The organism is Terriglobia bacterium, assembly GCA_036496425.1.
Lineage (GTDB): Bacteria > Acidobacteriota > Terriglobia > 20CM-2-55-15 > 20CM-2-55-15 > 20CM-2-55-15.
In genome coordinates this window covers 1-47,201 of the sequence record DASXLG010000352.1, presented here as the reverse complement: position 1 = coordinate 47,201, position 47,201 = coordinate 1, and the positions used below count along the sequence as shown (strand labels likewise).

At 58.4% G+C, this 47,201-nt stretch carries 43 protein-coding genes and 1 pseudogene; 15 read left to right on the top strand and 29 right to left on the bottom strand.

Annotated features, from left to right (window positions below; all coding sequences use genetic code 11):
* The 3 genes from VGK48_25915 to VGK48_25905 form a co-directional block, all read left to right on the top strand.
* A partial coding sequence (locus VGK48_25915) for a hypothetical protein (protein HEY2384628.1) occupies positions 1-532 on the top strand: 532 nt, incomplete at its 5' end.
* 406 nt (positions 533-938) lie between these two features.
* Complete coding sequence (locus VGK48_25910; GenBank protein HEY2384627.1) at positions 939-1,220, top strand: type II toxin-antitoxin system prevent-host-death family antitoxin; 282 nt, start codon at positions 939-941, stop codon at positions 1,218-1,220.
* Positions 1,211-1,624, top strand: coding sequence for a PIN domain-containing protein (locus VGK48_25905; protein HEY2384626.1), 414 nt, complete (start codon positions 1,211-1,213; stop codon positions 1,622-1,624). Before VGK48_25910 ends, VGK48_25905 begins: the two co-directional genes overlap by 10 nt.
* A gap of 141 nt (positions 1,625-1,765) precedes the next feature.
* Here the strand turns inward: VGK48_25905 and VGK48_25900 are convergent, their stop codons facing one another.
* Positions 1,766-2,098: a hypothetical protein gene (locus tag VGK48_25900; protein ID HEY2384625.1), complete on the bottom strand. Its 333-nt coding sequence runs from the start codon at positions 2,096-2,098 to the stop codon at positions 1,766-1,768.
* 255 nt (positions 2,099-2,353) lie between these two features.
* Between VGK48_25900 and VGK48_25895 the strand changes: the two genes are divergently transcribed.
* Genes VGK48_25895 through VGK48_25885 form a run of 3 tightly spaced genes read left to right on the top strand, consistent with a single transcriptional unit; the run spans position 2,354 to position 4,332 of the window.
* Positions 2,354-2,689 carry a YciI family protein gene (locus tag VGK48_25895; protein HEY2384624.1) on the top strand — a complete coding sequence of 112 codons (336 nt, stop codon included), beginning with the start codon at positions 2,354-2,356 and terminating at the stop codon, positions 2,687-2,689.
* A gap of 5 nt (positions 2,690-2,694) precedes the next feature.
* Positions 2,695-3,060 (top strand): YciI family protein, encoded by a 366-nt coding sequence (locus VGK48_25890; GenBank protein ID HEY2384623.1) that lies wholly within the window; start codon positions 2,695-2,697, stop codon positions 3,058-3,060.
* Positions 3,061-3,066: 6 nt separating this feature from the next.
* On the top strand, positions 3,067-4,332 hold the full coding sequence (locus VGK48_25885; protein HEY2384622.1) for an RNA polymerase sigma factor: 1,266 nt from the start codon (positions 3,067-3,069) through the stop codon (positions 4,330-4,332).
* Positions 4,333-4,448: 116 nt separating this feature from the next.
* Here the strand turns inward: VGK48_25885 and VGK48_25880 are convergent.
* From VGK48_25880 to VGK48_25870, 3 genes and pseudogenes are all read right to left on the bottom strand, one after another.
* Positions 4,449-4,641 (bottom strand): annotated as a pseudogene (locus VGK48_25880) (type II toxin-antitoxin system HicA family toxin).
* A 3-nt stretch (positions 4,642-4,644) separates the two neighbouring features.
* Entirely contained in the window at positions 4,645-4,890 is a 246-nt protein-coding gene (locus tag VGK48_25875) for a type II toxin-antitoxin system HicB family antitoxin (GenBank protein ID HEY2384621.1), read from the bottom strand.
* Positions 4,891-5,009: 119 nt separating this feature from the next.
* Complete coding sequence (locus VGK48_25870) at positions 5,010-5,774, bottom strand: 2-keto-4-pentenoate hydratase (GenBank protein ID HEY2384620.1); 765 nt, start codon at positions 5,772-5,774, stop codon at positions 5,010-5,012.
* 176 nt (positions 5,775-5,950) lie between these two features.
* On the opposite strand from VGK48_25870, the gene VGK48_25865 reads away from it, so the two are divergent.
* The 4 genes from VGK48_25865 to VGK48_25850 all read left to right on the top strand — a co-directional run bounded on the left by VGK48_25865 (position 5,951) and on the right by VGK48_25850 (position 9,955).
* Complete coding sequence (locus VGK48_25865; GenBank protein HEY2384619.1) at positions 5,951-7,138, top strand: DUF1444 family protein; 1,188 nt, start codon at positions 5,951-5,953, stop codon at positions 7,136-7,138.
* 75 nt (positions 7,139-7,213) lie between these two features.
* Complete coding sequence (locus VGK48_25860; protein ID HEY2384618.1) at positions 7,214-7,786, top strand: sigma-70 family RNA polymerase sigma factor; 573 nt, start codon at positions 7,214-7,216, stop codon at positions 7,784-7,786.
* A 1-nt stretch (position 7,787) separates the two neighbouring features.
* On the top strand, positions 7,788-8,819 hold the full coding sequence (locus tag VGK48_25855) for a FecR domain-containing protein (GenBank protein HEY2384617.1): 1,032 nt from the start codon (positions 7,788-7,790) through the stop codon (positions 8,817-8,819).
* 35 nt (positions 8,820-8,854) lie between these two features.
* Positions 8,855-9,955, top strand: a complete 1,101-nt coding sequence (locus VGK48_25850) for a hypothetical protein (protein ID HEY2384616.1) — start codon at positions 8,855-8,857, stop codon at positions 9,953-9,955.
* Between the two features lie 77 nt (positions 9,956-10,032).
* On the opposite strand, the gene VGK48_25845 is transcribed toward VGK48_25850, so the two are convergent.
* From VGK48_25845 to VGK48_25835, 3 genes are read right to left on the bottom strand one after another with little or no spacing between them, the layout of a single operon-like run.
* Entirely contained in the window at positions 10,033-10,731 is a 699-nt protein-coding gene (locus VGK48_25845; protein HEY2384615.1) for a hypothetical protein, read from the bottom strand.
* A 9-nt stretch (positions 10,732-10,740) separates the two neighbouring features.
* Positions 10,741-10,923: a hypothetical protein gene (locus VGK48_25840; GenBank protein HEY2384614.1), complete on the bottom strand. Its 183-nt coding sequence runs from the start codon at positions 10,921-10,923 to the stop codon at positions 10,741-10,743.
* Positions 10,924-10,929: 6 nt separating this feature from the next.
* On the bottom strand, positions 10,930-11,712 hold the full coding sequence (locus VGK48_25835) for a hypothetical protein (GenBank protein HEY2384613.1): 783 nt from the start codon (positions 11,710-11,712) through the stop codon (positions 10,930-10,932).
* Positions 11,713-11,891: 179 nt separating this feature from the next.
* Between VGK48_25835 and VGK48_25830 the strand changes: the two genes are divergently transcribed.
* The gene (locus VGK48_25830) at positions 11,892-12,995 is read left to right on the top strand and encodes a DSD1 family PLP-dependent enzyme (GenBank protein ID HEY2384612.1); all 1,104 of its coding nucleotides are present in this window, start codon (positions 11,892-11,894) and stop codon (positions 12,993-12,995) included.
* A 12-nt stretch (positions 12,996-13,007) separates the two neighbouring features.
* Here the strand turns inward: VGK48_25830 and VGK48_25825 are convergent, their stop codons facing one another.
* From VGK48_25825 to VGK48_25800, 6 genes are all read right to left on the bottom strand, one after another.
* The gene (locus tag VGK48_25825) at positions 13,008-13,931 is read right to left on the bottom strand and encodes an arginine deiminase-related protein (protein ID HEY2384611.1); all 924 of its coding nucleotides are present in this window, start codon (positions 13,929-13,931) and stop codon (positions 13,008-13,010) included.
* A 5-nt stretch (positions 13,932-13,936) separates the two neighbouring features.
* On the bottom strand, positions 13,937-14,971 hold the full coding sequence (gene sucB, locus VGK48_25820; GenBank protein HEY2384610.1) for a dihydrolipoyllysine-residue succinyltransferase: 1,035 nt from the start codon (positions 14,969-14,971) through the stop codon (positions 13,937-13,939).
* 65 nt (positions 14,972-15,036) lie between these two features.
* Positions 15,037-17,964: a C39 family peptidase gene (locus VGK48_25815; GenBank protein HEY2384609.1), complete on the bottom strand. Its 2,928-nt coding sequence runs from the start codon at positions 17,962-17,964 to the stop codon at positions 15,037-15,039.
* Positions 17,965-17,985: 21 nt separating this feature from the next.
* On the bottom strand, positions 17,986-19,245 hold the full coding sequence (locus VGK48_25810; GenBank protein HEY2384608.1) for a hypothetical protein: 1,260 nt from the start codon (positions 19,243-19,245) through the stop codon (positions 17,986-17,988).
* The gene (locus tag VGK48_25805) at positions 19,242-19,589 is read right to left on the bottom strand and encodes a hypothetical protein (GenBank protein HEY2384607.1); all 348 of its coding nucleotides are present in this window, start codon (positions 19,587-19,589) and stop codon (positions 19,242-19,244) included. Before VGK48_25805 ends, VGK48_25810 begins: the two co-directional genes overlap by 4 nt.
* Positions 19,590-19,672: 83 nt before the next feature.
* Positions 19,673-22,471 carry a 2-oxoglutarate dehydrogenase E1 component gene (locus VGK48_25800; protein ID HEY2384606.1) on the bottom strand — a complete coding sequence of 933 codons (2,799 nt, stop codon included), beginning with the start codon at positions 22,469-22,471 and terminating at the stop codon, positions 19,673-19,675.
* Between the two features lie 57 nt (positions 22,472-22,528).
* Between VGK48_25800 and VGK48_25795 the strand changes: the two genes are divergently transcribed.
* Positions 22,529-25,831, top strand: coding sequence for a carboxypeptidase-like regulatory domain-containing protein (locus VGK48_25795; protein ID HEY2384605.1), 3,303 nt, complete (start codon positions 22,529-22,531; stop codon positions 25,829-25,831).
* 54 nt (positions 25,832-25,885) lie between these two features.
* Here the strand turns inward: VGK48_25795 and priA are convergent, their stop codons facing one another.
* The 16 genes from priA to ilvD all read right to left on the bottom strand — a co-directional run bounded on the left by priA (position 25,886) and on the right by ilvD (position 43,404).
* Positions 25,886-27,865 (bottom strand): primosomal protein N', encoded by a 1,980-nt coding sequence (gene priA / locus VGK48_25790; GenBank protein ID HEY2384604.1) that lies wholly within the window; start codon positions 27,863-27,865, stop codon positions 25,886-25,888.
* Between the two features lie 6 nt (positions 27,866-27,871).
* Positions 27,872-28,561: a uracil-DNA glycosylase gene (locus tag VGK48_25785; GenBank protein ID HEY2384603.1), complete on the bottom strand. Its 690-nt coding sequence runs from the start codon at positions 28,559-28,561 to the stop codon at positions 27,872-27,874.
* Positions 28,558-29,745, bottom strand: a complete 1,188-nt coding sequence (gene coaBC / locus VGK48_25780; protein ID HEY2384602.1) for a bifunctional phosphopantothenoylcysteine decarboxylase/phosphopantothenate--cysteine ligase CoaBC — start codon at positions 29,743-29,745, stop codon at positions 28,558-28,560. Before coaBC ends, VGK48_25785 begins: the two co-directional genes overlap by 4 nt.
* 4 nt (positions 29,746-29,749) lie before the next feature.
* A complete protein-coding gene (gene rpoZ, locus VGK48_25775) occupies positions 29,750-29,974 on the bottom strand; it encodes a DNA-directed RNA polymerase subunit omega (GenBank protein HEY2384601.1) in 225 nt (74 codons plus the stop codon).
* Positions 29,971-30,588: a guanylate kinase gene (gene gmk, locus VGK48_25770; GenBank protein ID HEY2384600.1), complete on the bottom strand. Its 618-nt coding sequence runs from the start codon at positions 30,586-30,588 to the stop codon at positions 29,971-29,973. Before gmk ends, rpoZ begins: the two co-directional genes overlap by 4 nt.
* A gap of 41 nt (positions 30,589-30,629) precedes the next feature.
* A complete protein-coding gene (locus VGK48_25765) occupies positions 30,630-31,532 on the bottom strand; it encodes a YicC/YloC family endoribonuclease (GenBank protein HEY2384599.1) in 903 nt (300 codons plus the stop codon).
* Positions 31,529-33,292 (bottom strand): ABC transporter transmembrane domain-containing protein, encoded by a 1,764-nt coding sequence (locus VGK48_25760; protein HEY2384598.1) that lies wholly within the window; start codon positions 33,290-33,292, stop codon positions 31,529-31,531. The genes VGK48_25765 and VGK48_25760 overlap by 4 nt, the downstream gene beginning before the upstream one ends.
* Positions 33,289-35,004, bottom strand: coding sequence for a phosphoenolpyruvate--protein phosphotransferase (gene ptsP / locus VGK48_25755; protein HEY2384597.1), 1,716 nt, complete (start codon positions 35,002-35,004; stop codon positions 33,289-33,291). The genes VGK48_25760 and ptsP overlap by 4 nt, the downstream gene beginning before the upstream one ends.
* 7 nt (positions 35,005-35,011) lie before the next feature.
* A complete protein-coding gene (locus tag VGK48_25750; protein ID HEY2384596.1) occupies positions 35,012-35,284 on the bottom strand; it encodes an HPr family phosphocarrier protein in 273 nt (90 codons plus the stop codon).
* Positions 35,281-35,691: a PTS sugar transporter subunit IIA gene (locus VGK48_25745; GenBank protein ID HEY2384595.1), complete on the bottom strand. Its 411-nt coding sequence runs from the start codon at positions 35,689-35,691 to the stop codon at positions 35,281-35,283. Before VGK48_25745 ends, VGK48_25750 begins: the two co-directional genes overlap by 4 nt.
* A gap of 9 nt (positions 35,692-35,700) precedes the next feature.
* Entirely contained in the window at positions 35,701-36,570 is an 870-nt protein-coding gene (rapZ, locus tag VGK48_25740; protein ID HEY2384594.1) for an RNase adapter RapZ, read from the bottom strand.
* Between the two features lie 150 nt (positions 36,571-36,720).
* Positions 36,721-37,266, bottom strand: a complete 546-nt coding sequence (gene raiA / locus VGK48_25735) for a ribosome-associated translation inhibitor RaiA (protein ID HEY2384593.1) — start codon at positions 37,264-37,266, stop codon at positions 36,721-36,723.
* 43 nt (positions 37,267-37,309) lie between these two features.
* Complete coding sequence (rpoN, locus tag VGK48_25730) at positions 37,310-38,905, bottom strand: RNA polymerase factor sigma-54 (protein HEY2384592.1); 1,596 nt, start codon at positions 38,903-38,905, stop codon at positions 37,310-37,312.
* Positions 38,906-38,920: 15 nt separating this feature from the next.
* Positions 38,921-39,646 carry an LPS export ABC transporter ATP-binding protein gene (gene lptB, locus VGK48_25725; GenBank protein HEY2384591.1) on the bottom strand — a complete coding sequence of 242 codons (726 nt, stop codon included), beginning with the start codon at positions 39,644-39,646 and terminating at the stop codon, positions 38,921-38,923.
* Positions 39,647-41,674, bottom strand: coding sequence for an LPS export ABC transporter periplasmic protein LptC (gene lptC, locus VGK48_25720; GenBank protein ID HEY2384590.1), 2,028 nt, complete (start codon positions 41,672-41,674; stop codon positions 39,647-39,649). It abuts the gene before it with no gap.
* A 50-nt stretch (positions 41,675-41,724) separates the two neighbouring features.
* Complete coding sequence (gene ilvD, locus VGK48_25715) at positions 41,725-43,404, bottom strand: dihydroxy-acid dehydratase (protein ID HEY2384589.1); 1,680 nt, start codon at positions 43,402-43,404, stop codon at positions 41,725-41,727.
* A gap of 48 nt (positions 43,405-43,452) precedes the next feature.
* On the opposite strand from ilvD, the gene VGK48_25710 reads away from it, so the two are divergent.
* The 3 genes from VGK48_25710 (at position 43,453) to VGK48_25700 (ending at position 47,152) form a co-directional block, all read left to right on the top strand.
* Positions 43,453-45,138, top strand: coding sequence for an amidohydrolase family protein (locus tag VGK48_25710; GenBank protein HEY2384588.1), 1,686 nt, complete (start codon positions 43,453-43,455; stop codon positions 45,136-45,138).
* 587 nt (positions 45,139-45,725) lie between these two features.
* Positions 45,726-46,715 carry a formylglycine-generating enzyme family protein gene (locus tag VGK48_25705; GenBank protein HEY2384587.1) on the top strand — a complete coding sequence of 330 codons (990 nt, stop codon included), beginning with the start codon at positions 45,726-45,728 and terminating at the stop codon, positions 46,713-46,715.
* A complete protein-coding gene (locus tag VGK48_25700; protein HEY2384586.1) occupies positions 46,712-47,152 on the top strand; it encodes a DUF6152 family protein in 441 nt (146 codons plus the stop codon). The genes VGK48_25705 and VGK48_25700 overlap by 4 nt, the downstream gene beginning before the upstream one ends.
* Positions 47,153-47,201 lie beyond the last annotated feature (49 nt).

The following is a 47,201-nucleotide window of genomic DNA, read 5'->3' as shown; positions in this document are numbered from 1 at the left end:
CAAGATCGACACTTCGCTCGTGACGCGCGTCTCGTCTCACTTCACGATCGCGACTTCGCTCGTGACGCGTGTCTCGCCTCACTTCATGATCGCCACTTCACTCGTGACGCGCGTCTCGCCTCACTTCACGATCGCGACTTCGCTCGTGACGCGTGTCTCGCCTCACTTCATGATCGCAACTTCACTCGTGACGCGCGTCTCGCCTCACTTCATGATCGCAACTCCACTCGTGACGCGTGTCTCGTCCCGCTTCATGATCGCGACTTCACTCGTGACGCGTGTCTCATCCCACTTCATGATCGCGACTTCACTCGTGACGCGTGTCTCGCCTCACTTCATGATCGCGGCTTCGCTCGTGACGCGCGTCTCGCCAGACTTCACGATCTTTCTGGCGCGATGGATTTCCTACATTTTGCACTTACCGTTGTTTCTTCAGCCAAGCGCGGAAGGCGGCCATTGCGGCCTTTTGACCTTTGGTTTCGCGTTCGCGCAGAAATTCCCCGAGAACTTTAGGGGTGAGAATCGGGAATGAGACGCTTGCCGGTACTTCCCAATATCTGTTTCCCCGCAATTCGTACATGCGCACTTCATTGTGCGGGGCGTCGACACGCCAGATCTCCGGAACCTGCAGAGCAACATAGATAGGAAATTTCGCTGTGGACTCATTCGTCGACTCGATCTCCACGACCAAATCAGGCGGCGGATCGACGTTCAAGTCAATATCGTCATGATCGATGACTCGATCTGCATTTGCGACGTAGTAACACGTATCGGGTTCGGTCCCCTTGAGACCGAACCAAGCGGAAAGAACTCCGATCGTCTGGCGCGTGAGCAACCTTGACTCTCGGAGGTCTGTGCCGTTTCCGTCAGGCTCGTCAGATTGCAGGTGTAGCGGTGCCGCTTCGCTACGGGTCGGGCCCCCAAGTATAATCAGGCCTATGGCCAAGAACGTAATCCACATCTCAGACACGGAAGCGAAAAATGATTTCGGCTCATTGTTGGAGCGGGTCCGATCGGGAACAGAAGTCATTATTGAACATGATACGCGACCAATAGCAGTCGTTCGCCCAATTGAGGCGCGGGGACGGCTCCTGTCTGAATCCATCGCTCTAGCCGAATCGCATGCTTCAAGGGTCACGCTGGATGGAGGATTCGCGCGCGACCTCGAAGAGATCGTCAACAGCCATCAAGAACCGCTAAGCCCGCCGAAATGGGACTGATCCTCGACTCCAGCATTGTCATCGCCGCCGAACGTCGCGGAGATACAGTTGCTGATCTTCTTAAGCAGATAGTTGCGACAACTGGAGATCAAGAGGCGGCGCTGTCATCCGTCGGATTGACTGAGCTTGTCCACGGCATTTATCGCGCTCAGACTGCAGAAGTGCGAACCCGCCGCGAATCCTTTATCGAAGAACTGCTTCGCGACGTCGAAGTCTTCCCATACACGAAGGACACAGCACTACTTGCGGGAAAGCTTGATGGAGAACAACAAAGCCGTGGCGTAGTAATCCCTTTTTCGGACCTCTTAATTGGAGCAACTGCGTTATCAAACGGCTGTGGAGTGCTCACGGTCAATGTGCGCCATTTTCGACTGATTCCAGATCTCGTCGTTCTCGAAATGTGACGATCCTAGCGATCTGGTCCAACAAGCTTTTGTGCCGCCAACGTTTGGGTTGCTTACAAAATCTACAGACTGACCTATTTGCCGTACGCCGTGAGTTGCGGTCATACCTGCATGCGCGTGCTTCCCTGGAAACGGCTGAAGTCAGGCCCGATTGCCGCGATTGTCGTCGTCATCGTCGTTTCCCTGGGTGCTTTTGGAACTGCGCTCGTCAAGAAAGACCATCGTCTGATGTGAAGGGATTTCAAAGCGCTTCTGACAGGTCTTACAGGTCACATCATCATCGATTCGCACGAGGTAATCCCGCAACTTGGCGAAAAGCGCGCGGTCGCGCTCGTCGGCGCGCGGAGGCAACCGATCTTTCTTCGTCCGCCGCATCCAGCGGACCTGGTACTGATTGCTTCGCTTGCATCGCGGGCATGAATATTCCACAACCTTCGCCTCGGGACGCTCTGTGTAGAAATCTCGTTCATCCATAGGCCACATCATATCGAAAAAGCTCGTTGACGAAAAAGACGCCGGAGCTGTCCCTCTTTTTCAGCGGGAAGCGGAACGACGAGTAAACGGAGTTAGTAGTGAGCTTAATCCGTTTGTGATCGGCAAGATGACAAGCCCTATTGATTGTAGAATTCCAAGGAATTCCGCTGCCGGAAAGCCGATTGAAAAGTTTTTTTCATTGAAGTGTCGATTTCGTCCTGATTGTGCGTCGTACTGTTGAGGAGGTAGACAAAGATGCAGTTTCTGTTAATGATCTACGAAAGTGAAGAACGGTTCGCCAAAGGGTTTGATCCGGAGGAAATGAAAGAATATGGGGCATTCGGCGGTGCCCACGCCGCTTCTATAAAAGGGGGCAATGCGCTCCAGCCGACAGGCACAGCGGTCAGCGTGCGGGTCCGGGATGGTCAGGTTTTCACGACAGACGGGCCGTTCGCCGAGACGAAAGAACAGTTGGGCGGGTTTTATCTCGTTGAAGCGCAGGATAAGAACGAAGCAATCGCGATGGCCGCAAAGATTCCGGGCGCCCGTTTCGGGTGCGTCGAAGTGCGTCCCATAATGAATTTTTCCTGAAGACCATGCGCTACATGTTTCTGATCTATTCGCAGGAAACGGACGAGCCCCGCTCGCAGGAGGAGATGCAGCAGGTCATGCAGGACCATGCAGCCGTCCTGCGGGACGCCGGACGGAAGGGAGTGTTGCTCGGAGTCGAACGGCTCAAATCGACGGGTACCGCGACGACCGTCCGGTTCGACCAGGGTTTCCCGGTAACAGTCGACGGGCCATTCGCGGAGACGAAGGAACAGCTTGCGGGATATTACATTCTCGAGTGCAAGGATCTGGACGAAGCGATCGAATGGGGAAAGCGGATTCCAACAGTGTGCAAAGGCCGCGAAGGATGCATTGAAATCCGCCCGGTTGATGATCTGCCGAAACTTCCGTAGCCGCCGATGATTCCGGAGGCCCATTCGGTTGCGGAATCCGTCTTTCGACAGGAGTCCGGCCGCATTGCCGCCACCTTGATTCGCATCTCGGGATCCTTCGACCGGGCTGAGGAAGCCATGCAGGAAGCGTTTGCCTCCGCGCTGGCTTCCTGGCCCGAGCGCGGAATTCCTCAGAATCCTGCAGCCTGGATCACGGCAGCCGCTCACCGCAAGCTCATCGACCGCAGCCGGCGCGAGAAGACGCATCTCGATCATGAAGACTCCATCCGTTATCACGCAGAAACCGTCACTCCGCCGGCCGGGCACAATCTCAATGACGACCAACAGGACATGCACCTTCAGGACGATCGATTGAGACTGATCTTCACCTGTTGTCATCCAGCCTTGCGCCCCGAGGCTCAAGTCTCTCTGACTCTGAAAACCCTGGGAGGTCTCACGACCGCCGAGATAGCGAAATCGTTTTTCATTCCTGAAGCGACCGTTGCTCAACGGATCGTCCGGGCGAAGCGCAAAATCGAAGAAGCTCGGATTCCCTATGAAGTTCCTTCCGCCGAACGGTTGCCGGAACGCCTCGCAGCGGTGCGTGCAGTCATTTATCTCATCTTCAACGAAGGATATCTTTCGACCGCCGGTGATCGTTTGATCCGCACCGATCTCTGTGCCGAAGCCATCCGGCTGGCTCGCGTGCTCTGTGAGCTGCTGATCGATGTGCCCGAAAATCAGGGATTACTGGCGCTCATGCTGCTGCACGATTCACGGCGCGACGCGCGCGCCAATGCGGCGGGCGAGCTCGTTCCGTTGGAAGAGCAGGACCGGTCGTTGTGGCATCGCGGACAGATCTACGAAGGATTACGGCTGGTCGAGCAGGCACTGAAGGCTGGCGCCGCCGGACCTTTTCAGATTCAAGCCGCGATTGCCGCTGTTCATGCCGAGGCGGTGATCGCAGGCGAAACGGATTGGGCTCAGATCGCAGCACTGTATGGAGAATTGCAGCGTTTTCAGCCATCCGCCGTCATATCTCTAAACCGGGCGGTTGCGATTGCGATGAGCGAAGGACTCGAGAAGGGTCTCGAACTGATCGATAGCCTCCAGGCGGCGCCCGAGTTCCAGTCGTATTACCTCTACCACGCTGCCCGCGCGGACATCCTGCGCCGCATCGGCAACTACGCGGAAGCCCTCAAGGACTATCGCCTGGCTCTGGCGCTGGCAGGGAATTCCGTCGAGCAACGGTATCTCCAACGCCGAATTTCGGAACTTATTTTATTCGGATAGTAGATCTGCCATCGGATTCATACGGGAACAACGCATCCACTTGTTTGTCCGCACAATCCGTCAGGCGGTCGAGCGGGCACGCACGCACGGATTTAAGTTGCCGTGACTGTCACGCCTCAGGCGCCGAGAAATTGATCTATATTAACTTCCGCCGCTCGAAGGATCGCGCAACAGTACCTTCGGGGATATCGCCAGGATGATTGGGAATAGTGGTTCGTGGCTCCCCTTGGCTTGGCGATCGAAAGTGAAGCCGAGCCGTTTCAGCTTCCTCACCACATCGGTGTATTTGAATCCAGCAAGCCTCCCCATTTGTCAGGGAATGCTTATTGGAATATCCAATTCGATCTTGGCCGGGTTCACCGCTCGGAGTTTCGACGGGAGCGGATCGCCATGCTCAACGTAAGACTCGACAAGTTTTCGCGCCACATCTTGGGCGATTTCAGCGCACTCGGCGATTGTGCGGCCCTGAGCCACCAATCCAGGAAGGTCGTGGCTGGTAGCCACGTATCCGCCTTCGGGTAAGGACTCGATGTCCAGGTTGATTACGGTTTCGGGCATACCCAGAGTATACGCAGCGACCGTGGTGGTTCCAAGCCGACGTTGGCATAGGTCGATAGCGATTCGGCGCTGGCTTGAGGTCGAATTCTTCAGAAGCTGAGGATTGGACCGGATTCTATCTACGCCCTTCGAAACTCTACAGTGAACGTGCCGAGCGCGCCGTATGCGAGCGTCAGAGGCGTGTTCATCGGCGCATCGATCACTCCCGCATAGGAGCCCGTCGTGACGATTGCGCCGGCCGGGAGCGCCTGGCCGCGACTGGAGAGAAAATTCACCAGCCAGTACAATGCACGCAGGGGATGGCCGTTGGGGTGCCGCACGTCACGATCGAAAATCGGGCCTGCCGGAGACTGGATCGTCAAGTGGAATCCCTCGAGCGGCTTTTGCAACCCGTCCTGCAAGATCGGCCCGATAAACATTCCCTGGTGCCGGACGCTGTCGGCGAGCGCTTCAGGCCAGGAGACCGCAGACGGATTTCGATACCGGCTGCCCAACACTTCCAAAACCAGCCGGATTTCGCGGATGGCAGCGCGAACTTCTTCTTCGGAGTACGGAAGTGGCCGCGGATCCAGCGTCCGGCCGAGACTGAAGGCGATTTCCGGTTCGATTTCAACACTCGAGTCTTTGGGATGAACGGAGCACGGCGAAGTCCGGCAAATCGCCGAAGCCGGAAGCGGCGCAATGGTCAGCTTTTCACCGGAGGGCACCGAACATTTCCATCCTCCCGTGTTTTCGCCGAGTAGCGCAAGAACCTGCTGCTGAACCGCCAGTGCTTCGTCGGTGTTCTCCGGCCGGCAGCCTTCCGGGATTCCATCCTGTGGAAGATTGTCGCGCCGGCAACGTACCAGGAACTCTGCTGCTTTTTCGATTCGTGTCTGCTGCATGCCGGCATAAGGTTATCAGGAGTTTCAGGCACGCACCCTTAATTTGGACCGGTTCAGATGGGCGCGGCAACGTGCTTGCCAGAAAAGTCCGGCATGGGCACATTCCAACATCTTCGAACGGCTGTTCCTGTGACGTAAAATGAAGTCGGACGAGTGATACGCCAATTCAACTGACAATGTTCATTCATCCCGCAAACGCATACCGGCTCGAATATCCGGCGGACTGGGAGCATCTTGAAAAGGACGAGGGCCGCTCGTGTGGCTTTGGTCCGCGCGAGCGGGACGATGTCGGCTTGTGGATAACGATCCTGCCGCTCAGCATTAATACCGAACGAATCGAGCGGGACTTGCCCGGCATTTTCGCAAGTGCGATTGGCGAGGGCGAAGCCGCAAACGTACGGCGCGATCGTTCGCTGCGGCATTTGGGCTTCAAGGCTGACGGCACAAGTGAGGAGACGGCGAACTTCTGGATCATCACCGGCGGCGATCTCGTGCTCTTTGCCAGTTCACAGGCGCCTGAAAACGAGCGGGAAATCTGGAATCCGCAGTTTGAACGGCTCATGTCCAGCCTCGAAATCATGCGGGAGCGGGAACTCCTGCTGCGTAAGACGGACGACGACCTGCTTCAGCGGCTGCGGCGTTTGCATCCGGAGCAAGACTATCACTTCGACGATGCACGGATCCGTGGCCGCGATCACACCATTTCGCCGGCCAATCTATACAAGGAAGTCGCGGCTGCGCCCGAGCGGCGCGAAGCGATCGTTGCAAACTTTGTCGAGGGTCTGGCGTCTCTCGCGCACCAGCCGCCGGGCCGCGAGAGTCTTGAAGACGTGCGTGACAACATTCTGCCGCTTCTGAGACCCGTGAGTTATGTCGAGGCTGGAATGGGGACTGAACACCTCGTCCGGACGGAATGGTTAGCGAACCTGTTTATCTGTTACGCGATTCGTACGCATCGCGTATCCCGGCTGCTGACGACGTGGGATCGTGAACGGTGGCGCATGGGTCAGGAGGAGTTGCACGATCTGGCGATCGGCAATCTTACGCAGCTTCCGTGGCCGGAACGGCTCGAAGGCGCCCGCGAATCGGGCGGCCGGCTGATCATGCTGGCCACCAATGACGGTCTGGACGCCAGCCGGCTGCTGCACCCGGACCTCCACCGGATCTTTTCCGGTCCATTGGGAAGTCCTTTCTACGCCGGCATCCCGAACGACGACACACTGGTCGCCTTCTCCGGAGGAAACAGCTCGCTCTTCGAACATGTCCTCCAGCAGATTCAGCGCGACTACGAAACTTCCTCTCGCCCGATCACGCCGAATCCATTCCTCGTCACCGCCGGAGGCATCGCCTCAGGGAAGATGTGAGCGGCGTCGCAGGCAGCCTTACGAAAAAATGGAAGAAGACGGAGCTGACGCGCGTCTAAGGGGCAGGTCGCGCGAATGACGAAGCAGATCATCGATGATCGCACGATTGAGGCGTGCAGACGCGGCGACTCGGACGCCTTTCGTCTGCTGTTCGAAGCTCATAAAGACCGTGTGTATTCGATTGCGCTTTGTTTCTTCGATGGCGATGAAGCGGCGGCAAAAGACATCACGCAGGACGTTTTTCTAAAGCTCATGCGCACGATTTCACAATTCGAAAACCGGTCGCACTTTTCCACCTGGCTTCACCGCCTCGTGACCAATGCGTGCCTCGACCGGAAACCGGCGTTACGCCGGTTTTTACCGTTCGGCGATTCGGGCGAGCGGCATTTGCGAGACAGCCACGGATCACACGAAGCCCAATTCATTCAGCGTGAAATAGAGGCATCCGTGCGAAAAGTGATCGCGGCGATGAGACCGAAATTGCGGATCACCATCCTGCTGAGATATTTCGAAGATCTTTCATATGACGAAATCGCCGAAGCGATGGGATGCAGCAAAGGCACGGTCGCCTCACGCCTCAATCGGGCGCATGCGATTCTCGCGCGCAAGCTGTCGCACCTTCGGGGCGCGCCGGCAGGTGGGGAGTAGCATGTTTCGGAAGCACATCATCCGGGATCTCTCGGCGTATCACCACAATGAACTGACGCTCGCCGCAAGGCAGTTGGTCGAGACCCATCTGCAGAACTGCCCCAAGTGCCGCACGGCGTACGGGGAGATTCAGCTTGGTGCCCGCCTGGCTTCTGTACTGCACGTATCCGCTGCGCCCGAGCCGTTATGGGATGTGTTGCAGGACGCGCAGCGCGTATCTGTCCGCCACAGAAGATGGATTCCCGCAATTGCCGCCGCCGGTTTCGCGATAGTGGTATTGGCACTCGTCATATCGTTGCGAAACCATGCAGCAGCCGGACCATCATGGGAGGTCGACGGCTTTCCAGGTATCTCACGTTTGCGGCCGGGCGAAACTCTTCAAACGGGAACGGCGTCCCAGGCAGAGGTCAAGATCGCCAACATCGGGCAGCTTCTGGTCAGCCCTGACACACGAATACGCCTTCTGGTCACCAAATCGAATGAGCACCGTATCGCACTCGACCGCGGACGCGTTGAAGCGCAGACGTGGGCGCAGCCCCGTCTGTTTATAGTCGACACGCCCTCCGCATCGGCCGTGGATCTGGGATGCAAATATTCGCTCGAAGTCCAGGAGGACGGCAGCAGCCTCCTTCATGTGACCGTAGGCCTGGTTGCTTTTGAGCGGGATGGACGCGAAACGATCGTGCCCGCAGGAGCCTTCTGCCGGACACGCCGGAACGCCGGACCCGGTACGCCGTTCTTCGAGGATTCCTCCACGGACTTTAAGGCGGCGCTTCAAAAAGTGGATTCGCTCAGTGAAGGTCCCGAACGCACACGACAGCTCGAAATCGTGCTTGAAAAATCCCACATTCGCGACGCCCTGTCGCTCTGGCATTTGATCCCGCGTCTTGAGGCGCAATCGCGGGGCCTGATTTATGACCGGCTCGCGCAGTTGCTGCCTCCTCCGCCAGGAGTCACACGCGACGGCATCGTCGCGCTCGATCCGAAGATGCTCGATGCCTGGCGAACAATTGTCTCTCAGCTCTGGCAGTAGAAGCCCGTTACAGCCGAAAAATAAGGAGGAGTGGTATGAAAACGAAGTTTCTATCCCTTTGCCTGATTCTCTTTCCCGTTCTCGCTGTGAGCACTATCCTGTCATCCACACTGAACCCCCGCGATGTGACCGTGCATGAATGGGGCACGTTCACCTCGGTAGCCGGGGAAGACGGCGTCGCAACTCCGTGGCGCACCTATGGAGGCCGCGAGGACTTGCCCTGCTTTGTGGACAGCTTTGGCGGATTCAAATCTCAGATTCCCGGAACGGTTCGGATGGAAACCCCGGTTCTCTACTTCTACAGCTCGCAGGAGGCGACAGCCGACGTCAAGGTTGCCTTTCCGAAGGGAACAATGACGGACTGGTACCCGCAAGCGTCCACGCCACCCAACGGCTCCATCGAATGGCGAAACGTTCGCATCCTGCCTCGCGCAGAACAGAGTTTTCCGCAAGGAAGCGGCCCGAGCCACTATTACTTGGCGCGTGAAACGGATGCCGCTCCATTACAGGTCGGCACACAAACTGAAAAGTTTCTCTTCTATCGCGGTGTCGGAAGTTTTCCGCTTCCGATCTCAGCACGATTGACGCCGGATGGCAGGGTTCAGGTGAAAAGCCTCGACGACAATACAGTCAACGGCGTCATCCTGTTCGAAAACCGCGGCGGCAAACTTGGGTACACGGTCGTGGGGCAGGTCCATGGCGAGGTGACGCTGGATCGCAGCTCGCTTCAAAATAATCGCGCCGGCTTGTTCAAGGCCCTCGAGCGCGCTCTCACGGATCAAGGACTCTACGCCAGGGAAGCCCATGCCATGATTCAAACGTGGAGCGACTCGTGGTTCGAGGAAGGCGCGCGATTGTTCTACATCCTTCCGCGGCCGACTGTGGACTCCGTACTTCCGCTGGCAATACAGCCGGCGCCAGCGAAGACAAACCGCGTATTCGTCGGCCGGACGGAGATCATCACTCCCGAAATTCAGAGTGACGTACGACAGGCTCTGGCGCGGAGGGACGTCGCCACCCTCGAAAAGTACGGCCGGTTCCTCGAACCGATTGCCCAGCGGATCGGCGCGCACAATCCGCTGCTGGATTCAATTTATGAGTCCCACTCCAACCGGGCAGCAACCTGCAGCAGGTAAATTCAGCAGGCAAAAAAAAGCGGGACGGCGGCCACTCTCGGACGGCCGCCCTCCCGCAAGACAGGACAGAGGAACAATCAAAGCTGGATCTGGATCGGACTCGTGAGCGTGAATTGCAGGCGAGTCTCCGGCGCGTAACGAATTTCTTTTCCGCGGGTGGCCAGAACCGTGCCTGTACCCGCCCCGCCGCCAACAACCGCTCCGATGGCGGCGCCTTTGCCGCCACCCGCGATTGCGCCAATCACCGCGCCTAAACCGGCGCCGCCGCCGATAATCCCGGCATCACGCTTCTTGGTTGCCGGCGCGACAGCTGCGTACGGCTTCGTCGAGATGTTTACAGCGCTGCCGTCTCTCAAAATGACTTCCGTCAATTTCAGCTCAATGCTGGCCCGGCCTTTCACGCGGCCGGATTCCTTCGCGTCCACAACGCGCCCGCGGACTTTCGTACCCCTCGCGAGAATCGTCTGGCCGTCGCTGACAACGGGTTCAGCGAGGCTCGCAGCGAATGAATCGCCGGCGCGGCTCTGGTCTGAACTGACGGCGTCGATCAACGACACCCTCAGCGTTGTTCCGGCGGGAATTGTTATCGGGGGCGCGAGTGCGGGCGCGGGCGCGGAAGGTGTTTGAGGTTCGGCCTGCGTCTTGTCCGGCGCATTCGCGGTGGCGGCCGCCGGTTTGCTGACCGAGTCCGCGCTCGTCGTTGCCGGCGCTTTGCTGCATGCGGCAAGGCTCAAAAACAAGAGACCGATGATAACTGGCACAAAAATCCGTTTCACCTCAACCTCCTACCGGCTGCGCCGGAACCAGGCGAGAGCACGCTCGCTTTTGGAATGCTGTTTTTTGTCGTTCTTGCTTGCCCGTTCGGCGACGGCGTCCCTCTTCAACTTCTCCGACAGGCCGGGTCCGACCCAGGGAGCCGCCGAATTGGCTTCGGTGACGTTATGTAGAGATGTCCATTTGATTCTCATATCTGTCTACTTTCTGACGCCCACGAGGAGCTGCATTTGTGCGCCGCTCGATATTTCGAAGGTCCTGCTGGGCGAAGTGATTACCGTGTCGTTGTTCAAATGAGAGAACAGGTCCACGGATTCGCGCGTTCCTCCGGCTGCGGCCAATTCGCCATGACCGACTTTGAATAAGGGGCCGGCGGCCGGGGAGTCGAGACTGGTCTCGATTGCGGAAGTTGTCTGATGATCGACAGCGGCGACGGACGGCATGCTCAGCAAAGCCGGATTCGTTGAAGCCGCTGTAAGGCTGGTCAAGCCGGTAAGGCTGCCTGCAACGGCGCCGGCGTCCGGCGCCCGTGCGGGCTGGGCAGCGGCAGTTCCGGCGCTGCCGGCACGAGATGGGGTGGCAGGGTCCGCGGCATTCACCTGAATAACGGACTGCAGGGCGATCGATACGCTCTGAACCGCTTTTGCTTCGGGCGCCGGCACCATCCAATCGACTTCGATCATCGATAGCGCGTGCGTTTTCGGCTCGCTATGGCCGACGTTGCGAACGACACCTTTAATCAACGTGCCCTTCTTCAGAATGATCTGGCCATTCGATCTCAAATCATCGCTGAGCCGCACGGCAACGATGTCGCCGGCCTTGCTTTCCGATGGACTCAACCTGCCCAGGGTCATTTCCGCCGCGACGCGCGTTGCAGAACTCGTCTGGGCATTGCTGGAAGCCTGCGCGGTCGACGCCACATGCATCGACATCAGCAGAACGGGTGCTGCGATAACGTGGGTTCCGAGGCATCGAAGATTCATGTGTGTCTTACGTAGCAATCACTGTGCCCAAATCCGCGAAATCGATGACCGGTGTGCATTTCCAGGCATTTGCCGCACACGGCCCGTGCGATGCCTTTGTTTTCGTGCAGTTTCGAAACAGCGCTGGTGCGCCGAATTCCACAAAGTTAGTGGATCACTGCGGTGGTACACTGCGGCCCGTGAAAAAAATCCACGATTTGCCGACCCCGTGCCTGGTACTGGATCTCGATCGGTTTGAGGCGAATCTCGACAAGATGAGCCGCTTCACACGGGATCGCCGCATCGCGCTGCGGCCACACGCAAAAACCCACAAGTGCGTCAACATTGCGCGGCGCCAGATACAGCAGGGCGCGATAGGAATCTGCGCAGCGACGATTGCTGAAGCGGAAGTCTTGAATCGCGGGGGCATTCGAGGTCTGCTCATCACAGGCGAGATGGTCGGAGAGCCGAAGATCTCGCGGCTGATGCGTATTATTTCGGAGGCGCCGGAAACAATGGCGGTCGTGGACAACGCGGCCAACGTAAAGGACCTTCAACGCGCTGCTGCGCACTCCGGACTTCGGATCACGATATTGATCGATCTCGATATCGGCCAGAACCGTACCGGCATCGCGCCGGGCGAGCCCGCTTTGAACCTGGCCGAAGCAATCGGACGTTCAAAGAATCTTGAATTGAAGGGCCTATGCGCCTACGCCGGACATGCCGCTCATGTTGTCGGCTATGACGAACGCCGCACCGCGTCACGGCGCGCGCTCGAGAAAGCGATCGCAACCCGGGATCTGCTTACGAAGCATGGTCACCGGGTGGAAATCCTCAGCGGCGCAAGCACCGGAACATATAACATCGACGCGGACATCCAGGGCATCACGGAAATGCAGTCCGGCTCATATGTGTTCATGGATGTGGAGTACCGGAAAATCGGCGGAGCCGGCGGAGCGGTTTATGAAGACTTCGCTCCCGCGCTATGCGTGCTCTCGACGGTCGTCCACCGTTCGGCCGGTAAAGCCATCGTCGACGCGGGAATCAAAGCCCTGGCAACCGATCGAGGCTTCGGTCCTGAAGTGCTCGGCATGAGCGGCATTGCTTATGAATTCGCGGGCGACGAGCACGGCCGCTTAGTCGTGAACGACGACAGCATCCGCCTTGGCGACCGCCTCCGGTTGATCATTCCCCACTGCGACCCGACCGTGAATCTCTACGACCGATTCTTCTGCCTTCGCGGAGAGGTCATCGAAGAGGAGTGGCCGATTATGGAGCGTGCCGCAGGTTCGACATATTTTTAGTGTGGAGACTGCCTACAACCGCGGCAGGTGCACGTCAGCCATCATGCCGCGCGCGCTGCCGCGGCCGATGCCTTCGAACACCGGCAGAGGCGATTCGACGATCTGCGTGAATTTCTGAATAGCGTTGCGCTGTTCGGGACGGAGCGCGAGGCAGGCCGAAGTGGAAATGACGAGAACGCTTCGTCCTTCCTTCGTTTGAACTTGCAGTACATTTCCGGCGAAGTGCTCGAGTTGTTTGGGATCGATCGCAATCAGGTCGCGGCCCGCCGACTTCAGACTGTCCAGGACGCGTTTCCGCTCGCTTGAATCGGCGATCACATCCGGGCAGAAAACCACAAACCGGTCGCCCATGCTCATGGTCATGTCGGTGTGCAGGATCGGATCGCCATTCGCGAGAACGGCATGAAACGTGACCGGGTTGTAGCCAAGCGACGCGCAAAGTTCTTTGAGCACGGTTTCGTCGGTTCGCGGCGAGACAGCCGCGTAGGCAATGTGATCCGCATGATCGAACACCACGCTGCCGGTTCCCTCGAGGAAGCGTCCCTGATCTTCATGGTGCGTGAGGTCGATGACGCGCGATACGCGGAATCCGCTCGATTGCAATTTATCGATGATGTCCCGGCGGCGCTCCGGCCTTCGGCTGGGCGCCAGCATGGGATACAGGACGACGGTGCCGTCATGGTGAAATGAAACCCAGTTGTTCGGAAACACGGCGTCCGGCGTATGGAGTTCTTCTTTGTCTTCGACCACGATCACTTCGACACCCGCTGCTTTCAGCCTGCTCTCGAGAATGTCGAATTCCATGCGCGCCCGCCGCTCCACTTCCCGGCGGTTCGAATCGGTGATTTCTCTCTGGAACATGAAGGAAGGGGCGGTATCCGGATTGAAGCCGAACGAAACGGGCCGGACCATGAGAACAGCGCTTGCCAGTTGCATAGAGTTTAAACTTCTAACAACAACCGCGCCGGTTCTTCAATCACTTCTTTGACTCGTGTCAGGAAAGTCACGGCCTCACGGCCGTCAACCACACGGTGATCGTAGGTCAGCGCCACATACATCATCGGCCGGATAACGACGGCGCCGCTGCGCGCCACCGGACGGTCTTCGATGGCATGAAGGCCGAGGACACCGCTTTGCGGCGGATTGACGATCGGCGTTGAAAGCATCGAACCGTAAATCCCGCCGTTACTGATGGTAAAGGTGCCGCCCTGAAGCTCATCGACCTTCAATTGATTCGCAATGGCGCGCTGGCCGAAGTCCGATATGGTCCGCTCGATCTCTGCAAAGCTCATTCGCTCGGCATTGCGGATAACGGGAACAACCAGTCCCTTGCCCCCGCCGACCGCGATTCCGATATCGTAGTAATTGCGATAAACGATGTCGTGACCGCGAATCTCGGCATTCACCTGAGGAACGAGTTTCAAGGCCTCGATCGACGCTTTGACAAAGAAGGACATGAAGCCCAGCTTGATCCGATACTTCGACTGGAATGTCTCCTGGTGCTGCGCGCGAAGGGCCATGACCGCGGACATGTCGACTTGATTGAATGTCGTCAGCAGCGCGGCCGATTTCTGGGCTTCCACCAGCCGCTCGGCAATCCGGCGGCGGATCGGCGTCATCGGTACGATCTGCTCTTCACGGCTGCTGGCTGACGGTGTAATAACGGGTGGCGCTTTGGAGTCGATCGGCTCCGGCTTGACGGGGACCAAGGCCCGGCCGTCCGCCGCTGCGCGGGAACCATTGGTTTCGATATAACCGATCACGTCGCCGACTGAAGCCTTCTCGCCCTTCTTCTTCAGCGTCGACAAGATCGTTCCGCTGGCGGGCGCGGACAACTCCACCGTAACCTTGTCTGTTTCGATCACGACGACCGGTTCGTCCTGGCTCACGGACTCGCCTTGCTTCTTCAGCCAGTCTCCGATTTCGACTTCTGTGATGGATTCACCGACGGATGGGACGACCAGTTCAACGGACATCTTCAGTACCGTATTATGCAAAGGCCTCCGCGATCAACAGAGACTTTCTTACATTCCACGAATCCCTACGCTATCCGGCGGCCGGGGCCGCTGAACCGGCAGTAGGTCGCTCCCGCGCCGCGGATCATTCCCTGGTAGCCGTCGTAGCTGATGGTCTTGTCGGCTCCGCGTCCTGTCGGCAGCGGATCCCAATACAGCAGTTTCCGGGAGGCCCCCTGCTCGACGTATCCGGTGCATACCATGTAGTGCTGGCCGCTTGCGATGACGAAGGGACGGTCCGCGTCGATCTCCGCTTTCACATCGGTCCAGCTCAGCGCCACACCCTGCCCGCGGTTGTTGAAGGTGATGCCGGTCAGTTGCAGCGGACCCTGCTGATCGTTTTCGTTGCCCGCCCAGGCGCGCACAATCTGCTGTTGCGTGACGACCTCTCCGCCGTAGAGCCCGCGCATCATCGCGCTTACCGCGGCCCAGCACCAGTTCGGCTGGGCCTGGGCGATTTTGTTCAGGCCGGTCACCGTGCGCCGGACTTCAGGAGGCGGCGGGGGCTGGGGCGCATCCGGCACGACCAACACGACCGGCGGAGGCGAAGCTCCGATACCCTTCGCGCCGGGATTCTCGAATTTGGAAATAATGTCCGTCAGCGCTTCCGCCGTTTTGCGCAGACGTCTGCGCGCCCCTACCTCCTCCGTATGGCCGCACTCCTTGATGTACTCCCACACCAGGTCGCGCATGCTCAGCACCGGATAACCCCAGACGAACGATAGTTGCGGCCAATCCTTACGTTTCTCCACGCTCAACCGGATGACGAGGGGCTTATAGGTGAACTCGCCCATTCGCTCTTCCGTGGGCCAGTACATGTTCACGGAGTTGTTCGTGCTTTCGATCACTGCATACTCGGGCGTTTCGGGATGAGCGCGATAGGCCTCGATGATTCCCGGCGCGATGATGTCCATGACGATGCCCGGATCGGCGTCCGCTTTGCAGAAAACCTTGAGGTCGACGCGATGCAGGGGCTCGATGTCTTCCATGTGCTCGTAGTCGGCGTATTCGGCGTGCAGGCGCGCAGCAAACGAGCCCACGACGCAGAACATCAGATTCAGTTCCTCGGCCTGGTTGCTGAAGATCGAAGCCGTGTAAATCGCCTTCACGAAACGGCTGAACTCCTTCCGCTGCCGCCTGAAGAACTCGCCGCGGTCCATCAAGTGCTGTTCGATCTGTGCTGCCAGCTTGTCGGCGAACCCGCAAGCCTTCGCGGTGGCGATCTCGGCGGGCTTCAACACTTTGATAGCGTCGGAGAATTCGGTGGGTAGCGGCGCGAACGTATCCTTCGCGGCGATCTTCGCTTTAATGTAGGGGTCCAGCCGTTCGCGAAAGAAGGCATCCTCGCGCAGCAGGTGCGCAAAGGCGAGTTGGGCGAGGACGATTTTCACGGCCTTGGTGTCGTTTCCGAACGCGTCTGTGGCCTTCAGCGCTTCGGGCAGGAGAGTCCCGGGCATCTCCGTGATCTCGTGCTCCACCGCGGCGTCGGTCTTATCGCTGTTCAGCAGCTTCGACAACCGCACGACCCGCTTATTCGACTTTTTCGCCGCACGCGAACCCGGCTGGAGCGCGTCACGGATCATCATCACATACTCACCGATGTAGTAGAGCGGTCCCGGATACACCATGCCGTCGCCGGCCTTAACGGCGGCCGATTTCAGATGCCACGTCTCCCACACCTCGGGCGTATCGCGCCGGGGCATGCCGATATCGATTAACTCGGCCTTCCCGCTCGCCCGTTCGTCGGGCGGTTCGAGCTGCATCATCAGGTCGGCTTCGCGCTTGGCTTGCTCTTCCGCCAGCCCGCCTTCGTCGGCATCGTCGTCTGCGGCCTCTCCCGAGTCCGGCGGCTTGTCCAGGGACTTCACGTAGGCGTCGAAGGCGTCCTTGTTCCGATCGAGCAGCCCGATGAACTCATACTTGCACTGCCTCAGGTGGCGGACGCACAGGTTGTGGACCTTGCGGAACAGTTCGTACCACTCGGCCGGCGGCAGGTTCGGGTTGATGATGATGCCCGTGTCGAAATCGTTCTGCCCGGCGGCCGGCGTGCCCAGCAGATATTCCAGGGCGCGGCCGCCTTTGAGATAGAAGAAGAGATTCGTGGCGTCGATCTTCCCCAACTCGACGTTAAGGGCTACGAGTTTTGCCGTGAGCCATTCCGTTACCCAACGCGTCGCGCCATCGGGTCCGTTGTGCAGGAACCCGGTCACCGCTCCGCTGACGTCGCTCTTGATGTCGCTGGTGATTTCCTCAGCGGACTGAAAGCGATACTTCACCAGCAAGCGGAAGAGATAGAAGGTATCGATGACGTGGAAGTTTGCGAGGCAGCAGTAGCCCTGAAGCTCGTTCTCCACGCTGGTGGCGATGTCCAGCAGCCGGCCGGCGGCGTTCGCCAACCCTTCGGTGTCCTCGGTCTCGATTCCGTCCAGGTCGTCCGAAAGATCGTCGAGTGACGCACCCAGCTCCAGGAGCTTCTTTGAACGGCTCGGCACGGCCGACGAGATCTTGCGGACCTCGACGAGCTGCGCTTTGAGCTTACCCTTGACCGTGTCCCCGGGACCGGACGGATCCTCCAGCGTGTCGAGCTTGCGGATCACGCGTTGGATATTCTGGATCTTGGTTTTGGAGTCGGCGATCCGCTCCTCGAGGAAGTGTTTGTCTCCGGCCAGGCTGTCCGGCGTCGGCAACAGCTTCGGCGTCGAGGCGTCGAAGTAGCAGAACGAGCCGAGCTGCTTGCCGGTTTCGTCACGCCGCTCGTCATCGCCGACTATCGGACGCAGCGCCTCGCGTACGGTGCGGTGTTGAATGTTCTGCAAGGCCTGCATGGGGTGGATCGAGGCGCCTTTCCAGATATATGCCGCGTCAGTCTGCTTTGGCAAGGCGACCGTCAAGCCGCGTGGGCCCTTCGCCTTTCCGGCCAGGACGCCCAGTTTCTGCAAGTTCTCGCGTGACACTTTCCGCTCCTTCCCGGATCGCTAGGCCAGATACACGTCGGCCAGGATTGGCCAATGGTCCGAAAGTTTGCGGACAAACAGGGAGGCTTCGGCGATCTGGACTTCCGAGGAGCTCCCGGCTGAAGCCTGTTTCGTTTTTGGCAGCGTCGCGGCGTAGGCCTTCCGCTGCGAGACGAGCACGCTATCCTCGGGCAGCGCCGAACCCCGGCCCAGCTCGCCGAGGGCTGCGCTGTCGAGGGAGGCGCGCACGAGGTCGAGCGCCCGCACCTTGTCCAGGCGCAGCGTCGCGCCACCGGTTTTGCGCACCAGCAGCGCGTCGGCAAGGCGTCCGCTCACTTTGTCGAGCGCCTTTGGGTGCTCCGCCGGCGGAAGAGCTTCCCAATACATGGCCTTGTTCTGAAGGATCACATCAGCGGGATTAACCGCCATGTGGTTTTCAAGCAGACGTTCCGAATCTGCAGCAACCTTTTCCCAGAACGGCTGTTGCAACAGCGTGCCTTCATTCAGAGGCGGCGCGTACTCGACGTCGCACGCACTGCGGAGGCCCGCGTAGTCGCTGCTGCCCTTGAGCCCATCGAGGGCGGAGAAGCCGATCAGCGCCATTGCCGGCAGCTCGCCGTTCGCTTGCGGACCGGGTGCTTCCTCATCCGAGGAGGTCCTCCGTCCGACGCTCAGGGGAGCCAGCAGCGGCAGGGTTGGGGGCGCGTCGAAGGTGCCGGGAATCTGCATGGGCGCGATGGCGAGGAACGCGGCTCCGCACTTAACCAACGTGACCGCGCCGCAATGGATCCCACGGTTCGTGTTGTAAAGGAAGCATGCAGTCTCGCTCTTGTGATAGACAGGCTTGTTGTCGGGGCCGTTTGCCGACGCCAGCCGCCAGTCGGACCCGAGAGCCAGAGTCAGACGCCTGGCTTCCGCCAGCCCCGTATCCGACGATTCCTTCTCCACACGAATGTGGCCGTGGTCCTTGACCGGTTTCAGCCCGATCGAGCGTCCGAGGCCCACCACGATCGCAACGTCCGCATGAGTGGCGTGGATGAGAGCGGCGTAGGCGGCAATGCAGAAGTCGGGGCGCTTCGCAGGCGACTGGAAGCCGCCCCCCAGCTCCCGGATGTGCCATAGCACGACCTTCAGCGGCGGCTTCGGCCCCTCCTCCTTCTTTTCCTTCGCATACGGACAGGGGACGACGCCTGGCGCCGCACTGTACCTGGCGCCAGCCTCTTTCGCCTGCACGAGCGACTGAACCTGCGGGCTGGGTGCCGCCCCGTCTTCCAGGATCACGCTTCAGCCTCCAATTCAAAGAGCAGACTGCGCCACGCCTTCTCGAGCCGCTCGGGGGGAGACGCGGGGCTGTCCTGCCGCAGGATCTCCTCTATGGCCGGCGGAAGCGGCAAGCCTTTCACGATGGCGATGTCCACAAAGCGAGCCAACGCTTGCTCGGAATAAAGCTCGTGGGCCGCAGCCGCTTCCGCGGCCCGAGTGACGAAGCTATCGACGCTCTCCGCGCCCAATTGGGGAATCTTGCCGGCGTGGAATTGCTGCACATGCCTGATGAGCGACGGGATATGCGCATATACCGAACTTGCGCGAAGAGCCCGCACTTGCTCCGACCGTAGCGTGATCATCGAGCTGTATGGTAACACCAGGCGAACGCTGGGTGGAATACGCAGCCCGGCGCCGGAAGCATCTCGCGGATGATTTTGCGGATCTATGCAAAGGCCTCCGCGATCAACCTTTCCTGTTCTTTTTTGTGACTGCTATGAGAACCCGTCGCCGGACTCGCGGACGCCGGACGCGAAATCCCTTTGAAAGGAAAACGATTCAAAACTGCGTCGCCGAAGCGGATTTTGAGGAAGTACCATGCTCCCATGTTTTCCGGTTCCTCCTGAACCCAATAGAGCGGAGTGCCCTCTCGATAGAATCGCAGAACAGATTCAAAGGACGCATCGCTGACGGGATAAAACTGCTCCAGGCGCAAAATCGCGACATCCTTCCGCCCCAGGCGCTGGCGTTCCTTCTCGAGATCGAAATAAACCTTACCGCTGCACATCAAAATCCGCTCGGCTTCCGAAGGTTTGAAGGCAGGGACGTCCGGCAGAATACGTTCGAACCGGCCGGCGGCGAATTCGTCGAGACTTGAAACGACCCGTGGATCGCGCAACAGGCTCTTCGGCGTCATGACGACAAGCGGCTTGCGCCAGCGGCGCAATACCTGGCGCCGCAGGCAATGAAACAGCTGGGCCGGCGTGGTCGGCTGAACGATCTGCATATTGTCGTCGGCGGCGAGCACAAGAAAGCGTTCGAGCCGGGCGCTCGAGTGCTCGGGCCCCTGGCCTTCCAGTCCGTGCGGCAGCAACAGGACAATGCCGCTCAGCCGCCGCCATTTGTCCTCGGCGGCCGCTATAAACTGGTCGACGATGACCTGCGCCGCGTTCCAGAAATCGCCGAATTGCGCTTCCCAGGCAACCAGTCCATCCGGCATGTCGAGGCTGTAGCCGTATTCGAATCCAAGCACGCCTGTTTCGGACAGCGGGCTGTTGTAAATATCGACCGGCGCCTGATCCGGAGCAAGATTCCTGTACGGCATGTATTTGTGGCCGCTCTCCACATCATGAAGCACGGCGTGGCGATGGCTGAACGTGCCGCGCTCCGAATCCTGGCCGGAGAGACGGACTCGCGCGCCTTCCGTCGCAACCGAGGCAAAGGCGAGGGCTTCGCCGGCCGCCCAGTCCAGCGGACGTTCGCCGCGAGCCATCTGACGCCGCGACCGCATTCCGGCTTCGATCTTGGGATGCGGATGAAAATCCACCGGAAAGGTCGTTTGCATTTCGAGCAACTCGACGAGCCTGTCGCGATCGACGCTGGTATCGACCTCTTCAACCTCTTTATCCGGTCCGCCGGCATAGCCGTTCCAGATACGGCGCGGGATCTCTGAAGGACGTTTATACGACTCGCTCTTCGCCTGCGACAGTTCGCGCTCGAGGTTGTCGTGGCGCCGGACGGCGATCTCATCCGCTTCCTCTTTCGTCACCCCGTTCAACTTCAGCAGGTGTTCAAGGTATCCCTCGCGGACCGGCTTGCGCTGCTTGATCGCGCGGTACAGCAGAGGCTGCGTGAACACCGGCTCGTCTCCTTCGTTATGGCCGAGCCTGCGGTAACACCACATGTCGACGACGACATCCCGCTTGAACGTCCGCCGGAAATCCATAGCCAGCCGGATCACCTGCGCCACCGCTTCAGGATCTTCACCATTGACGTGGAAAATCGGGATTTGCAGCATTTTCGCAACGTCACTGGCATACGTGCTCGATTTTGTTTCGCCTGGCGACGTTGTAAAGCCGATCTGGTTGTTCACGATGATGTGCAGCGTCCCGCCGACCGTGTAAGCGTCGAGCTGGCTCAAATTCAATGTTTCCTGAATCACACCTTCCCCGGCGAATGCGGCGTCACCGTGTATCAGGATCACGAGGCCGCGCTGCCGGTCAGAATCGCCGGTCCGATCCTGCTTTGCGCGCATGCGGCCGAGCGCGACGGGATTCACGAACTCGAGGTGGCTGGGGTTGAAGCAGAGCGAAAGATGGATCTTCCGGCCGGACACCGTGTCCCAATCCGAGCTGTAGCCGAGATGGTACTTCACATCGCCTCTGCCTCCGATATACAGCTCAGAGTCAAGATCGGCGAACTCCCGGAATATCTCGCGCGGACTCTTCGCCATGATATTCGCCAGAACGTTAAGCCGCCCGCGATGCGCCATTCCCAGCACGATTTCGTCAATAGCCTGCTCGCCGGCCCGCTCGATCGCAAGATCGAGCAGGGGAATGAGGCTTTCGGCCCCTTCCAGCGAAAAGCTTTTGGCGCCGATAAATTTTTTGCGGATGAATTCCTCGAAGATGACCGCATCGGTCAGCCGCGTCAGGATACGAATCTGCTCAGCGCGATTCAGATTCAGGCGGTTGCCGGAACTTTCCATCTTCTGCTGGAGCCAGTGGCGCACAAAGCTGTCATCGATGTGCATGAACTGCACGCCGATGGTCCGGCAATACGTATGGCGTAGCCGATCCAGGATCTCACGCAGCGTCAGCGCGCCGCCACCGCACATCGCCTCGCAAGCAAAATGACGATCCATGTCGGCTTCGGTCAGGCCGTAATAATCCGGATCCAATTCCGGCGGAGTCGCCCGCGGAATACCCAGCGGATCGAGTTGTGCGGCCATGTGTCCACGCACCCGGTAATTGCGGATCAACTGGTCGACGCGCTCCTGTAAAACAGCGGTGGTCGCCTGTTCGGCGACGGCGCCGTTGCCGTGGGCGGACGGAGGATTAAAGATGCTCCACGGCTTGAGGGCCGGCGTGACGTCCGGCGGCGTCGAAAAGCCGTTGCCCTCGGACAGCGCTTGAAAGTAATCGCGCCAGTCGGGTGAAACCGACTGAGGGTCACGAACATAGGACGCATAGAGACTCTCGACGAACTCCAGACCTACGCTGTTCGGCAGCTTTGGATCGGCCATGTAAATAAGGATACGGGAAAATGATAGACTGCCTCCCTCGAAAAGAGGAGTCCACGAATGACAAAACGATGGGTTGGTGGATGGATTGGCGTACTGGTGGGAATCGTGTTTCTGGCCGGCAGTCTGCAGCCCGCGTCGGCCCAAGTGACGGCCGACATCGCCGGCCGGGTCGACGACGCGACCGGCGCCGCGGTGAGTGGCGCAATTGTCACCGTCAAAAGCCTGGAAACCGGCGCGGTCCGAACGGCGACGACGGACGAGAACGGAAACTTCCACCTTCTTGCCCTGCCGCTCGGCGCGCAGGAGGTCCGTGCGGAGAAGCCCGGCTTCAGGGCCGCGGTCCGGACTGGCATCAGTCTCGTCGTCGGCCAGGAAGCCATCGTCAATCTCCGGCTGGATGTCGGCCAGGTTGCACAGGAAGTAACGGTTTCTTCGGAGACGTCTTTGGTCGATACCACGACGGCTTCGGTTTCGGGCGTCGTTGGCGAACGCGAAATCAAGGAACTGCCTCTCAACGGCCGCAGCTTCGACAGCCTGATTACATTGAGCCCGGGCAGCATCAACTATACGTACAAGAGCCCAGGCACAGTGACGAGCAGCGGCTTCACCTTCTCGGTGGACGGACGACGGCCGCTGGACAACATCTTCCTCATGAACGGAATTGAATACACGGGGTCCAGCCAGCTGGCAGTCACGCCCGGTGGTGTCAGCGGATACCTGCTCGGCATCGATGCCGTCCGCGAATTCAATGTGCAGTCGGGCACCTACTCGGCCGAGTATGGCAAACGAGCGGGCTCGCAAGTGACGGTCGTAACGCAGTCCGGCACGAATCAGTTCCACGGCTCTGTTTTTGAGTTTCTGAGAAACAGCGCACTGGATGCGAGAACGATATTCGACATCAATCCCGCAGGCGGGCAAAGCTCGCCCGCCCCTTTCCGCCGGAATCAGTTTGGCGGCAGCGTCGGCGGTCCGATTCAGAAAGATCGCGCGTTCTTTTTCGGAAATTATGAAGGATTCCGGCACCGTCTCGGGATCGGAAGTGTTGCCGTTGTACCTGACGATCAGGCCCGCACGGGCAAGGTGCCGAATGCGGCTACCGGTGTCTATTCGACGGTGGCCAATCTGAACCCCGCGATGCTGAACTTCTTTCAGCTCTGGCCGCAGGCCAACGGCCCGGAGATTTTTGTACCATCCACAACGGCCGGAGCAGCGGCGGTGCCCAGTGGAAGCGCATACGCCTACAACAGTCCGAAACAGTCGATCAACGAAGACTTCGGAACCTGGAAGACGGATTACAACCTACGCACCGCGGATGCGCTGTCCGCTTCTTACACGATCGATACCGGGAGCAACCTTTCGCCGCTGGCCGACCCGTTGTTTGCCAACAACCTGGCGCTGCGGTCTCAGGTGGCAAGCATCCGTGAAACGCACATCTTCTCGCCGCTCGTTCTGAATACGTTGAGCACGGGATATTCCCGGGCTTCATTCGCTCTTGGTTCCTCATTGCTTGCTTCATTTCCCGCAAGTCTCGCCTTTGTGACCGGGCAGGGTCCGGGCGGCGTCACGATCGGCGGAACGACATCTACCACGGCTGCAGCAGCGATCACGGCGGCAGGGCCGAACAATGCGGCCGGCGCGCTCGATGCCAGGAACCTTTATACGTTCACCGATACAGTGCAGATAAGCCGTGGGAAGCATCAGTTCAGCGTCGGCGCCTGGTTCCAGAAAATCCAGGAGAACGAAAATACAGCTTCGCGCCAGCTGGGAGTCGCCACCTTCACGAACATAACGGCCTTCCTGCAGGGAAACACCAGCACGTTCCAGGTTGTGCCGAATCCGACAGAGCTGTCATTCCGAAGCTGGTTTGGGGCGTGGTTTGCGGAGGATTCGATGCGATTGCGCCGGAACCTGACCCTTCGGGTCGGGCTGCGGCATGAATTTACGAATGGTTGGAACGAAAAATTCGGTCACGCCTCCAACTATATTGTCGATCCTTCCACCGGCGCGCTCGAAACGAACCCCATCGTCGGAAACTCCATATTTACGAAGAACAACGCGAAGGCGCTCTTCGGTCCGAGAATCGCTCTCGCATGGGATCCGTTCGGGACGGGCAAGACGGCTGTCCGTGCCGGGTTTGGAGTGTACTACTCCCTGATCGACAACCTGTCGTTTCTGGTGAATTCGCTTCCGCCGTATAACGGTTCGGTTACATTCAACGGCCAGCTCTCTAATTTCCTGCCCATTACCAAGGGCGTTCAACCGCAGCCGGCCTGCGGTCCGGGGCAGCCGGCAACGTGCAGCACATTTGCTCCGCAAGGAATACAGCCGGATGCGCAAACTCCCGCAGTAAATGAATGGAATCTGACACTCGAGCAGCAGATCGGCGCCGATACGGCCATCCGGATCGGATACGTGGGCTCTTTCGGTTATCACGGAATGCTCAGCATTGATCCGAATTCGATCGCGGCCCAGACGTGCACGGATCCCGCCGGTTGCCGCAGCGGTACAGTCGCTCACGGCCAACGCTACATTCCTGCGCTCACAACTCCGCCGTCGCCCGCCACTTCCGCGCGCCCCAATCCGTATCTGGGCGCGGGCTTCTTCTGGTACACGGCGGGAAACAGCAGCTATAACGCGCTGCAATTCGAGGTAAACCGGCGCTTGAGCAAACGGGTGCAGTTCCGCGCCAATTACACCTGGGCGAAGAACCTCGACATGAATTCGGCGCTGACGATCGCACAAGCGCAGAATCAGCCGCAGATGATCTATGACCGGACCGACTTGCGCCGTGACTGGGGCGCTTCCGCGCTGACGCCGACAAGCCAGGCGAGCTTCTCCGGCCACTTCGATTTGCCGTTTGGCTCGAACAACGCCAAAGGAGCCGCGAAACTGATCTCGGGCTGGCAATTGAACGGCATTTCATCGCTGCTCAGCGGCTTCCCGTTCACGCCCCTCGTAGGATCGAATCGATCGGCTGATGGAGATACACGAAACCCCGATCGTCCGAATCTCAGCACCTCGTTTACGGGACCGGTCATTCTTCGCAAACAGACACAATGGTTCGATCCGACCGCTTTCACGCTTCCGGTGACAGGAACCTTTGGCAGCCTCGGCCGCGGGACATTCCGCGGGCCGAGCCTGACCGACGTCGACTTGTCGCTGTTGAAAAACACCACGCTGTCCGAGGGCGTGTCGATGCAGTTCAGAGCGGAGTTCTTCAACGCCTTCAATCATGTCAATCTGGGGCCGCCGAATGCGACCGTCTTTTCCGGCACCTCGATCAGTCCGTCCGCTGGCTTGATCTCCACGCTGGCAACGGATTCGCGGCGAATTCAACTCGGGCTCAAGATCATTTACTGAAGGGGGTCGCACACCTGAATTTCTGAAATACGGAATTCAGGTGTGCGACCCCCTTCACAATAACGAGATCGGATCTACATCAATGATCACTTTCGTCGCCCCGATCTTTTTCTCTTCGATGTAATGCTGCAACCCTTCGAGCATGCGGTGCAGTGCCGGGCGCGAAGAGGACTTGATCAGCAACTGGTGACGGTGCAGATGCTTGATCCGCTCGAGGGGAGCCGGCGCGGGACCGAGAATCCGAATCGAGTCTGAGCGCAGCGAATCGAGGAACTCGCCCACTTCGCGCGCAAGACTGACGGCGCGGCCGGGATCGCGGTCCGTAACCATGATCCCGGCGAGCGACGTGAACGGGGGATAGAACATCGCTTTACGGTATCGCGATTCGCGCGCGAAGAAATCTTCAAAGCGCTGGTTCACGGCAAGCTGAAACGTGTAGTGGTCCGGAAAATAACTTTGAATAACGACCTCGCCGGGCTGATCGCCGCGGCCGGAGCGGCCGGCGACTTGAGTGAGCAATTGGAAAGTTCTTTCGGCCGCGCGAAAGTCAGGCAGCGAGAGCGGCGCATCCGCGCCGATAACCCCGACCAGAGTGACTCCAGGAAAATCGTGCCCTTTGGCGATCATCTGCGTTCCCACCAGAATGTCGATTTCCCCGTTCCGGAATCCGCCGAGAACGCGCTCGTAATCCCGTAAGTGCTTCATCGTGTCTCGATCGACCCGGCCGATTCGCGCATCGGGAAAGATATCCTTGAGGTCCGCTTCCAGACGCTCGGTCCCCTCGCCGACATAGTGGATGTATTCGCTGTCACATTCCGTACAGCGGACCGGAGGGCGGCGCGCCAGACCGCAGTAGTGGCAGAGCAGTTTGCCGATTGCCCGATGGTAGGTCATCGCCACGCTGCAGGCGGTGCATTGAAAGGTGAAGCCGCAATGACGGCAGAGCAGAAACGCCGCGAATCCCCGGCGGTTGAGCAGAATCATCGTCTGCTCGCGGCGCTCGAGCCGGACCGCAATCGCCTGAAGCAGAGGTCTCGAAAAGATGACCTGTTTGCCGGCCGCGGAATATTCTTCGCGCATATTCACGATCTCGACGCCTGGAAGCGCGCGATCTTCAACCCGAGCCGTGAGCGGAACGCGTTGGTACTTTTTGGCTTCGGCGTTCCGGTAGGATTCCATCGACGGCGTTGCCGAACCGAGCACGACCGCTGCGCCGGCCAGCTTCGCCCGCATCACGGCGGTGTCCCGCGCATTGTAACGCGGCATTTCCTCCTGCTTGTAGCTGGTCTCATGCTCCTCGTCCACAACGATGAGGCCGATGCCGCTTAACGGCGCAAAGACGGCCGACCGCGTGCCGATAACGATCGGCGCCTCGCCGCGATGGATGCGAAGCCACTCGTCGATCCGCTGCCGTTTGGTCAGAGAACTGTGAAGGATCGCGGTCTTACCTGGAAAGCGTTCGGAAAAACGTCCGGTAAGCTGCGGCGTGAGACCGATTTCAGGAACCAGAATGAGCGAGGTCCTGCCGGCCTCGAGAAAATGCTCCGCTGCGTGCATATAGATTTCGGTTTTGCCGCTGCCGGTGACGCCGTGGAGGAGAATGGGATGGAAGCCCCGCGCTTCAAGGATCGTTTTCAGGGCGCGGGTCTGATCGGCAGTCAATCGGGGACGCGGGCGCGGACCATCTCCCGGGGAATCTCGCGAGACGGCAGAAACTCCCCGCTCCACGTGTTTTGCGGTTATTCCCGGCGGCAGCGCGCCCTTCAAGACCTCGCCCAGAGGTGAGACGTAATATTCCGCAATCCAGCGGCACAAGCTGAAGATCTCGGGACGAAGAAGCGGCTGCGCATCGATCACTTTCGTGATGGAAAGGGCTTCAATTCCCTGCGCGCTATCCTTCAGCGCAACGACGAATCCCTCGATCTCACGCTTGCGAAACGGCACCACGACACGGCAGCCGGTCTCGATGGGCTCGTCAACGCGATAAACAAAGGTCCGCGACAGCGGCAGGCACACCGCGACGTCGGCAAACATCGGGAGCTAGAACTTGAGCCGGAAAAGCTCGGCGCGAATCTGCTTCATGTCTTCCCAGACTTCACGCTTCTTCTCAGGCGAACGCAGCAGATAGGCGGGATGGAATGTCGCAATGACGCGTATGCCGTCCACGTCAAAAAACGTCCCCCGAAGTTTCGAAATCGGCGTGGTCATCTGAAGCACGGTTTGCGCCGCGAAGGTTCCAAGGCAGCAGACTACTTTTGGACGTATGGCCGCCAACTGCTTTTTCAAAAAAGGATTACAGGCAGCGACTTCATCGGGCTCCGGATTCCGGTTGCCGGGGGGACGGCACTTCAAGACGTTGCAGATGTATACATCTTCACGGGTGAGGTTGATCGATTCGATGATTTTCGTCAACAGCTGGCCTGCCCGCCCGACAAACGGCAGACCCTGCTGATCTTCATCAGAGCCCGGAGCTTCTCCGACGAAAACAAGCTCGGCAGTGGGATTACCCGAGCCGAAAACGATATTCGTTCGGGACGGAGCGAGTTTGCAGCGCTGACAATCGCCGAGCTCCGCCCGGATGGATTCGAGAGTAGTCATGTCTTTTGAAATGGGCACTGGGGTTTCAGGAACCTCTTGAACGGCAACGGCAACCTGTTCGGGCAGCGACAGCGACTCGACGCCGATATCACGAAAAAATTGGAGCTGAGCTGCAAGTTCGTCCGGATTCATTTCAGCAATTGCACCACGCGATCGAGAATTTTGTCCGCCATCTCGTGCTTACTCACCAGAGGAATTTCCTCGCTGTGGCCGGACGCCTCAATGATTGTCGCGTGATTCATATCGCTATCGAAGGCCGAATCAGGACCACTTGCGGGATTAACGACGATGAGGTCCAGGTTCTTGTCGCGTAACTTCTCCAGACCGTTGGCAACGTGATTCTCGGTTTCCGCCGCAAACCCGACCAGGATAATTCCATTTTTCCGGCTGCCGAGTTCTTTCAGAATGTCCACCGTCGGTTCAAGCTGGATGGTGAGATCCGCGTTCTTCTTTTTGATCTTTTGCGCCGCAACCATTTTGGGCCGGAAATCGAGTGGGGCGGCAGCCTTGATCACCACATCGGCGCCGGCCGCGTGATCCAGCACCGCACGCCGCATCTCTTCCGTAGTGCGAACGTGGATCGTGTCTGGAAAATCGAGATCTGCAGGTCCTGAGACCAAGACCACCTTTGCACCGCGATTCCGCGCCGCATGGGCAAGTGCATAACCCATTTTTCCGGAAGATCGATTGCTTAGGTATCGAACCGGGTCGATGTCTTCCACCGTCGGCCCCGCAGTCACAACGATCTTACGTCCTTCCAGATCGCGCGACCGGTTCAGGATGCTCATCACATAATCGACGATCTCTTCGACGGGAGCGAGCCGGCCCGGACCGTACGTACGGCACGCCATGCGTCCCTCTTCCGGATCGATGATATGGGCGCCGCGCCTCCGCAGTGTTTGCACGTTCGCCTGAACCGAAGGGTGCTGCCACATCCGCGTGTTCATCGCGGGGGCAATGACGAGAGGAGCAGTTACGGCAAGATGAAAGGTGGTCAGAAAATCGTCGGCGGCTCCTGCAGCCAGGCGCGCAATGCAATCCGCGGTGGCGGGCGCGACAAGAAAGAGGTCGGTCGCCTGCGCCACAAGAATATGATCGAAAGCGCCTTCAAAATCCCCGCCCGGGCGCGGGCCTTCGAACAGATCGACGTAAACCTTATTGCCGGAGAGTGCCCTGAAGGTCAGCGGCGTAACGAACTGCGTTGCGCTTTTTGTCATCAGGACCGAAACATCCACTGCCCGGTCCTGGAGGCGGCGCAGAATCTCTGCCGCCTTATAGCACGCGATGCCGCCACTGACCCCGAGCGCGACTTTCATTCCGTCATTCTTCTTCTTTTTTCGGCTCTTGTGCCGGCGGGTTGACGTTTTTCTCCGGAATCCGGAACTTCACAAGACCGTTCAGAATTTCTTTCTGCGCTACCTGTGTCGCCTTATGACGCGGCTCTTTGAGCATGGGCGAGCTTCCGCCCTGAAGCTGGCGCGCCCGCAATGCGGAAAGAATGACAAAGCGATATTTGCTGTCGATATTATCGGGAATGGTAATCAAGCTAGACCTCCGAACGAAGCGATGATCTCCTCGATGCGTCCCTGTTGGCGCCGGGGCACGGCCGTACCGCTCCGGACGATCGATTCGAGGAGAAGGATGGAACTGTCAAGAATGTCGTTAATGATGATGTAGTCGTAGTCACGATAAAAATAGATCTCACTGCGCGCGATCTCCAGCCTCCGGCGGATCACATCATCGGTTTCCAGCATACGGGCCTTGAGCCGGCGCGCGAGCTCCTGGAAGGACGGAGGCAGCACGAAGATCGCGGTCGCATCGTCCATCTTCGATTTCACCTGCCGGGCGCCCTGCACATCGATGTCAAGAATCACGTCCTGCCCCTTTTCCAGGTGCTCCTGCACGAACTTGCGGGTGGTTCCGTAAAGCTGGCCGTTGAATTCGGCCCACTCCAGAAATTCACCGCTCTCCACCATGCGCGTGAACGCTTCTCGCTCGACGAAGAAATAATCGATACCATCCCGTTCCCCCTGCCGGGGACGCCGCGTCGTATGTGAAACCGAGAAATTCAGATCCTTGAAACTTCGAAGTAAGTGCTGGAGTAGCGTGGTTTTACCCGACCCAGATGGCGCCGAGACAATGTATAGGTTTCCGCGCATTCACCTTCCGAAAACTTTTAGTTTACCACAGCGGCAGAAGCCTATTCGATGTTTTGGACCTGTTCCCGGAGCTTTTCGATCTCGACTTTGATTTCGATCGCGGACTGGCCGATGCCGGCGCCCAAGTCGTTCAAGCCAGAGGTTTTGGACAGGGTAGTGGTCACTTCCCGGTTCATTTCCTGGAGGATGAAATCCATTCTTTTACCGGCTTCATCGTGGAGCTTTTTCAGGCCGGCAAACTGGTCCAGATGGCTGCGCAGGCGGGTGGTTTCTTCAGCAATATCGCAGCGCTCGGCGTATAAAAGCGCCTCGGTCTCCAGCCGGTGGCCGCTCTCCGCCACAAGCTGTGGCGCCAGTTCGGTCACCCGGGCGATCAACTGCTGGCGGTAGTGTTCGACAAAGTCCTTCGAGTGCGCGAGGATGGTCTGCACGTGGCGGTCGATATTCTGCAGGCGGCCGTCGATATCGGCCAGCAGCGACTGACCCTCGGTAATCCGCATCTGCTTCAGCTGTTGAATGGCCGTGTCCGTTGCTTCCCCGAGCTTCTGGCCGATCAGGTCCAGTTCCTCCTTCGACAAATCGCTGCTCGAAATCGTCACCAGACCCGGCAGCCGGGTAATCATGTCCAGCGTCAGTTCGCCCTGAATCGGATACGAAGTCTTCAATCCCGACATCATCTCCACGTAGGCGCGAATCAGATTGTGGTTCACATCCAGTTTGATGTTCTCGCGTTTGTAATCGATGCGGACAAACGCATCGAGCCGGCCCCGCTTGAATGCGGCGGACGCCTTCTGCCGGATGACGTTCTCGAAATTCTGGTATTCCCCCGGCATCTTGATATGAACGTCGAGATAGCGGTGGTTGACGCTCTTGATCTCAACGAGCACCGCGAGATTCGGCGCCTCGGCCCGTGCAGATCCAAAACCCGTCATGCTGTAGATCATGAGCTCACATCCTCAAATTGCAGATTGTAGAGTTTCCAGTAAAGGCCTCGCCGCACCACGAGCTCTTCATGAGTACCCGATTCTTTGATGCGGCCATCAGCCAGGACAATGATTCTATCGGCGCGGCGAACCGTCGACAAACGGTGCGCGATAACGATCGTTGTACGCCCCTCCATGAGGTTCTGCAAGGCCCGCTGAACAAGCGCCTCCGATTCCGCGTCCAGAGAGGATGTGGCTTCGTCGAGGATCAATATCGGCGCATTCTTCAAAATAGCCCGGGCAATGGAAATGCGCTGGCGTTCACCGCCGGACAGCCGCAGCCCGCGCTCGCCTATTCTGGAATCGTAATCGCTGACGAATTCGTCGACCAGCGCAGCCTTGGCGGCGCGCCGGATCGCATCTTCGCCGGCCGCGGGATCCCCGTATGCGATGTTCGCTCGAATCGAGTCGTCGAACAGAATCACGTCCTGCGTCACCATGGCAACCTGCCGCCGCAAAGATTCCAGCCGAAGATCACGAACGTCGATCCCGTCGATCAGCATGCGCCCGGATGTGACGTCATAGAACCGCGGAACAAGATTCACCAGCGTGCTTTTTCCTGCTCCGCTTGGCCCGACGATCGCGATAACTTCGCCGCGGCCTACCGCGAATGAAAGCCCATCGAACACCGGCACGCCTGGTTCGTAGGCAAAAGACACGTTCTCGAATTCAATGCGGTCCGATAACGTAGTAAGCATCTTGTTGCCTGTGTCTTTCTCCGTATCGAGCCCAAGGATCTCAAAAACGCGGCCTGACGCTCCAAACGCCTGCTGAAACGAATTGTTGATACCGCTCATCCGGCGAACGGGATCATAGAGTTTGATTAACGAAAGAATGAAGATGAGGAATAGACCCGGCGTCATCCTCTGACTGATGATCTGGGTGCGGGCGTAGAGAAAAAATCCTGCAATCACGAACACGCCAAGAACTTCCATCATCGGCGAGGCCAGCGAGTGCGTCATCTTCTGCCGCACATTCAGCTTGAGAATCCGCTGCGTTAACTTGCGAAACTTGCCGGCTTCGGCCCTTTCCATGGTGAATGCCTTAACGATGCGATTACCCGTCACCGTCTCGTAAAGGAGGTTCGCCATCGCGGCCATCTCTTCCTGGTTCGACTTGCTCAGCAGCCGTAATTTCTTGCCGAACAATAACGTGGGGTAGAAAACAAGCGGAACTAAGGCAAGCGACACCGACGCCAGCTTCCAATCGACGCCAAAGATCACAACAATCAGAGAAATCAAGGTGGCAGTCTGCTTCAGGAATTCGGCCAGGGTTTCGGATGCGGCCGTCTGAACGCGATCAATATCGGCTGACACACGAGAGATCAGTTCACCCGTCGGATTGAAATGGAAAAACCGCAACGGCTGAAAAACGATCTTTTCAAATACATCGTTGCGGAGGTCACGCACTACTGAGTTTCCCATGTATGCAATAGCGCTGATTGAGCCGTACTCGGCGACGGTTTTGATGACGGTAGCGGCCACAAACATGAGCAGAAAAAGCCGGGGATCTATAGAAGGCAGGTCGAACTTCGTTTTCACAAAAGGGATCGAAACCGATGTCGCCGGAGAGTCTCTCAAGAAGGTGTCATATATGATGCCGGGCAACACAGTGGTCACCGCTTCAAGGAATCCGACGATAGCGACCAGACACAGCGAAGCTGCGAGTATCCATCCGTACGGCCGGGCATAAGCCCACAAACGTGCGGCGCCGGTCTTCATGTCCGGTAAACCGTAGCGCGGACTTTTTGTTCAACTTCCTTGGGCTTGTGCATTTTCAGTATCTGGCCCGCGAGTTCGTGCAGCTGTCCGATCGACACAGACCGGATCATACGCTTGATTCTGGGATATGCCGCCAGGCTCACCGACAAAGACGTGAATCCCAGACCGAGCAGAACCGCCGCGGACGGCGGATCCGCGGCCATCTCGCCGCACACGGTCACCAGTTTTCCAGTCGGCCGGAGCAAAGTGTACACCTGATGCAGGCATCTCAGGATCGCGGGATGAAATGGATTGTAGAGGTGGACGACGGACTGGTCCGAGCGGTCGATCACGAGGTAATACTGCATAAGATCGTTCGTACCGAGGCAGAAGAAATCCACGTGCGTCGCCATCAGGTCGCAGGTTTGCGCGGCAGCGGGGGTCTCGATCATCACGCCCACAGGAACGTTGGGATCGCAGGCCTGCCGGCGCATCTGCAATTCCGCACGGACTTCTTCGAGAATGTGCATCGCCGAATCCAGGTCGTCCACCGAAGAGACGAAGGGTAAAAGGATACGTGTGGGGCCGTTCACAGATGCGCGGTAAATGCTGCGCAGCTGTTTTTTGAAGACATCCGTATTCTCCAGACAGAAACGCAGGCCGCGCACCCCCAGGCTCGGATTGACGCCATCCCAACTCCGCTGATCGATACCGACGTCGATCGTGCGGAATGTGACGGGCGCGCCTTTAGCCGCCTTGAGCAGCAGCGAATAGTCCGCAACCAGGCACTCTTCATCGGGCTGCTTCCCTTCGCGGAAGAAGTCGAACTCCGTGCGATACAACCCGATCGATTCGCATCCATGGGAAATGGCTGCGTTCACCTCTTCGCCGAAGTTGATATTGGCGCCGAGCGAGATCCGGACATGATCTTCGCTAACGGCTGGAGCCGATGCGGATTCCCCGGTTTTCTTCTTTAGTTTTTTAGCGTCGCGATCGCGGGTTTTATAAGTGGCGAGCGTTTCATCCGACGGCGACCAGATGACGAGGCCCCTTTCGCCGTCAACGATCAGCAGGTCCCCGGAGGCAACCTCCGCCAGCTCCGGAGCCCCCACAATCGCGGGGATCTCGAGGGAGCGAGCCATAATTGCCGTATGGGAAAGCGGACTTCCCGTTTCGGTAGCCAGGCCGACAACCCGGTGCGACCGCAACTCAAATAAAGTGGAAGGCGGAACCAGCTTCCCGACCAGGATTGCGTCGTAAGGCAGCTTCTTGAAGGAAGGCAGCGCCTTCGACTGGAGATTGTGCAGCAGGCGCCGCACGATATCGTCGAGATCTCCGCGGCGCTCGCGGAGATACTCGTCACTCAATCGATCGTAGGCCTGAAACAGGTCGTCGCTGACCTGCTGAATCGCCCACTCGGCATTGATGGAGTCGTTCTCTATTTTTTCAATGATGCGGTCGACGAACAATCGATCCTGCAGCACCAGCAGGTGCGCATCGATAAGAAAGGATGATTCCGGGCCGCTTTTGCGTTTCAGCTCGGCCTGCATCCGCTTCAACTGTTCCCGTGATTTCTCGACAGAGCCGCGGAATCGCTCGACCTCCTTGCGTACCTGGTCGGGTCGCAGCTTAAGATTGAAAGACACGAAGAGCGGATCGAAAGTCCGGACAGCCTTTCCGATGGCCGTTCCTACCGAAGCAACAACTCCATGTATGATTCGCTCATCGCCCATTACTCAATCAACCCGTCAGATACTCGCAAATCGTGTTCACGGCTTCTTCTTCATCCGCACCGTCCGCGCGAACTCCGAGCTTCGATCCGTATCCGGCCGAAAGTAGCAGGATGCTCAAAATACTCCGCGCATCCGCTTCGGCCGGGTTCGTAACATTGGCGCCATCGGCCCTGAACAGCACAATGTTGCATTGAAACTGCGACGAAAGCTGCACCAGCTTCGCAGCGGCCCGCGCGTGAAGTCCGAGCCGGTGGCTGACCACCACCTCGCGCTCCTTCATGATGACTGTTTCGGCGCGAGCAGCTGGCTGGCGATGTAAATACTGCTCTGGCCCTGCTCTTTGACGATTTTTGCGGCCGCCGCCAGCGTCTGCCCCTCGCCGAGCTGCACAAACTTGATCAGCATGGGAAGATTCACACCGGTGACGACTTCAACTTTGTCATGGCCGAGAAACGTCGAAGCGATGTTCGTGGGCGTCCCCCCGAACATGTCCGTCAGGATCAATACACCGTCCGGTCCATTCACCCGATCGAGCGCCTTCTCGATCATTCCCGTCGCCATATCGACATCGTCGTGCCATCCCAGCGAAACGGCTGTGATGTGATGAATCTCTCCGACGATCATCTCCGCCGCATTCAGCAGCTCGATGGCCAGCCGGCCGTGCGTGACGATAAGCCCGCCGATCATGAAGGTATGTTAACCCTTCTTTTCCGAGTCCCGGTGTGAAACTTTGACGCGATATTTGTTGTTCTGGAGATGCTCGCCGATGGCATTCGCGATAAATACCGACCGGTGTCTTCCCCCGGTGCAGCCGATGGAGATAGTCACGTACGATTTGCCTTCTTTCTCATACTGAGGAAGAAGAAAGTCGATGAAGCTGTAAACGTGTTCGAGGAACTTGTGCGTCGCTTCGTGCGAATTCATGTATTCCTGCACCGCGGGATCGGCGCCGGTATGCGGCTTCAAGTCCGGAACGAAGTTGGGATTCGGCAAAAAACGCACGTCAAAGACAAGGTCGGAATCGATCGGCACACCGTATTTGAATCCGAAACTCACGAGTGAGACGAGCAGGTGCTGGGCCTGCTTTTCCTCGAACAGCCTTACCGCATGCTGCCGCAATTCGTGGATCGTGAACTGCGACGTATCGAGAATGGAATCGGCCATCTGGCGAATCGGCGCGAGCAGTTCCCGCTCCTGGGCAATCGCTTCCAGCACCGGCCGGTTCGGATCCAGCGGGTGCGGCCTCCGGGTCTCGCTGAAACGCCGGACGAGAACGGCGTCCGAGGCCTCGAGGAACCACAGCGACATCGCGAGAGCCGGATTTCGTTTCAATTCCGTATAGACGTTCGGGAACTCGCTCAGCGTCTGGCCCTCACGGACATCGATGACCATTGCAGCCTTCGCGGATTCGCCTTCCGATTTGACGACCAGTTCATAGAACTTAGGCAGGAGACCAAGCGGAAGATTGTCGACACAGAAGAAACCCCGGTCCTCCAGAGCCCGGAGGAAGGTGCCCTTCCCCGAACCGCTTAAACCGGTGATGATGATGAATGACGATGGCTGCATGTGAGAATTAGAACCCAACGGGAACGGGAATAGCCACAAAAGGCGCATAACGGTACGACAAAAAGCACAAAAGGTGAGGTTATGCGTGACGTCTTTGTGCCTTTTGTAATCTGCTATGTGCCTTTTGTGGCTATTCCCGTTCGACTTTTTTCAGGCTTCGGGTTCAATCCATCCGATGTTGCCATCCTTGCGTTTGAAAACGACGTTCAGGCGTTCGGTGTCGGCATTCCGGAAAACCAGAAAATCATCATCCGACGCCCCGATATGAACAGCCGCATCGTCGATGCTCATCGGCTTGGCGGCAACCTCATTCTGGCGAATGATCCGCGGCAAGCGCTCGCCGAGAACCTGCTCCACCTCGACAACCGAAGTGGTGGTGATGACCTCGCCATTCTTGTTGTGCCGCTTTCGCGTGACGTTGCGTTCCTTGTCTTTCAGGATCTGTTTTTCGACCTTATCAACGGCGGCCGCGACCGAGGTGTACATATCCGTCGAAACTTCTTCGGCGTGATAAAAATCGCGGCGTGTCTTGATGTTGAGTTCTGCGATATGACGCTGGTGTTTTTCAACCGTGAGAATGAAGTGGACTTCCTGAACCGCATCGATGACGCCATGCAACCGTTCAAGGCGGTCGGTGGCAAATTTCCGGATGGGTTCGCTGATCTCGATATGGCGGCCCGTGATGTCGATACTCATAGACGATCCTCCCTGGAGGACGCCTCGAGCTCAAGCCCGAGGCCTACGATCTGATGCGACGCTGATGTGTACTCGGAATCCTCAAGTCTTCCCGGTATTTCGTAATGCTCCGGCGCGTAACGGAGATACCCTCCTCTTTCAACATCTGTGCAATCTTCTCATCCGTCAGAGGGCTGCGCGGATCCTCGCACTCTATAAATTTCTTGACCTTGCGTTTCACGATCAGCAGCGACGTTCCGTTCCCCAACGGACCGTTCACCGCTTCCGAGAAAAAGTAACGCAATTCGAAGACGCCCTGCGCCGTATGGGCGAACTTGTTGGCAACGGCCCGGCTGACTGTCGACGGGTGCACCCCGACTTCTTCCGCGACATCCTTGATCATCATCGGCTTCAGCTGATCGATACCTCTGTCCAGGAATTCACCCTGGCGGCGAATGATGGCTTCGCAGACTTTGACAATGATGTGCTTGCGCTGTTCGATGTTCTTCAGCAGCTGCACGGCCGATTTGAAGCAGTCCTTGACGTAATTCTTGACGTCTTTGTTGAGCGAATCGCGCTCCAGCATGTGCCGGTAGGTGGGACTGAGCCGCAGCTGTGGAACTTCGTCTTCGTTGGTGACGACGGTGTACTGGCCGCCCACCTTCACGATGAAGACATCCGGTTCGATCAAGCGGGGCTGCGACCGATTGTATTTCTGGCCGGGCCGCGGATCGAGTTGCTTGATGATCTCGACTTCCTCCATGATGGCACTCAGCGGTTTGTTGAGCGCCTTCGCGATTTCCTTGAACTGCTTGTTCTGGAGTTTGTGAAGGTGGTCGCGAACGACATCGACGGCGAGGCTTTCGTCTTCGCCGATAAACTTCAGCTGGATCAGCAGGCATTCGCGTAAATCGCGAGCCGCGACGCCGGGAGGATCGAACTGCTGCACGATCTCGAGGGCCTTCTGGACATCTTCAAGCGCGTGCTCGCCGCTTTCGGCGATCTCTTCCAGGATAATCGGGATCTCGCGGCCACCTTCGTCGACGGCACACAGGTACCCGTCTTCGTTCAGGTTTCCGATGATCGAATGGCAGCCCAGCCGGATGTTTTCTTCCATGGTGGCCAGACCCAATTGCCATTCGAGATGGTCTGTCAGGGTCTGGGGCTTGGCCAGGAAATTCTCGAACGACGGCTTCTCGAAAATCTCGGTTTCACGCGGACGGGAGGCACCGTCATTCAGGTACTGATCGAAGCTTTGGAAATCGATGTCCGCGTAGGGATCATCGGCAGCCGGTTCCGGTTCCTGCGGGGCCGCGGCCTCGATTGTTGCCTCGGGCGTGGCTTCAGGCTCGGTAACGCAGTGGTCCCGTTCCGCAGCTTCCCGGAGCGACTGGTATTCGGCATCCGTCCCGTCGACATCGCCTCCGGCGGATTGAGCCGCCTGTTCGGGGCTGTCCTGCCCCAGCTCGATCTCGGGAGTGGTGCTCTCGACGATTTCGGTTCCTTCCTCGAGCACAGGATTCTGAACCAGCTCCTGCTGAATCATTTCCGTCAATTCGAGCTTATTCAGTGTCAGCAAGCTCACCATCTGGACGAGTCCGGGGGTGAGGACCTGCTTTTGCGCGAGTTTTGTAACTAACTTGAGATCCTGAAACGCCATAATTAAGAGCTACTTCTAATTTAGACTGAAATGCTCTCCCAGATAAACCCTCTTGACCTCGCTGTCATTTCCGAGTTCCCTGGGGGTGCCGGATCGAAAAATCGATCCATTGTTGATGATATAGGCGCGGTCCGTGACCTGCAAGGTTTCTCTGACGTTGTGGTCGGTGATCAAAACCCCGATCTGCTTGGATTTCAAATGGTTAATGATCTTTTGGATCTCCAGTACCGTAATCGGATCGATTCCCGAAAACGGTTCATCCAGCAGAATAAACTTTGGAGAAATGACCAGCGATCTTGCGATTTCCACCCTGCGCCTCTCACCGCCCGATAACGTATCCGCGAGACTCTTTCTCACGTGATCGATACCAAATTCGTCGAGCAACCCGTCCATCCTCTCCGTGCGCTCTTTGCTCGAAAGCGGCAGCGTCTCGAGGATTGCCATAATGTTGGCCTCGACGGTCAACTTACGGAACACTGATGCTTCCTGTGGCAGATAACTGATTCCATTCTTTGCCCGCAAATACATGGGAAGATCCGTGATGTCGTGCTCGCCAAGCAGCACAGAACCCGAATCCGGCCGCGTCAATCCGACGATCATGTAGAACGTCGTCGTCTTACCGGCTCCATTTGGTCCTAGCAATCCAACGACCTCTCCCTGGCCGACACCCAGACTCACACTCTGCACGACTTTGCGGCCCTTGTAAGATTTGGTGACTTCTATGGTGCGCAGTGCGGTCATCTATTGTTGTTTCTTGACTGGGTGCTGCGTGACGGTGTGCTCGCCGTCTTTGCTCTGAACCAGGACATTCTGCCCCTTATTCCGCATCTCCGCGGTAGGGCCCTGCAGCAGGCCGTGTTCGATATCGCGGACTTTTGCCGGCTTTCCGTTCAGCGTAACGAGATTTGTCGCCGCCTCGTAAACCGCGCGGTCGCCGGTTCCGATCTGATCTTCGCGCGTGACCTTTACGCCGCCGGTCGCGACCATGTCCGTGACCATATTGTCCCGGAAATGAACCACCATGTCTGGCGCTTCGACGATCATATCCTGCTTTCGGGCGCTGACATGCCCGGTATAGTGAATCGTGCCCCCGTCCTGGTCGTAATCGAGAGTATCCGAAGTCGAGCGCACATTCTGAAGCGTGGATTGCACTTTTCCGCCGGGGGCGGCTTCCGCGTGGACCTTGCTGTTCTGGTCCCCCATTCCGGAGGCCTTCAGCCGGTCCGATTTGATGTAAGTGTCACCACGCCAAAGCTGCACACTTCCCGTATACAGCATCGAGTCGGAGCCGCCTTCGGCGCGCGCGGCTTTGACCAGGATCTGTTCGTCGGAATTCTTCATGACGGTGGACACATTCTTCGTCGCAATGAACGAGTTGTCCTTCTGGTTCAAGCGAATCTGTTCCGCCTGGAGATGCTTTTCGGAGTCGTTGACCACAGGGGAGCCGTCCAGAACCACGACGTCGCCGCCGTCTTCAAAGCGCCCCCGTTGCGCATGTCCCTCATACTGCGGGCTGCGAAACTGAAAGTGTCCTTTCTGGACGAGTTCGATGAGCATATTGGTGCGGCTGTCGAAGCGGGCATCCATCTGATCCGCCGAGCTCTCCTGGCCTCCTTGCTTTTTCATATTCGCGGGGCGAGGGGTACTGAAGGTGACGGCATCCTCGGCGTTCTCGATATGGAACTCTCGCCCCTCGATGGTCGAGTCACCGAGCTTCAGGACCGACTTATCCCGTGTCTGTACGGTACCGCCCGCATTCGTCCAGATTTCGGACGACTCGAGAGTCTGATCGTTCCCCATGATCATCTTCGCATTCTGGCGGGCATCGGCAACATCTACTTTCCCCCGATTGAAAGTGGTGTCGATCTCGGCGCCCGTCAAGCGCTGCTGCTGGTCCCCGGCGGCCTTTTCCATCTCCGCATGACCCCGCGTGAGGACGCGCTCGGCGTTTCCTTCGGGCGAAATGTCGGCGTTCAGCCAATCGCCCTTGATTTTCAGGACTTCCCTGCCGTCTTTCGGATGGGATTCTCCCGTGACTCCATCCTGAAGCGTTATCGTCTTGGGCTTGAATGTCCCGGGCGTCAGCTCCGATCGGCCGGATGTTCCGCGCATCCAGCCGGTGGGCGATTGGATGTAGACACCCCCCGCCATCGTCGTCCAGTTTTCCTTTTCTTGAAAAGCAGCGGTGCCGGTTTGCAGTTCGGTGTGTTGCGGCGTATCGACTTTGACGTGGCCGTAGAGATTCAGCAGGCCGCTGTTGAAGCCGTAATCGAAACGGTCCGCCTCGCCGGTTGTGCCTTCCTGCTCGAGATGCGCATGGCCGGGCGAAGTCGCAGCGCCGGTCTCATGGTTATAGAAGAGCTCTTCGGTATAAATGGTCGTCCGGGGATCGAGCTGAATCTGCACGTTCTCGTGGCATTGAAAATCACTTGTATCCTGGTCATAGATGCAGTGCTTTCCGCGAATCGTCCGCGTCGGAACCTTGTCCGTGGCGCCATAGACCGTCACATCGACATCTTCGAGCATGCTCTTGTTGCTCTTGTTGTCTTTGACTCCCAGATAGGTCTTGGCTCGAACGGTGTAGGAGGTGCGGCCGCCTTCCGTTTGTGAGAACGTGAAACCGTCGGTATGAACAGATGCGCCGGCCGGTAATTGACGCCCCTGCCTGGGTTGGGCTGGCTTCGGCTCATGCCGCATGAAGTAATTCCACGTCGGAATCGCGATCAACACCGCAACGACGATCGGCAGCAGCAGTTGCAGCGACCGCACTAATCTGTGTGTGAAGATCCGTTCTAAACGCATGTCTGGCAGATTGCCGTCTACTCGTCGGTGACGCAGCCGAAGCTGGCGTTCTTGACCGCCCGGATGTACTTTGCAAGCGTCCCGCGTGTCGCTTTGAACGGCGGCATCTTCCAGGCATTGCGGCGGGCGGCAAGTTCACTTTCCGGAATATCCAGCGTCAGCAGATTTTTTTCGGCATCGATCGTGATGCGATCGCCGCTCCGGATCAGAGCAATCGGACCGCCTTCCTGCGCTTCGGGCGTGATATGCCCGACGATGAAACCGTGAGAGCCGCCGGAAAAACGGCCGTCGGTGATCAGCGCCACGTCTTTGCCGAGGCCCGCGCCCATCACTGCCGAGGTCGGCGTCAGCATTTCCGGCATTCCCGGCCCGCCTTTCGGTCCTTCATAACGAATGACGATCACATCGCCCTTCTGGATTTCCTTGCGCTCGAGCGCGTGCAACATGTCTTCCTCTGAATCATAGACCTTGGCCGGACCGGAGAATCGCAATCCTTCCTTGCCCGTAATTTTCGCTACGGCGCCCTCCGGAGCGAGATTGCCCTTCAGAATCTGCAGGTGCCCGCGAGAGTGAATCGGGTTCTTCAACGGCCGGACGATTTGCTGATCTGCGGACAGGCCGGGCAGGTCCTTCACATTTTCCCGCACCGTCCTGCCGGTCACCGTCATGCAGTCGCCATGAATCAGCCCCTCCGCCAGCAACACTTTGATGACTGCGGGAATGCCCCCCACGCTATGCAGATCTTCCATCACGTAATAGCCGCTCGGCTTGAAATCCGCCAGCAGCGGTACGCGATCGCTGATCCGCTGAAAATCGTCGATCGTCAACGGCACGTCCACCGATCGAGCCATCGCGATCAAATGCAGAACGGCATTTGTCGAGCCGCCCAGCGCCATGATCAGGACGATTGCATTTTCGAATGCCTCGCGCGTCATGATGTCGCGCGGCTTCAGATCGAGTTCGAGCAGCTTGCGAATCGCAGCCCCGGCGCGCAAACATTCATCCAGTTTCAATGGATCTTCCGCCGGAGTCGACGAGCTGTAAGGCAGCGACATACCGAGCATCTCGATAGCCGATGCCATGGTGTTCGCCGTGTACATGCCGCCGCAGGCGCCGGCGCCCGGGCAGGCATGGCGCACGATCTCCGCCCGCCGTTTGTCGTCGATCTTTCCCGAAAGATATTCGCCGTAACTCTGGAACGCGGAAATGATGTCGAGTTTCTGCCCCGCGCTCGAACCGGCCCGGATCGTTCCGCCATAGATCATCAACGAAGGACGGTTGAGCCGTCCCATTGCCATGACGCAGCCGGGCATGTTCTTGTCGCAGCCGGGAAGCGAGACATTCGCGTCATACCATTGCGCGCTCATCGTGGTTTCGATGGAATCGGCGATCAGATCGCGCGACTGGAGCGAATAGCTCATACCGTCGGTCCCCATGGCGATGCCGTCGCTCACGCCGATCGTGTTGAAGCGATAGCCGACCAGGCCGGCTTCCTGAACCCCCTCTTTAACCTTTTCGGCAAGATGCAGAAGATGCATGTTGCAGGAATTCCCCTCGTACCAGACGCTGGAAATGCCGACTTGAGGTTTCTTCATGTCCTCGTCGGACAAGCCTGTCGCATAAAGCATGGCTTGCGAGGCGCCCTGGGATTTCGGCTCGGTGATTCGCGAGCTGTATTTGTTCAATTGCGCAGTCATAGACGCTCATTATGACTTAAAATCCCGCTGTCACGGGGAATCACTTCAATGAGCAAAAAGAACCTTTCTCGCCGTCATTTCTTCGCCGCTGGCGCAGCTGCGGCGGTATCCACAGCAGCCTCCGCACAGGTTCCGGTGGTGAACCTTGGGCCTGAGCAGGATTTGCTGCTGGTCAATGGCCGCATTCACACCATGGATAACCGGGACACGATCGTCAGCACGGTCACGATCCGGAACGGGCGTTTCATTGCGGCCGGCAATACGCGGCCTGCGACACAGACCGGACTGCGGGTGATCGATCTGAAAGGCCGGACCGTGGTGCCCGGACTGATCGAAGCGCATATCCATAGTGTGAGCCTGGGCAACCGTCCGGGATATCACACGATTCTCGAAAACACGGCATCGGTCCGGGAGATTCAGGAAGCCCTTGCGGCCCGGCGGAAAAACGTGCCCGAAGGACAATGGATCACTTCGATGGGCGGATGGCATCCGAACCAGTGGGCGGAACACCGGCATCCCACCCTTCGCGAACTCGACGATGCCGTTCCCGACCGGCCTGTCTTGCTCTACGAAAGATTCACCGGACCATGCGCCACGAACAGTCTCGGCAAGGCCTTCTTCGATGCCGCCGATGCCGCTCCGCCTGTCCATCCGGCGATCGTCAAAATAAACGCTTCGCAGACCGGAGCCATCGCCGCCGCCACTCAAACCGGCGGAGGACCATCGGCCAGCGCGCTTTTTCACCTGCGGCGCATGCAGACATTCGAAGACAAACGGCGCAGCACTCTCGATGCGATGAATTATTCGGCGAGCGTCGGCCTGACGACGCACCTCGACCAGGTGCTGTTTCCGACACCCGGTCCGCTGCATCCGAATCAGATTCTTTCGAACCTCGATCAGTACCGGATGTACGACGCCTGGCTTTCGCTGCATCGCGAAGGCAAAGCCATCATCCGGCTGCAGACGAATTTTCTGCAGAACCAGAACGATCCGCAGTTGCCCGAATTGAAGGAGCGGCTCAGAAACCAGTTTCAGTTCTTCGGCGACGACATGATGATGACCGGCGCCATCGGAGAGTGGGCCGCACCGCTCGGAGCCGGTGCGGTCTGGCAGGAAGCGCAGCGCCTGGTGGGCCAGGCCGGATGGCGCAACGAAAACGCGGTTCAAAACCTCGCCGGCTTGACGCAGGTGGTGGACGCGTATGAAAAGGTCAACAAAGATTTCGATATCACGAACCTGCGCTGGGTGGTCCACCACGTACCGAATGTCACTCCTGACCTCCTGACGCGCCTGCAACGGCTCGGCTGCGGCGTGCAGATGGCCGCCTTCCGCTGGGTGACATCAACCGATCCCAACGTAACGGCCGGCGCGCCATTCCGCACTATTCTGGATCACGGCATTCAGGCCGGCATGCATGGTGATGGGGTTCACATCTCGCCGCTGAATCCGTGGCTTCACATTTATTACGCCACCACCGGCATCAACTCTTTCGGTGCCCAGGTCAACGCCGGTCAACATCTCACGCGGCAGGAAGCGCTGCGTCTTTTCACGCGCGGCAACAGCTGGTTTTTGCGGATGGAAGACAAAGCCGGTTCCATCGAGCCGGGGAAACTCGCAGACCTCGCCGTGCTCAATAAAGATTACTTTGCGGTGAACGATTCGGACATCAGGCAAATCCGGTCGGTAATGACAATTGTCGGCGGAAAAGTCGTCTACGAGGCGGGAGTGTCATAGGTCTCCGTCCAAGGTTTCCTGAGCCGGCGATGACAAATTCCCCGACCTGGCGACGCATTCCGCGTCATCTGCCGTCGCGGCCGCGCTGAACCCATTGTGTTCGCTTGCCGATAGCTTGAATCCAGGCGCGTGGCAACCGACGTGCCTGTTTCTGCGTAAGAGAACGGTAAGTAAAGGACGAGGTCCCCATGCCATCGGTCGTTACCTGGCGATGTAGCTGCGGACGGCGCTACAGAGCTCAGTTTGATAAAGCCGACAACGTTTCCAAGACCGCCTTTCAGTGCCCCTATTGCGAACACACAGAGAAAGGCCCATTCTCCGGCGCTGCGATCCAGGTTCAGGATGAAATCGGAAAGTGGCTTTCCATTGGACCACAAACCGGAATCAACGAAGGTTCTCGATAAGATCACGTAGACAAAGTTGTTTTAGCCGCAGATTACGCGGATGCCGATGGGGAGCCGCATCTGCGTCATCCGCGTAATCTGCGGCTGAAACCCGTCCATTCACGTGTAAATGATTGTTAAGCCTGACGCCCGCACCTAAACGACAGACTTATAATCGAGTCCAAGCACGGAGGAGAGAAAGTCATGAAGCGGATCCTTATCGCCGCACTCACGTTCGGCGCGTGCGGCTTGCTTGCTCAAAATCAAATCATTCAGCAGAAATCAGCAGAGCTTAAGAACGACGCTGGTATCGAATTCGTCCAGATCCAGCCAGGCCAATTCATGATGGGCTGTTCTGTCGGGGACATCGATTGCAATGCCGATGAGCGGCCGATCCATCAGGTTCAACTCAGCAAGCCTTACCAGATCGGAAAATACGAGCTGACCCAGGCTCAGTGGCAAAGCGTGATGGGCTCCAACCCCAGCACGATCAAGGGCGACGACCGTCCGGTCGAAACCGTCAGCAAAGATGAAGCGCACGAATTCCTGAATCGCCTGAACGCGCGCAATGACGGCTATCACTACCGGTTGCCGACAGAAGCGGAATGGGAATACGCAGCCCGCGCCGGGTCTGCAACACCCTACGCCGGGAAACTTGATGAGATTGGCTGGTACAACGGCAATTCCGACGACGAAACGCACCCGGTCGGCCAGAAGAAACCGAATCCGTGGGGCCTGTACGATATGGAAGGCAACGTCCGGGAGTGGGTCGAGGATATGTACTCCGCGAACTACTACAAGACCAGCCCTGCCGTCGATCCGACCGGTCCGGCAGGCGGTGGGGGCGGACGTGGAGGCCGTGGCGGACGGCGCGGTGGTCGTGGCTTTGGCGGCCGCAGAGGGAATTTTGGCGGACCGCCTCCCGGAGGCCCTCCGACGGACGGAACACCTTCTCCGAATGGCCCGCCGCCAAACGGCGCGCGAGGCTTCGGCGGGGGGCGAGCAGGACGTGGAGGACCTGACGGACAACGGGGCGGCGGCCTGGTTCGAGGCTTGCCGGTAATACGCGGCGGCGCCTGGGACAATCCCGCGACTTATCTGCGCGTCTCGGCCCGTTACAGTTATTACGGATCCACCCTCAGAGTCAGTGATCTGGGTTTCCGCGTGGTTCGTGAACCGGAGGTGAAGCAATGAAAAAGACTTCGATCGCTATTTTGTTTGCCGCGCTGTTTACGGCTTCGATTCCCTTGTGGGCGCATCATTCATTCCAGGCCGAGTACGATCAAAGCAAGCCGCTCACCTTGGTCGGCAAACTCACGAAGGTCGTCATTGAGAACCCGCACGGGTGGATTTATCTGGATTCCAGGAATGCCCAGGGCCGCGTCGTCAATTGGGCGCTGGAGATCCCGGCGCCCAATGTCGTCGCCCGGAACGGTTTTGACCGAACGATCTACCAGACGCTGATGAACAGCGGCGAGGAAGTCACCGTCACGGCGTACGCCGCCTGGGACGGCTCCAAACATGCCTGGGCCGGCGGCCTGACGCGAGCCGACGGCCGGACGGTGATCACCCTCAGTGGCATACCCGGACAAGGCGGTGGCGGCCGTCGCGGCGGCCCTCCTCCGCAGTAGCTGGGGGGGGTCGCACACCTGAATTCCTGTATTTCGGAATTCAGGTGTG

What these genes read in the sequence shown, in the direction of transcription:
- VGK48_25900 (HEY2384625.1), bottom strand. Translation starts at nt 2,098, where the DNA reads ATGGATGAACGAGATTTCTACACAGAGCGTCCCGAGGCGAAGGTTGTG.
- VGK48_25765 (HEY2384599.1), bottom strand. Translation starts at nt 31,532, where the DNA reads ATGATCTACAGCATGACGGGTTTTGGATCTGCACGGGCCGAGGCGCCG.
- VGK48_25745 (HEY2384595.1), bottom strand. Translation starts at nt 35,691, where the DNA reads ATGATCGGCGGGCTTATCGTCACGCACGGCCGGCTGGCCATCGAGCTG.
- lptB (HEY2384591.1), bottom strand. Translation starts at nt 39,646, where the DNA reads ATGACCGCACTGCGCACCATAGAAGTCACCAAATCTTACAAGGGCCGC.
- VGK48_25885 (HEY2384622.1), top strand. Translation starts at nt 3,067, where the DNA reads ATGATTCCGGAGGCCCATTCGGTTGCGGAATCCGTCTTTCGACAGGAG.
- VGK48_25750 (HEY2384596.1), bottom strand. Translation starts at nt 35,284, where the DNA reads ATGAAGGAGCGCGAGGTGGTGGTCAGCCACCGGCTCGGACTTCACGCG.
- VGK48_25860 (HEY2384618.1), top strand. Translation starts at nt 7,214, where the DNA reads ATGACGAAGCAGATCATCGATGATCGCACGATTGAGGCGTGCAGACGC.
- gmk (HEY2384600.1), bottom strand. Translation starts at nt 30,588, where the DNA reads ATGCGCGGAAACCTATACATTGTCTCGGCGCCATCTGGGTCGGGTAAA.
- VGK48_25785 (HEY2384603.1), bottom strand. Translation starts at nt 28,561, where the DNA reads ATGAATCCGGACGAACTTGCAGCTCAGCTCCAATTTTTTCGTGATATC.
- VGK48_25910 (HEY2384627.1), top strand. Translation starts at nt 939, where the DNA reads ATGGCCAAGAACGTAATCCACATCTCAGACACGGAAGCGAAAAATGAT.
- sucB (HEY2384610.1), bottom strand. Translation starts at nt 14,971, where the DNA reads ATGTCCGTTGAACTGGTCGTCCCATCCGTCGGTGAATCCATCACAGAA.
- VGK48_25705 (HEY2384587.1), top strand. Translation starts at nt 45,726, where the DNA reads ATGAAGCGGATCCTTATCGCCGCACTCACGTTCGGCGCGTGCGGCTTG.
- VGK48_25895 (HEY2384624.1), top strand. Translation starts at nt 2,354, where the DNA reads ATGCAGTTTCTGTTAATGATCTACGAAAGTGAAGAACGGTTCGCCAAA.
- ilvD (HEY2384589.1), bottom strand. Translation starts at nt 43,404, where the DNA reads ATGACTGCGCAATTGAACAAATACAGCTCGCGAATCACCGAGCCGAAA.
- VGK48_25760 (HEY2384598.1), bottom strand. Translation starts at nt 33,292, where the DNA reads ATGAAGACCGGCGCCGCACGTTTGTGGGCTTATGCCCGGCCGTACGGA.
- VGK48_25865 (HEY2384619.1), top strand. Translation starts at nt 5,951, where the DNA reads ATGTTCATTCATCCCGCAAACGCATACCGGCTCGAATATCCGGCGGAC.
- VGK48_25890 (HEY2384623.1), top strand. Translation starts at nt 2,695, where the DNA reads ATGCGCTACATGTTTCTGATCTATTCGCAGGAAACGGACGAGCCCCGC.
- VGK48_25700 (HEY2384586.1), top strand. Translation starts at nt 46,712, where the DNA reads ATGAAAAAGACTTCGATCGCTATTTTGTTTGCCGCGCTGTTTACGGCT.
- VGK48_25875 (HEY2384621.1), bottom strand. Translation starts at nt 4,890, where the DNA reads ATGCCCGAAACCGTAATCAACCTGGACATCGAGTCCTTACCCGAAGGC.
- coaBC (HEY2384602.1), bottom strand. Translation starts at nt 29,745, where the DNA reads ATGAAAGTCGCGCTCGGGGTCAGTGGCGGCATCGCGTGCTATAAGGCG.
- VGK48_25870 (HEY2384620.1), bottom strand. Translation starts at nt 5,774, where the DNA reads ATGCAGCAGACACGAATCGAAAAAGCAGCAGAGTTCCTGGTACGTTGC.
- priA (HEY2384604.1), bottom strand. Translation starts at nt 27,865, where the DNA reads ATGTTTGCCGACGTCGCGGTGTGCCTGCCGCTGTCGCGGACCTTTGTT.
- VGK48_25825 (HEY2384611.1), bottom strand. Translation starts at nt 13,931, where the DNA reads ATGCAACTGGCAAGCGCTGTTCTCATGGTCCGGCCCGTTTCGTTCGGC.
- VGK48_25835 (HEY2384613.1), bottom strand. Translation starts at nt 11,712, where the DNA reads ATGAATCTTCGATGCCTCGGAACCCACGTTATCGCAGCACCCGTTCTG.
- VGK48_25805 (HEY2384607.1), bottom strand. Translation starts at nt 19,589, where the DNA reads ATGATCACGCTACGGTCGGAGCAAGTGCGGGCTCTTCGCGCAAGTTCG.
- VGK48_25905 (HEY2384626.1), top strand. Translation starts at nt 1,211, where the DNA reads ATGGGACTGATCCTCGACTCCAGCATTGTCATCGCCGCCGAACGTCGC.
- rapZ (HEY2384594.1), bottom strand. Translation starts at nt 36,570, where the DNA reads ATGCAGCCATCGTCATTCATCATCATCACCGGTTTAAGCGGTTCGGGG.
- VGK48_25840 (HEY2384614.1), bottom strand. Translation starts at nt 10,923, where the DNA reads ATGAGAATCAAATGGACATCTCTACATAACGTCACCGAAGCCAATTCG.
- VGK48_25800 (HEY2384606.1), bottom strand. Translation starts at nt 22,471, where the DNA reads ATGGCCGATCCAAAGCTGCCGAACAGCGTAGGTCTGGAGTTCGTCGAG.
- ptsP (HEY2384597.1), bottom strand. Translation starts at nt 35,004, where the DNA reads ATGGGCGATGAGCGAATCATACATGGAGTTGTTGCTTCGGTAGGAACG.
- VGK48_25855 (HEY2384617.1), top strand. Translation starts at nt 7,788, where the DNA reads ATGTTTCGGAAGCACATCATCCGGGATCTCTCGGCGTATCACCACAAT.
- VGK48_25710 (HEY2384588.1), top strand. Translation starts at nt 43,453, where the DNA reads ATGAGCAAAAAGAACCTTTCTCGCCGTCATTTCTTCGCCGCTGGCGCA.
- raiA (HEY2384593.1), bottom strand. Translation starts at nt 37,266, where the DNA reads ATGAGTATCGACATCACGGGCCGCCATATCGAGATCAGCGAACCCATC.
- rpoN (HEY2384592.1), bottom strand. Translation starts at nt 38,905, where the DNA reads ATGGCGTTTCAGGATCTCAAGTTAGTTACAAAACTCGCGCAAAAGCAG.
- VGK48_25795 (HEY2384605.1), top strand. Translation starts at nt 22,529, where the DNA reads ATGACAAAACGATGGGTTGGTGGATGGATTGGCGTACTGGTGGGAATC.
- VGK48_25850 (HEY2384616.1), top strand. Translation starts at nt 8,855, where the DNA reads ATGAAAACGAAGTTTCTATCCCTTTGCCTGATTCTCTTTCCCGTTCTC.